Here is a 55,743-nt window from a genome sequence, read left to right on the forward strand (position 1 = left end):
TCCTCATGGCCCACCTCCGCCGCAGCTACCCGTGACGGTGCGTCACCGGCGCACGGAGGCACAACCCCGCTTCACGAAAATCTTGCCAGGGCCACTTTTCCCGGTACGCCGACAAGCCGTGTCTCGCCGTACTTCTTTCGCAGGCCGAGGACCCCCTGGGCGGCGCGGAGCCGATAGAGGACGTTGACTTCCAGCAGCTGGTCGATGACCTCGCGGCAGGCGTCGCCGATCTCGGATGCCTGGCTGCGGCACCAGACCGGCGTGCGCATCTGGAAGGCGATCTTCTCCGGCGGACAGTCGCTCTTATCGGTACGTTTTCCCTGGTCGAGGGCAGTGTGGGTCTTGACGAGCTGGCCGTCGTGGAAGACCTGGACCATGGTGGAGGTGGAGCGGACGTTAACTTTGCGGCCGATCAGCTTCCATGGCACCGAGTAGAGGGTATGGCCGGCCTTGATGTGGATGTCCGGGCCGACCGTGGCCGTCGACCAGCGGGCGAGCACGAACGGAGTCGGCGGCAGAGGCAGCAGTTCGGCCGCCTCCAGTGCTTCGAACACGGTCATCGGGGCGGCCCGCCCAGCGGCCGGCACTTTCGCCGCCCGGTGACCTGTTGACTCCAGGTCACGGCCTCGGCCTGCATGTGTTCGTTCGAGGTGAACGCCCGTCCTCGCCAGAACGAGTCGCGGACATAGGGCATCGGCCGCTCGACCCGCGGCTTGTCCTTCGGCTTCGCCGCCCGGGCTGGATTGAACAACGCGCCATAGTGAGTGGCCAGTTCGGCATACGCCTTGTTGATCTTCGGGTCGTAGAGGTCGGGCTTGTCGACGCCGGTCTTGAGGTTGTCCGGGACGAGCCGGCGCGGGACGCCGCCGAAGTAGCGGACGGCCGCGACGTGCGCTTCCGTCCACGCGTGCTGGTCCAGGTGCAGCACCGGCCGGACAAACATGTGCCGCGAGCACGGCAGCACCGCACGAACGCCCAGACCCGGTGGTGTTTGCCGGACCTCGGGTCGATCCACTGCCCGAGGAAGCCGTAGTCGATCTGAGCCTCCGAACCGGGCTCGATGTCGTCGCGCAACACTGTGACCTGCGACTTCGCCACCTCGTCCGGAAGCGTCGCGTGCACCCAGCGGCGGAACGAGGAGATCGACACCTGCAGTTTGTGTTCGTCACGCAGGCGCTGGTGGATCGTCGAGACGGTCACCGTCCCGAGCAGGCTCTGGATGTAATCGCGGTGCCGGTCGATCTCCGGCCAGGTCACCTGCCTGAGCCCTCGGTCGATGAGCCCGGGGAACCACTCCTTGATCAGCTTCGACCAGTCGGCCTCGCATTGGCGGCCCGCCCGGGCAGATCCCGGACGCCTCCGCCGGGGCCAAGTACTTCCTGACCGTCTTGCGGTCCACCCCCAGCGACGCTGCCAGCTCACCCTTCGAGCGGCCCGCGTACCAGTGGACGTAGATCTCGATGATGTCGACCACGACGAACGTTCTCCTCGCCATCCGGGCTGCCCATCGGCCATCCGAACCAAAGGACGAGGGGAATGAGCAGCTCCGCGACGACCAGGTCCCTCGATCCCGACCTCCGCGCCACCCATGGCCAATGCGGAGAATTCAGAATGATTGACTACATGACACGAAAACCACCCAAACTGGGGAAACTGATCCGGCATCGACGTCGCCTGTCAGTGCCTCCTGACAGGATGCGCGGATGACCTCAATTGGCCACCCGCTCACCGACAACGACGATCAGCCGCGTGCCCGCCTTCTGGAGCTGGTCGGCTCCATCGAACCCTGGGATAGCCTGGAGCGCACCCACCTGAAGACCGCCGCGCAGTGGATCGCCAGCGGAGCCCCGGTCTACCGGGTGCACAAGCCGGATGTTCCCGCGATGCACTTGGTGAGCTACTTCGTCGTCCTCGACGACACGCGCGGTCAGCTGTTGCTCGTCGCACACCGCAAGGCGGGCCTGTGGCTGCCGGCCGGCGGACACGTCGAGCCGGGTGAGGACCCGTGGGCCGCGGTGGTCCGCGAATGTCGTGAGGAGCTGGGCATCCACGCCACAGCATCGCCGATCACCGGTGAGTTCCCCCTCTTCCTCACCGTCACCGAAACGCGGGGGCAGGGCGGACACACTGACGTCTCGCTCTGGTACCTCCTCACCGCCGACGCTGGCACCATCACCTTCTACGACGAGGACGAGTTCAACGCGATCCGGTGGCTGACTGACGAGCAGGTGCTCGAGGAGTCGGACGAGCTGCTCGACCCCCACATGCACCGTTTTACCCACAAGCTGCAGCACGCCCGGGCCGGAAGGCGTCGCGGGTAGCCTTCCCCCGGCCGTCCACGGTGCTGTATGCCCCGGCCGCGACGACACAAGGCCGAGAACGACACCAGCACCGCTCACGTTCACCGTCCCCATGGGGAGTCGTGACCGCGAGGGTGGGGAATTACGTGACGCTCAGGCCGTCGGAAGTGGGGATTTGCGTGAACGTCGACAGCCGTCGAGCAGGACGTGTTGGGGATCTGTTTCCCGCAGGACTCGTAGCAGTCCGGGCGCTGGCCGGGCCAGGTGATTGACGACGGCGCTGACGTAGGCGTGGGCGGTGCCGACGGATATGCCGAACCCGGCGGCGGTCTGCGCGAGGGTGTCGTGCCGGCGAAGGTAGACCAGACCGACGAGAGCACGCTGGTGGGGCGGGAGCTTGTAGCGGCGGTCACCCTCGCCGGTGACGATGAGCATGGTTACCCACTCGACCAGGGCGTGAGGCAGGTCGAGTGCGGCAGGATCGGGAACCAACGAGGCTTCTGCGCTCGTGAGTTGAGGCGTCGAACACCTCTCTCAACGGCACAGGAGCCTCGTGCGTTGCGGAAGACCAGCCCGTCACCCGGCCGGTGGCCACTCTGAAAACGCTCAGTGTCTTCTCTGCTCGGCGGCAGGAGGCCAAGGCCGGTACGACCACGCGAACTTCCTCTGCTACCGCATCGTCCTGGGTTGACCACGCCCTCTATCACCACCGACCACGGAACAGACCCAAACGAGCGGTGTAATTCCCGGGGTGGGGGTTACTGCTGGGCAGCGCCCTATCGGAAGCCAACCGGTGGGCCAACTCAACACCACCCAAGGGCAAATGTAAGCATGCTGGCATGACTGTCGACGAGTATGGCTCAATGACCTCAGCGCTCCGAGTCTTCCTGGACGCTGTATCTGTGGCCGGGCGAGGAGCTGACTTCAGTGCCCTGGCTGCCGACCTGCACTGCTGGGCCGATCGGCTGGCTGCTCATCGAGTGGATGAGCCTCACCGCGCGTTCGGGGGAAGGTTCGATCTGCCGGGCCGCGGTCAGACTATGACACCACTCTTCGATCCGAGCACGGTAACGCCGGTTAGGGTTGAAGGCACTGCGTACTTCGGCGACTACTTCCTCGGGAGCAACAACGCCGCGCACGGTGGCGCCGTGCCCCTGCTTTTCGACGAGGTTCTGGGCCGTATCGTCGTCGAGCGGGGTCCCCGCGCACGCACCGCCTATCTGCGCACCGACTTTCGCGCGATCACCCCGATTGGTCGCGACCTGACGGTACGGGGCTGGGTGGACGAGGTCTGCGGGCGGAAACTGTTCCTGCGTGCCGAACTGCGAGACGGCGAGGTGCTCTGCGCCGAGGCCGACGCGCTCTTCGTAGTGCTGCGCCAGGATGCCCCGTGACCCTGTGTGGCGTGGGGGATACGAGCACGAGGTTTGGCCGATGGCCTCAGACTTATGGACATCGTGGTTGGGGCAGCGTTGCCCGCGGGTACTGGCCGGGTCGCAGCCTGCGGGCGCTGCTTCGGAGATGTCAGCGCTGGGAGTTCGTGCTGCCGTCGAGCCATTCGGTGCCTGTGACTGCGCGTTGGTCGAACCGTGCCTCGCGGACCAGGAGGCCGACGACCAGCATCACGAGAGCCGCACCCGCGAGGAAGAGCCAGACGTGGCTGTAGTTCTCCCGCGCTGGCACGGGAAGGCCCGGCGCATGGGACGCCGTGAGCAAGGACGTAATGATCGGTGGGCCAAGCGCTCCGATTGCTACGCTCGCGGCCCGGGCTGCACCTGTGAGCATCCCTTGCTCGCCAGGGCGCGCTGCACGTAGGTACGCGGCTGTGGACGCGGTGTACGAAAGAGAGTAGGCGGCACCGATCATGAACGAGAAGATCAAGAACTCGTAGGAGGTGCCAGAGGACTGCGAGAACCAGAGGAACGCGATCACTGCGACTGCGCCGCCGGCGATGCTCGTCGCGCGCTGGCCGAAGCGGCCGATCACCAGGCCGACGACACTGCCGCCGAAAGCGATCGTGAGGCCGCACGGCAGGAGGTAGATTCCTGCCTTGAGGACCGTCGCGTCGAGGCCGTATCCCGCAGCGCTTGGCGTCTGGACGTAATTGCTGATGGCGAGCGCGCCGTTGATCCCCAGGATGGCGACGATCCCGGCGATGGTGAAGGCCGGCCAGACATCGCGACGCTTGATCACTCTTAGGTCGAAGAGCGGGTGCGAGTAGCGCAGCTCCCACACGGCCCACACCACCAGCAGCAAGACCGAGACAGTCACCAACGAAAGGAGCTTTCCCGATCCCCATCCCCAGGTGTTCGCGTTGCCGATCGAGTAGACGAGAAGGGTCAGACCAGCACCCAACAGCAAGGCTCCGACATAATCGAGCGGGACGCGCGTCCGCGTCGGGATGTCCTCGACGAAAAGCCAGACCATTGCGAAGAGCAGCACCGAAAGACTGAGCAGCACCAGGAAGACCGTTCGGACGTTGCCTCCCAGAGAGATGACTGCACCGCCCAAGAGGTAAGACCCGGAGATGGCCAGGCCAATTGCGAACGTCATCGCGCCCGAGTACCTGTCCGATTCTTCGCCGGTGCGACTCCTGCCGCGCAGGATGGCGTAGTAGATCGGCAGTCCGGCGTTGAAGCCGACGATCACGCGACCGACAAGAAGTGCTGCGAAGTTCGGCGCGAACACACACACGACGTTTCCCACGACGACCACGAGCGTCGTGAAGATCATCATCCGACGCATGCCGGCCAAGTCGGCCAGCCGTGAGAGGACGGGCACGCTGGCGGCTGCCGCTATCCCGGTCGCGGAGAGCACCCATGCCGACTGGACGGGCGTCAGTGAGAAGGCCGTGGTGATCGTGTTGAGGAGGGGGATGACGGTCAGTTGCTCGGTATCCAGGCAGAGGACGACCAGCAGGCCGATGACGAGAGCCAGAGCACGCTCAGGGATCCTGACTGCCTGGATCCGGCGTGCCACAGCCGTGTTGGGCGCTGTGACGGGGGAGTTCGTCTTCCCGTCGGGTGCCGAGCCCGGTAGTTCGCCTGTTGTCATGACGCCATCCGGGCGAGGAGGCGGCTAAGGCACCGTTGGGTGGGCGAGTGGTGGATGGACATTGCTTCAAGCCCTTCGGAGGTGGTGTGGCATGCGTCACGCACGGTAGAAGACATCGACTTGAAACACAAGCATGCTTACAAGCGTGCTGACGGGTTCTTCTGCCGGCATCCGAACGGCCGTGGCGACGAGTAAGGGGTGGCATGTGCGGTCCGTGACCAGGTCGGGGCGATCGGGTTGTTGACAGGCCGAGAGGCGCCAATGTAAGCATGCTTGCATTGGCGTTCGACATGCATGTCATGTCGCCGCTCACCTCACCTGCGGCAGCTACGCGGAAAGCGAGCTCTCCCATGCCGAGCACCAACTCAGCCGTCCAGGGCCTGCGCACGGCCGACCAGCGCTACACGATCGCAGTGATCGACGGTCCGAACGTGTCCAACCTCGCCCGCCGTAACAAGCGCATGTACGGGCCCAACGTGTCCGCCGAGAGTCTCGGAGAGTTCACGACCGACTGGGGCAATCGCCTCGGCGTGGTCATCGAGCGCTTCATGTCAAACCACGAGGGTGACATCCTCGAGTACATCCACGAGTCGGGGGACCGGGTCGACGGGTACCTCGTCAACCCAGCCGGACTGACCACCACGAGCGATATGGTCCCGTTCGCTCTCTATGACACCGGCAAGCCGGTTATCGAGGTTCACTTCGCGAACATCAAGGCCTCCGCGTCCACGGCCCGAGGGCCGGTCTACGGCCCGCGCGAGTCCACCTTCACTCCCTATGTCACCGGGCAGCTCATGGGGATGCGCGAATACAGCTACGCAGGCGCACTCCTGTCCTTGGTACTCGCGCTGGATGATGAGACCTTCCTCGGCGCCAAGTCGGAAAGCCAATGAGCTCGCCAAAAGCCGCCGCCGGGGACTCTTCAATGGCAGACGAGCGGCCGGCAGGGGTCGACGGAGTGCTCCGCCAGTCACCAGCGTTCGCACATGCGCACTTGCGAATGACTGCTAGTGCGCTTGCCGGAGGAGCACTGAGCCGGAAGACCCGTGAATTTGTCCTGCTCGCGGCGAACCTGAACGCAACACACCTGAACACCGATGCGGCTCGAGAGCACATGCGGAGAGCCAGGGCTGCCGGAGCAAGCGACGACGAACTGCGCGAAGTGATCCAGTGCGCGAGCCTGGTAGGCATCCACGCCGTCATCGTCGGGCTTGAACCGCTTCAGCATCTCGTTCCAACTGACCTGTCGCGGGACCTCACGCCTGGCGAGAGCGAGCTGAAGAGGTCGTTCGAAGAGCGCAGGAGGTACTGGTCGGCCCAGTGGGAACAGCTCTTACGGCTGGACAGCGACTACTTCAGCGCGGTCCTGGACTTCTCCGCCGCTCCGGCGGAGACCGGTGCCCTTTCCGCGTTGGATCGCGAGTACGTCTACATCGCCTTCGACTGCTCACCCACCCATATGTTCGAGCCCGGCCTCGAACTGCACATGCGGACTGCGCTGGAGCTCGGAGCCAGCTCCGCCGACCTGCTCTCGGTCCTGAAGCTCGTGAGCAGCATCGGCTTCGAGGCCGCGATCGCCGGCTACGAACTGCTCGCAGGGCCCGGCCCTGAGGACAACCTCGCGAACGAGTGAGCTCGCACCCGGCTTCGTCGCGACAGGCGCGGGCTCAATCGCACCCCGACACTTCCGCCATGCTGAGGAGAAGATATGGCTACGACCACCCAACTCACCATCTCAGAGGCGACAGAACTCGTCGAACAGGTGATGATGGCGGTCGGCATGACGGCCGAGGACGCCTCCACCGTGGCCGAACACATCATCGACTGCGAACTCCGCGGCCTCGGATACGGCGGCCTGCCGCGCGCGCTGTCGGTCGTCGAGCGGATCCAGGGGACGCCCCGCCCGGCGAAGCCGGTGAGGGTGGCCCAGGAGTCCGCGCTGTCGGCAACCCTCGACGGTGGTGACACCGTAGGCTACGTCGTCGCTCAGCGGGCGACCGACATGGTCATCGAGAAGGGTCTCGCTGGGGGCATGGCAGTCGTCGCCGCGACAGACACGTGGTACACGGGGATGTACTCGTGGTACCTGGAACAGATCACCGCCGCTGGCCTCGTCGGGATGATCGCTGGCAACGCCGGGCGCCTGGTGGCACCGCACGGCGGCACGGAGGCACGATTTGGCACCAACCCGATCGGCTTCGGCTTCCCCTCGGCCGACGAGCCGGTCATCTGGGACACCGGTACCTCGTCGCTCACCTACGCCGAGGTCGTCCTTGCCCACCGGCTCGGCAGATCGCTGCCGGACGGTACGGCGTTCGACGCCGAGGGCCAGCCGACCAACTCACCCGCCGAGGCGTTGTCCGGGGCGTTCACCGTGTGGGGCGGGCACCGAGGATCGGGGCTCGCCCTGGTCGTACAGCTCTTGGGGATGCTGACGGGGGCCCCCGCGATCACCGAGGGCGTGGCCGGACTCGGGTTTCTCGTCGTCGCTATCGACCCCGCGGTTGTGACCGATGCTGAGGACTACCGTTCGCGAGTGTCCGCGTACGCTGACTGGGTACGCAGCACCAGAACGGCCGAGGGTGTCGACGAGGTGCGGATGCCCTTCGACCGCTCGCGCCGAACCCGTGAGCAGGCGCGAGCACGCGGAATAGTCAGTGTTGAGCCCGCCGTCCTCGAGGCCCTGCGACGGGCGGCCGCCGTCCCGCGCGGCTGAATGGATGCGGGTCGGCCTGGGTGAGACCACCTACGGCCCGGCCACCACGGCGTCCGCAGGCGCGATCACGGCGGCTGCCACCGCCCGTGTCACCGCCATCCGCCGGGCCATGGGCGACGGCACGACCGTCACCTGTGCTGGCCCATGCCCCCCCTAGCGGGGGAGCGAGGGATGGTTGACTCCCCGGATTGCGAACACCGGTACACCAGCACAAGCCAAGCCGGCGAGCGGTTCTCGCTCGCTGTTGCGTCGATGTGGGCGGTTGACTGGGAGGTCACCGGGGGGGAGCGGGCCCTGACCAGTTCACCGAGATCCGCACCAGTACCCCTCGCTGTCCGAGTCGTTGAAGTCCAGGTCCTCAACTGATGTGCGCGCACCGAATGGGAGACAGACTCCGGCTCAATGGTACGTGCTGCTGTCCCAGAACTCGGCCAGTGCTGCTGCCGTTTCGTCGGGGCGGTGGACATTTGGGGAATGCCCACCTTCCGGAACCGTGATGAGCCGTGCGGATAGAGCGAGGGCCATCTTCCTGACACCGTCCGGTGGCCAAGTGAGGTCGGGCGAACCCGAAACGACGGCTTTGGGGGGCCGGAGGGCACTCAGCCCCTCCGTGAGGTCGGACTCGGTAAGTAACTGCTCGGCAGCCGCCTTGACGTGGCTGGGGTCATTGGCGATCCACCGATCTCGCATAAAAGTTCGAACCTCATCGGGAACCGAGCTCTCCCGGCCTTCCAGGAAGGGCCAAATATCTTCCAGAGGCATTGAGTCCAACACGGAGAGCAGTAGACGCAGGCGTTCGCACTGGTGATCGGAGACTTCCGCTGGACCGAAGTTCATCAGTGTCAGAGACCGCCAGAGGGCGGGATCTCCCTGGGTCTGTGTCACCGCAACTCGCGCCAGGAGAGCGCCGTATGAGTGTCCCAAGAGATGGACTGGTCCATCGTCGACAGCCTCAACGACAGCTACGATGTCTCGGGAGAGTTCCCCCCTTGCATACGATGCAAGGGGGTGGCGGCCGCCCGTTTCATGCTGGCCTCGACCATCGATGGCGACAACACGGTAGCCAGCTCGGCCCAACAGAGGCAGCATAGGCAGGAAGTCTTCCTTGCTACCCATGAAGCCGGGAACCATGACTACCGTGCCCCTGTGCGGTACCGAACTGTCAGGTGCCATGTCGACCGTTGCAAAGGTGCCGCGACTGGTCACGAGGGAGTGGGCACGGGCACTGGACGGTACTGCGAGGGTGAGTAGTTGACTCATGGAGGAATCATAGAGCGCGTCCCTGAAGCCACCGCGCCTGTCGGCCCGCAGCGGCTCACAAGCGGCTCGTACTAGTCACCGGACGTTCGATTCTCCGTACGGGCATTCGGACCGGTGCGCTGCATGGGCAGCTCCTTACCTGGCTTGCGCAAGTGCCATCCCCCGAAGACGCCGATGATCCTCCAGAATAACTTCTCCCGCTCACGCTGGTCTTGTCGACGGCTTTCCCACGAAAGGGCTGGCTGCCCATAGAGTCCGACGGCAAGCGAATTGATCTCTTCCTCCAGGTCCTGTAGGTGGAGGCCGATGCGCTGGATCCCCTTGTTACTGTCCCGAAGGTAGAGGGCCGAAACGATCAGAGCGAGTGCCGCGATGAAGTAGCGCCACCGACCCAGGTCCCCGCCCAGAGTCACAGTGATGGCCGTCAGCGCTGCGGCGTATCCCGCCATCTGCTGCCGAGCAGCGATCCTTTGAACGATCTCAGTGCGGAGCGTGTCGTACTCCTTCATCAGTAGCTCAATGACAGCGCTCACTCGCTCGTGCTCTTCCAGTGCCATCAGACCCTCCCCTATCAGGACCGACAGTGCTTATCCGCCTGGCTTCCCGGTAGTAGGCTGCGCCCGTTTTGCTGCGCCCACTGCTGGGACTGCAAGGAGAGTCTTCCGTCGAAGGGCGGCTACCTAATCCGATTTGAGCTAGGTCTGCGCTTTGACGTACCGCCGTACTGTCGACTTCATGAAGCGCAGTTGCTGGACGGCCCGACTACTGCAAGGCCTACGGGGCACCGGGTTCGTTGTCTGGGGTAGGGGCGGCGATGGTCAGCCTCCTGTGCCGGCCGCGTGTGCGTCCATCCGACGCGCCGCTGGTTGGGGTCGGTGACGGGGGCGCCAGACGGGGCGACAGGGCGGTGACGCAGAAGGTCGAACGCGGCTTGTCCGAGTCCTCGGGCCAGGTGTGGAGAGCCATGAGTCGGGTATGGATGCCGGTTTGTTGCCGTGAGGGTGGGCGTAGACGCCGAGTTCGGCGGCCAGGCGTCCGGGTCCCATGGTTGCCCGGACTACTTCGGCGAAGACCCGTAGCGGCGACCCGCCGTCCCTGTCTCCGCTGCTGTTCGCTGCGCCCGTGGCTGCGGTAGTGGAGCAGGCGTCGGGGATGACGGCCTCGCCGCTCCCGAGGGGGGTGGTGGACTTCGGGATCCAGTCCAGTGGTTGCTCGCTGGACACCTCAACCGGCCTCGGCGGCATGGGTGTTCAGCCGGTCATGGCCCACGCATGCAGCCTCGGCCACAGCGACAGCACGCTTGCCCATGTGGCAACCCGTGTGCTTCGGCCCGGCCATCACTCGATCAGTGAGCGTTTTCAGAGTGGCCACGGGCCGGGTGACGGGCTGGTCTTCCGCAACGCACGAGGCTCCTGTGCCGTTGAGAGAGGTGTTCGACGCCTCAACTCACCAGCGCAGAAGCCTCATTGGTTCCCGATCCTGCCGCACTCGACCTGCCTCACGCCCTGGTCGAGTGGGTAACCATGCTCATCGTCACCGGCGAGGGTGACCGCCGCTACAAGCTCCCGCCCCACCAGCGTGCTCTCGTCGGTCTGGTCTACCTTCGCCGGCACGACACCCTCGCGCAGACCGCCGCCGGGTTCGGCATATCCGTCGGCACCGGCCACGCCTACGTCAGCGCCGTCGTCAATCACCTGGCCCGGGCCAGCGCCCGGACTGCTACGAGTCCTGCGGGAAACAGATCCCCAACACGTCCTGCTCGACGGCACGCTCGCCGAGTGCGACCGGGTCGGTGACAGCCGGGCCGACTTCTCCCAGAAGCACCGCCGCCACGGCGTGAACGTGCAGGTCATCGCCGACCCTGAGGGCAAGCTGCTGTGGATCTCGCCCGCACTGCCCGGACGCACCCACGACCTCACCGCGGCCCGCACCCACTGCATCATCCGGATCTGCGAACGCCAAGGCGTTCCCGTCCTCGCCGACCGTGCCTACATCGGGGCCGGCTCCTGGGTGACCACGCCGATCAGACGCCTTCCGCACCAGGACCTCACCGCGACCCAGCAGACGATCAACCGGGTCCTGTCAGCGGCACGAGCACCGGCTGAACGAAGCGTCGCGAGACTGAAATCCTGGGGCATCTTCCGTCGAGCTCGCTGCAGCCAACCGCATGACCGCCATCGCCGCTGCCGTCCTCACCCTGGAGCGTCAACGCTGAAAACACTCAGTGGTCACCCTGGAGAAGCTCAGTGTCTCGTGTGTCCCACATGGAGGGTCAAGGCTCACACAGGACTACTCGTTGATGCCTCCCACTCCAGGGAAGTCGATCAGCGTTGTCGGCATCTCATACTGCAGGAACGGGGCGTGCCGCCGGTTGCTGACCTTCCAGCCGGCGGCCGTCCTTTCGTACTCGTCAACGACGTGAACGCCGCGGACGATCACGGATGGGGTGGCCTTGAGCATCATGGTCGCGAAGATGTGCATGTCTCCGTGCGCCGTGTCGCCTTCCACCACGATCTGGATGCTGCTCACAGAGTGGTTGATGGTTCTGAATGGCTCCAACCCGGTCAGCAGTTGATCTGCGAAGCTGTCACGATTGAATCGCTTGAGGCCGCCGTAGTACGACAGGTCGGCGTCTTCGGTGAAGCAGGTGCGCATCAACTCCGGGTCCTTGCGGTCCATGGCGAAGGCGTAGCGATCCAGAAGACTCCGGATCGCCTGGATGTCGAGGAGATTCTGCGTCTCCTCGTCGCCGGCTGACTTCTCGACCTTGATGCTGCTCATGCGCCATTACCCTTCGGGTCGGGGCATCGGTGCGGACTGACTAACGCCCGGTGAGGAGCAAGGACCGTGATCCAAGCGCCCACGACGATAGATGGCAGCTCTAGAGTTAGCAAGCATGCTGATAAGCGTGCTGCACTTCGCACCTGAGGTGCAGCGGTGGCCGCACTAGACTGCCCGCCGTGGCAGATCCAGTGGAGGACGACTTCGTGCAGGACTCAGTGCAGCGTGACCAGTCGAACGAGTACGACGAAGAGATGACCCTCCTCGTCGATGCGGTGTTCCGGCTCGAGCGTGCCGTCGCCCGCATCGGCGCGATGAGGCTTCAGCCGTGGCGGATGACCCTTTCGGGGTACGCCGCCATGCGGGTGATCGAGCGGCGTCCGAACCTCTCTCTGGCGCAGCTCTCGCGCCGGTGTTTCGTGAAGCCCCAAACCATGACCCGCATCGTTGCGAACCTCTCTGATGCGGGCTACATCAAGCGGACGGTCAGCCCTGGAAATGAGCGCGCCATGTCGCTCACCCTGACCGCCCGCGGTCGTGACGTGCTCCACGAGATGGACAGTGAGGTGCTCAAGATCAACGAGACCCTCTCGGAGAACCTCCCTGGCGGGGACCGCGCCAGGCTGATCGGTCTGCTGCACGACAGTGCCGTGGCCGTCGAGCGGGAGATCGCCTCCTTCGAGTGAATGTAAGCATGCTTGCATTCATCTGTTGGTCGCCCTAATGTGTCAGCATGCTTGGCATTCAAGAGGTACCCGACAGTCTCGATCCGGCGTACTTCCGGCTCGTGCTCGGTCACTACCCCAGCGGGGTCGTGGCGATCACGGGCCGCAACGCTGAGGGGGCTCCGGTGGGCATGGTCGCGACATCGTTCACGTCGGTCTCGCTCGACCCGCCGCTGGTGGCCTTTCTGCCGATGAGGACGTCGACCACGTGGGCCGCACTCAGAGAGACGGGCGCCTTCTGCGTCAACGTGCTCCCCGCCGAGCAGGAGCACATCTCACGCCAGCTCGCCGCCAAGGGCGGCGACAAGTTCGGCGGCATCGCGTGGCGCACCGAGACAACCGGATCACCGGTCCTGGCCGGAGCGGTGGCATGGGTCGACTGCACGGTGAGCGCGGTCCACGAGGCCGGCGACCACTTCATCGTCGTCGGCCTCGTGGAGGATCTCGCCATCGGGGAGCCCGCCTCACCGTTGCTCTCCTTCCAAGGGGGGTATGGCACGGTGGCGTCGCCGGCACTCGCCGCGAGCGGCGTGCCCGATCTGCCGGAGGTCGTCGAGCACTTCCGCCTCGTCGACGAGCTCCGTCCACGCATGGCGCAAGCCTCGCGCGAGCTCGGCGTTGAGGTCGTGGCTACCGCGTTGCTTGAGGACGAGGTGGTGGCACTGGCCACCAGCGGACATCCCGAGCCGGGTCGCCTGCCGACGCGTGTTGGCCAGCGGATGCCCTATCAGCCGCCACTGGGTGCAGCCTTTGCCGCCTGGTCCGACCCCAAGCGATGGGTGGCCCGCCTGCCCAACGAGCAGCGCGAGCATGCGCGCGCGCTGGCGCGCCGTGTGCGCGAAAGGGGCTGGTCAGCGACGCTCGGCGAGTCCGGCAACCTGGACCTTGAGCGGGCGCTGTACCGGCTGCCGATCGACGCTCCGTCGCCGGAGGAACTCGACGCCGTAGGTCAGCTCTTGGACCCGTTGAGCGAGGCGTACGAGCCACACACGTTCACGACCAAGGAGCGGATTCCGCTGCGCACTGTGGCGGTGCCGGTGCTCGGCCCCGTGGGGACGATCCGCCTCGTGCTGACCGCCTATGGGCTGCCGCCCTACTCGACCTACGAGGACTTCGTCCGCTACCGCGACACCCTGCTCGACATCGCCGGCACCGTGCAGACGCTGAGCGCCTGAGCGCTCCCTCGCGCTCATCTGTCCATAGGAGGACGCCTTGCTCGAACTGTTCACCGGAGCCCAGCCACTCATCGGCGGGGAGGACGAGCCCGACCCATTGGAGAAGAGGGTCGCCGATCTTGACAAGGCCGATGTGATCGACCGTGTGCTGATCGGCTACTCCTCGATCTGGCCGCACAATCACGCCGTCGTGCCCTATCTGCTTGCGCAGACGACGCACCTCTCGCCCATCCTGGCACACCGCCCCGGCGTCATGTCGCCCACTTCAGCTGCGAGGTTCTTCGCCTCGCTCGACGTCCTTGCCCGGGGCCGGCTGGCACTGAATATCGTCGTAGGCGGCAGCGACAAGGACCTGCTGCGCGAAGGCGACGGCACCCCGAAGGCCGACCGCTATCGCCGAGCCACGGAGTATCTCGATATCGTGCGCCGTGCCTGGACGTCCCCCGAGGCGTTCGACCACCACGGCGAGTTCTACGACGTTGAAGGTGTCAACCTCCAGACCCGTCCCCACCAGGGGCAGGTGCCGATCTTCATGGGAGGCGACAGCGAGGATGCCATCGAGTTCGGTGCACGACACGCCGACCTCTACATGTTGTGGGGAGAGCCGCTCGCAGGCACCCGGGAGCGGATCGAGAGGGTACGGGCGGCCAGCGCCCCACACGGGCGCGAGATGCGGTTCTCCGTCAGCCTCCGAATCTTCGTGGCCGAGACCGACGAGCTCGCCTGGCAGGTGGCACGCGATGCGGAGCGAGAGATCGAGGCTGCTCAGGGCACCAACAGGTTCCTGAGGTCCTCGAAGGGGGATACGTCGGCGGGGCGTCAGCGGGCGCTTGCCCTGACCGATCAGGAACTGCACGACGACTGCTTCTGGACCGGGCTGACGAAGCTCGTCGGCGGCTTCGCCAACTCCCAGGCGCTGGTGGGTTCCTACGATCGGGTACTCGAGTCGCTGCGCCGTTACCGAGAGCTGGGCGTCGACGCCTTCTTGATCACCACCGGAGCCGAGGCCGGCTACGACCCCGCGCTGGGCGAGTTCCTGGCCGAGACGAAGAGGAGGCTGACATGAACGACCGTCATCTGATCGACGTCGGCGGCGGCACGATCGGCGGGCTGCTAGCACGGCGGGCGGCGGCCAACCCAGACAAGATCGCCTTCATCACGCCACAAGCCGAGATGACTTACGGCGCACTCGATGACGCCGCCACGCGGATCGCCTCCGCGCTCGCGGGGCTGGGGCTGGCCAAGGGCGACTCCGTGGCGATCTTCATGCGCAATCGGATCGAATGGGTCACTACGTGGATGGGCACCGCACGAGGCGGCTTCGTCTGCGTCCCAGTCAACACCGCGTACAAAGCCGCGTTCCTCCAGCACGCATTGAAACTCACCAAGGCTCGCGTTGTGGTCACAGAGCCCCTGCTCCTGCCGGCCCTGGTGGCTGAACTCGCAGAGCTGCCGAACCTGGAGTGGATCGTGCTGGTCGAGGATGCGCCGCAGGCCCCGGCCGGCGTGAAGACGCTCACGTACCAGGATCTGCTAGGACGGGCCGAGCAGTTCTCCACCTCGGAGACCGAGATCGCGCCGGCCGACATCAGCAGTATCGCGCTGACCTCGGGGACGACGGGCAAGAGCAAGGGCGTCGTGATGCCGCACTACCTGACGGTGGTGGCGGCCCGAGAGAACGCGGAGTCGATGGGCACCACCTCGCGTGATCGGCTCTACACCTGTCTGCCGATGTTCCACGGGTCCGCCCAGTTCAACATGTGCTTGCACGGCATCTACGCCGGGGCCACGATCGTGCTGGCCGAGAGGTTCAGCGCGAGCAGGTTCTGGGACGAGATGCGCGCCTATGAGATCACGATGTTCAACGCGTTGGGGCCGATCCTGTCGATACTCCTCGCGCAGCCGCTCTCGGAGCGCGACCGCGACCACCAGGTACGCCGTGTCTTCGCCGCCCCTGCGCCCCCCGACGTGCTCATGCCGTTCGAGGATCGCTTCCATGTGCACGTCGTAGAGGGCTACGGCCTGACCGAGATCAAGAACGTTACCTACAACCCGATTGAGACACGCAAGATCGGGTCGATCGGCAAGCCCACCACGACCACCGAGCTCCAGATCCATGGGCCGACAGGCGAACGGCTGGGAGTCGGTGAGGTGGGGGAGATCGTCTATCGCCCACGCGTGGCGAACGTGATGTTCACGCACTACGTCGATGATCTCAAGGCGACGATCGCCACCATGCGCGACATGTGGTGGCGCACCGGCGACCTCGGTTACGTCGACGCCGACGGCTTCTATTACTTCGTCGACCGCCAGAAGGACGCCCTACGGCGCCGCGGCGAGAACATCTCCTCCTACGAGGTGGAGGTCGTGCTGATGAGCTTCGCGGGAGTGGTGGAAGCTGCCGCGGTCGGCACGCCATCGGACCTGGGCGAGGACGAGGTGCTCGCGGTCATCGAAACGCATGACGGCGAAAACTTTGACTACGAAGCCCTGTTCCGCCACTGCGACCAGCGTCTCCCGCACTTCATGGTCCCTCGCTACTATCGGGTGCTGCCTTCCCTGCCGCGGACCCCGACCGGGAAAATCCAGAAGGCCGTCTTGCGCACCGACGGACTGGCCGACGGCACCTGGGACTCATGGTCTGCCGGGCACCGGCCGACCAGGCCGGCATGACCGCCCAGGCCGACGTGGTCGGCGCTCCCGGCGTCATACTCAAGGACATCGCGCCGCGACTGGCGCTGCAGGCTCATCAGGTCGAGACGAGTGTCAAGGTCGAACTCGTCGACCGGTTGACCGCGGCTGGCATGCCGGCCATCGAAGTCTCGTCCTTCGTACGACCCGATCTCGTTCCTGGCCTCGCCGACGCCGAGCGGGTGTTCGAACGGATCGACCGTTCCCGGGGAACGACGCTGCACTGCTGTGTCGGCAACGCGCGCGGTCTGCAGAGGGCCATCGACACCGGCGTCGACTCCGCGTGGTTCCTGCTCTCGGCCGACGAGGAGTTCTCCCGCAACAACACCGGACGTGGCACCGGCGAGGCGATCGACCTGCTCGAACGCCTCGCAAGGATCGCCGACGGAACACCCACCACCCTCGGCACATACGTAATCTTCGCGTGGGGCGGCCCAGGTGGACCACCGCGAGGCCCCGAGGCCATCGAGCGCTTCGCCGATCGCCTGCACGCCATCGGCGTTTCTGACTGGCTGCTCGCGGACTCGATCGGCTACGCCTCACCCTTGCAGATACGCACGACGATCAAGGCTGCCCTGGAGGTAAACACCGCCGACCATCTTTCCGTCCAGGTGCATGATTCCCGAGGGATGGGCCTAGCCAATCTGGTTGAACTGGTGCGCCTCGGGCTCACGCACCTCGACGTCTCGCTCGGCGGTTCCGGCGGACACCCGGCATACGAAGGTGTCGCCGCTGGCGGCATCTGCAGCGAGGACGCCGTGCAACTGCTCGAACGGATGGGGATCGAGACGGGCGTCCACCTCCCCTCGCTCATCGAGACGGCCACCTGGTTCGCCGACGTGGTAGGCGTGCCCAGTCTCGGCTTCGTTCGCAGGATCGGCCCCGTGCCCGGCTCGGACGCTCAGGGCGGCGCGAACGCGGGAGCTCCGACGTTCGACTGGCAGGTTGAGGGGTGATCGCCTGACTGGCCCGGCGCTTCACGACTCCTACTGCCAAACCGCCCACCAGCTGGGCCAGGCCGCCCGCGACATATGAGAAGCTCACGCAGAACCGCGAGGGTATCGGCACGGCAAAGGCCCTCAGAATTCACCCAACCGGGCGAAGGCAACGTGTGCAGTCGATCCCTCGTGCTTGATTACTCGGTTCGCCTACTTCACTACTTCGGACGCGTTTGTTCGAGCGGGCTGGCGCGGTCCTGTGCGAGGGCGGGCCGGTGAGATCGCTAGCCGAGCTGCCGCTGGTCGGTACACCGCCGTGGTCACGGAGGGCTCTACGCCGCCGATCCAAAGGGCAGGGTCGAGGCGGATCGGATGCGCCGGGCGTGAGGGCAGATGGATGCCGTTCGGGCAGCGTGCTGACGGATGGGGAGCGCAAGTTCCCGTGCGGAAAGTCGTGCGGAAGGTAGCGCCACTGAACCCCGGTCCGGTCCACGTACAAGATCGCGTCCATGATGGCGCGCAGATCGTGTTCCGGTGGTCGGCCGAAGTCCAGGGCCCTGCCCGGGCGTTCGAAGCGCCGGGCAGACAGCACCGGTTCGATCAACTCCCAGTGTGCATCGGACAGATCACCCGAGTACGGGCGTCGCGTCGGCATGCTTCGGGCGTACCGCCAGGGCTTGATCAAGTTCCTGGAGCGTCCGGGTCGCCTGTGACGCCCAGGATGTGGAATGCGTGTTCGGGTTTGTGGTGGATGGCTCGGGTGCTCTTGGCGATGTTGTCGGCTCCGAGGATCTTCAGCGCGCCGATGGCGAGGTTGCGGAAGGCGGCCATGGCACGGGGTGCGGTGCCGGTGTGGACAGTAGAGGCGTCCTCGGTGAAGGTGACGTCTCGGATGTGGTGCGAGGAGTTCTCCACTCCCCAGTGCCCACGGATTGCGTCGGCCCGATCGGCCGGCCCAGCCTGGTGTGCGTCGAGGCTGGTGACGGCGTAGACGCTCTCAGCTTGTTCTTTACCTACCAAGATCGGCCTGGTTGCCGATGACCTTGGTGTCTCGGGGCGTTTGACGGTCTTGCCGACGTCGTAGCGGGGTGCTCGGCGCTTGTTCTTGACGCCGGGCGGCCGTCCGGGACCGGCGCCGCGAGGGTGCGGAACGCGGGCGGGACAGACGAGGTGAGCGCGGATGTTCCTGAACCCCCGGCGGACCCGGGCCGGGGTGAAACGTTCGAACTTGGCCAGTTTCTCCCAGGGACGACGGAGGTCGGCGGCCAGGGGTCGGGCGGGCTGAGCTGGGCGTGAGCGACGACCAGGAGCCAGGTCCACTGGTCCGCGGCCTCTGGGGTTCGGATCTTCGGGGTGGTCCAGCCGAGTGTCTGCTGTCCGAACCGGAATGTGTGCTCGAGGTCGAATCTCCGGAGGAAGACCTGCCACCACAGGTCGACGTCTGCCGGGGCAGCGCCGGTCTTGGAGGACCACAGTCACACTGGTGGCGTTTCTCGGTCTTTGGAGAGGTGCTCGACCTTGAGGCGGATCAGGGTGCTTTCGACGATGGGGAGTTCACCGTCGTGCTCAAGCCAGGCCGAGCGGTGGGTCAGCCGCGGGTGGATGCGGTCCCAGGCCTGGGCTTCGGCCTTGCCGTAGTTCACCGTGTCGGTTGCCGTGGTGATCGCCGCCGCAGGCCAGGTCTCGGGCCTGGCGAACCGAAACTCCGGCCCGTGTTCGGGCGGATGCCCGCCCTTGGGATGAGTGCGGTGGATTTCTTCGCGTGAGGGCGCCGGACAGCGCATCACCCGGTCCGAGCGGATCCGCCCGACCAACTCGACGGGCGGGTCGCGCAGGACCCGGGCCAGGCGGGTGACGTCGTAGCCGGCGTCCATGACGATCGTGATGTCCGGGTCCCCGGGGGTCCACTGGCCGGCGTCGACGAGCCGCTCGGCCACGGTCCTGAGCTGGGCGGCAGTGACCGCGGTCGCGTCGTCCTCGGGTCCGAGCCGGAGCACGTCCACGAGGTGGCGCTGGGCTCCAGGACCGCGACGAAGGAGTAGGGCCAGCCCGGGATGAACTGGGAGGCGGACTTCGCCCGCCCGTAGACATGGCAGAACAGCCGGTCCGTCGAGCGCGGCGCGTCCGAGCGCAGCCACGGCGAGCCAACGACGGCCAGGACCAGGCACCCGCCGTCGAAGCGCGGCAACAGCAGGCTGGCCAGCACCTCCTGGCGCCTGCCGACGTCGATGCGGCCGTGGTTCAGGCCGCCGTACATCGCTCCGTGCCCACGACGGTGCTCGGGCGCCAGCGTCAGGTCCACCGGCGAGGTCACCGCACCGTCCGCGCACAGCATCGCGTCCACGAGCTCGAACAACTCGTTGCGGCGGCCGGTCAGACACTCGTAGAACTCGCCCCGGAAGCGTGACGCTTCCGCGCACGCTTCCCTCCGCACAGCATCAGGCAGCAGACTCACCCTCACGGCCTTCGTCGTGATCACGTGCACCTTGGTCGGAGCACATGATCCGATGAAGGCCGCCCCCGTGTCAGACAACTCCCCAGGTGGGCGACCCCGTACGAGACCGCGTTCGAGGCCGGAAGAAGACGAACAAGGTCAGAACCTGTTTCGCTACTGCTCTCGCCGCGAGTACCCGCTGGGCCGATCGGAACTGATGATCCGTCGGTGAGAGAATGAACTGCAGTGATGTTTGTACTAAGGAGCCCTTGTGCGCGTCTTTGTTACTGGCGGTAGTGGGTATGTTGGCGGTTCTATTGCTGCACGTCTGGTCCGCGGAGGGCACTCGGTAGCCGGGTTGGCCCGCTCCCCAGAGGCCAGCCAGCGGCTCGTGGAGCTCGGAGTGGAGCCGCGGCAAGGCAGCCTGGACGATCTGGATGTCCTTCGGAGTGAAGCGCAGCAGGCTGATGTGGTGGTTCATGCCGCGGTCGATTACTTCGATCCTGCGTTTGGGGCTCGGGAAGGTGCTGCCGTGGAGGCGTTGCTCAAGGGACCCGGGCGGTTGATCTATCCCAGCAGCACTCTGGTTCTTTCCGATACCGGCTCGGATCCGGTGTCGGAGGAGAAGGCCAGTGCTTCGCAGGCGACTCTTCAGCCTTTCAAACTCGCTGGTGAGCAGCGTGTGCTGGAGGCTGGCGGCACCGTGGTGCGACTGGGCCTTGTCTACGGCCGCAACGGTTCGGGACTGCTCACGGCTCTCCTGTCGGCTGCCAGGGCTCAGGGGGTCTCGGCGTATGTTGGCAGCGGGGAGGCTCGTTGGTCGACGGTTCATGTGGACGACGTTGCCGAGTTGTTCGGGCGGGTCGTGGACTCGGGGGATGGTGCCGAGCTGCTGGTGCATGCTGTGGAGTCGGAGGCCGTCACCTGGCGGGAGATCGCCGGGGCCATCGCACGCAATACAGGAGTTCCTGCTGCGCCTCTCACTCAGGAGCAAGCTGCTGCGGCGCTCGGGCCCATGGCGGAGCAGCTCACACGTAACCTCTGGGTGGTTCCGGACATGGCCCGGAACCACTTCAAGTGGCACCCCGTGAGCGAAGGCATTCTGCATGACCTTGAGCACGGCTCATACCGAAGCTGACATGGCTCGGGCGGTAAAATAGCGCTGGATTGAGCCTGCCGCCAGGTGAACATGATCTGGGCGGGGGCTCCTGTCAATATCAGGTGTGTGAGGCGAAGGCGCCAAAGCAGTTCGCGTGCTGCGTCCCGGTCCTGCATGTCGGTGGGAGGCACCGTGATCATCACGGGGAACCCCTTCGTGCCGGGACGTGTCTCTTCCGGCCGTTGATCAATCTCGCGGCATCGAATCCGCGTGTCGCCCGGCTCACCGTGGACACGCCCTCTGCCCAGCGGGCCGCCAGGGCAGCGAGACTGGACCGTTAGATCTCCGACAGAGCAATCCGATTAGGGCCTGTCTGACAAATGATCACCTGGCGGGTTCGCTGAGCCACAGGGATAGGGCTGCCAGGACGATTCCAGCCCTGTAGCGGTCGGCGAGCTTGTCGAACCTGGTGGCGATCGCGCGGAACTGCTTGAGGCGGGCGAAGCATCGCTCGACCACGTTGCGGTCGCGGTAGATGTCCTTGTCGAAGACGGGTGGGCGGCCGCCGTGAATTCCACGTCGCCGGCGGCATACCACCTGGTCCCGACGCTCGGGGATCGTGGCAGCGATGCCCCGGCGCCGCAGAAGGTGGCGGATCGCCCTGCTGGAATACGCCTTATCGCCGAGCACTCGCACCGGTGTCGTGCGGGGCCGGCCGGTGGTGGCGCGCGGGACGCGAATCCCGTCGAGTACCTGGCCGAACGCGGTGGCGTCGTTGGTGTTGCCGGGCGTGAGCACGATGGACAACGGCAGGCCCCGACCATCGACGGCGAGGTGGACCTTGGTGGTCAGCCCGCCTCGGGACCGGCCGAGGGCCTGGCGCGCCTGCGAGCTGACCGGATCTTCCAGTTCGTCCCCGTCGCCTGCCCATTTTTGCGGGCGTCGGCCGCATGCTGGTGGGCCCGGTTGACGGTGGAATCGACGGCAGCAGTCCACTCCACCCGGCCCACTGAGTCATCGTGGACCTGAACGTGTTCCAGCAGCTTCGCCCGGGTCCCATCCGCTTCCCAGCGGGCGAATCGCTCGTAGACGGTCTGCCACGGTCCGTACCGCTCAGGCAGATCGCGCCACGGGGCCCCGGTCCGCAGCCGCCACAGCACCCCGTTGGCCACCTGCCGGTGATCACGCCACGGACGACCATGCCCATCCACCTGCGGCAACAGGGGCTCTACTCGCTCCCACGCCGCGTCCGTCAACTCACCTCGACCTGCCACAAGATCAATGATCAGAGTGCTCGTGCTCGGACTCCCGCGCGGGGTCCGTCACGAACCGGCTCAGCCGGTAGGTGGTCGGCAGCGCCAGGCGCCCGCACAGCGTGTCGATCCGGATCATCGGCCCGTCGACTCCTGCCTCCCGAAGACGGCTCAACTGCGTACCCAGTTCCGCCCTGTCCCGAGTCTCAAAGAACACTTCCCACCGTCCCACGTCCGGCGCGGTACGAGCAGCCTGCCGTAGCCTCTCGGCCTCTCGTCGCCGCCTTCTTTTTCCCTGTCCTGGCATCGGCCCAGAGTCACTGGCCGGCGTCAGGACCGCAAGGCAATTGGACCGAGCATGCACACCCTGCGCTGGGCAGCAGGCACAGCACGGTGGAACACACCGTGGTGGCGGGAGAATTCCTGCTGCGGCATGCCACGGGGCTGCCTCACTTCGCGCTCCCGCCCCGTACGAGGGCGCGGTGCATCGTGCTGCCCGCCGCCGCCCTCTTCTCGCTGCCGCTCGTCGGCCGCGAAGTCATCGGCCACTCCGACGCCGCCCGAGGTACGCCTCCTGGTGGCGCACGCGACCATGGTGGAGGAGGTACTGCCCGAACTGAGCCCGGCCGGCGTCCGGGCCGCGCGGGACACACTGGTCGAGTTGGCCGTCGCGGTGGCACACCGCGGCTTCGACGATGTGAACACGCGCCTGGCTCCGGCCCTCGCCCAGGCCGCCAAGAACCTCGCGGAGCAGCGGCTCGCCGACGCCGACCTCTCGCCGGCGATGCTGGCCCGGGAACTGAACGTTTCCGTGCGTACTCTGCAGCGCGCGTTCGCGGTCGGCGGGGAGACTGTGACCGCCTACATCCGGGGGAGGCGTCTGGAGTCGGCCAGACAGGCGCTGTCGGCGACCCGGCTGACCGTCTCGGAGATTGCCGCGCACTGGCAGTGCGCCGACAGCAGCCACTTCAGCCGCGCCTTCAAGCAGCGCTACGGGACTCAGCCCCACCGAGTACACCCGGCAGAACTCCTGAATCGAGAGGCTCCGCCGGTCAGTTGCGGGTCTGTCGGCGGACGGCGTCGGCGACGGGCTCGGGGCCTTGGGTGAGTTCGAGGATCTGTCGGCGGATCTGCGGGGTGTGCACGAGTTCGGCGAGGGTGGCAGCCACGTCGTCGCGGGTGATGTCGGTGTTGATCAGAGCGGGGGCGAGGCTGATCCGGCCGGTGCCCGGTTCGTCGGTGAGTGCGGCGGGGCGCAGGATGGTCCAGTCGAGGTCGGTGGCGGCCAGTGCGACGTCCGCCTGCTTCTTGACGTCGATGTAGTGCTCGAAGGTGTCGGACACTTCGCGGCCGCGCCAGGCCTCGGGGAAGACGGAGACGAGCAGCAGGCGGTGGATGCCGGCGAGGCGGGCTGCCTCGACGGTGGTGGTCAGGCCGGTGCCGTCGATGGCGGTGGTGCCGGCGGTGCCGCCTTCACCGCCGGCTCCGGCGGAGAAGACCAGGACGTTGGTGCCGTGGAGGAGGCCGGCGAGGGCGGGCGCGTCGAGGCGGGTCAGGTCGCCGTGGGTGGCGTGGATGTCCTCGGCGGCGAGGCGTTCGCCCTGTTCCGGGCGGCGGTAGAGCCCGTCGACCTGGTCACCGGCGGCGGTCAGAAGACGGGCCAGACGGCTCCCGATACCGCCGGCGATACCTACGATGAAGACCTTCATTGGTGTCACTTTCCTTGGTCGGGTGCCGGCCGGGGCCGGCCTTGCGGGGTGGGCTTCTTCGTCTCTGGTGGGAGTGACTGTGCTGGGGTGCTGGTGCTGGTGCTGGTGGGGGTGTGCCCCGCGGGCCCTTGGGCTGGTGCCGGTGGGCCCGCGGGGTGGGTGGTCCGTGTGTGGCGGTGTGGGTTATGCGCGGGCGTCGTCGACCTGGTTGACGAGGGTGAGGAGGGTGAGGAGCGCGTCGGCGGCGGGCCCGGAGGAGGCGGGGCTCTGGCCGGTGATGAGGAGGCCGTCGATGACGACGTAGGGCTGCCAGTTGTCCGTCTTGCTGTAGTCGGCGCCGAGTCGCTTGAGCTCGTCCTCGACGAGGAAGGGGACGACCTCGGTGAGGCCGGCGTCGGCCTCCTCGCCGTTGGTGAAGCCGGTGACCTTCCGGCCGCGGACGAGGGGGGTGCCGTCGGGGTTGGTGGCGTGGCGCAGGGCGCCGGGGGCGTGGCAGACCAGGGCGAGGGGCTTGCCCGCACGCAGGGTGGCTTCGACGAGCCGGACGGAGGTGGGGTCTTCGGCCAGGTCCCACAGGGGGCCGTGGCCACCGGGGTAGAAGACGGTGTCGAAGTCGTCGGCGGAGACGCTGTCGAGCCGGACGGTGTGGGCGAGGTCGGCCATGGCGTCGGGGTCGGCCTCGAAGCGGCGGGTCTCGTCGGTCTGGAACGCGGGTTCGTTGCTCTTGGGGTCCAGCGGCGGTCGGCCGCCCTTGGGGGAGGCGAGGACGACTTCGGCGCCGGCTTCCTTGAAGCGGTAGTAGGGGGCGGCGAGTTCCTCCAGCCAGAAGCCGGTCTTGCGGCCGGTGGTGCCGAGCTCGTCGTGCGAGGTGAGAACGATGAGGATCTTCATGGGGTGCACTTCCTTCTTGAGTAGACCGGTCGTCTCAAGCAGAGTAGCGAGAGCCGGCCGGATTCCGGGTGGATCTTCAGGGTCGAGAGTCGAGGGTCGAGGGCGACCTGATTCCTTGGTTCTACAGGTGCAGGGGTTCTACAGGTGCAGGAGTTGACGGGTGACCGTCATCGTGGTGTCCAGCTGGCCGATGTCGCGGTGGATCTTGGTCATGACGCTCGCTCCGAGCCACATGTCGTACAGGGCCCGCGCGGTCTCGCGGGGGGTGGCGTCGACGGTGATCGAGCCGTCCTTCAGGCCTGCCGTGATCGTCCGCTCCAGCCGGTCGATGATGGAGTTGGTGCCTTCCTTCAGGGCGATCCGCATCGCCTCCGACAGGTCGGAGACCTCCGCGCCGAGCTTGACGGCCAGGCACTTGCCCTGGCAGTCGTCGAGGCTCTGTGTCTCGTGCCAGTTCTGCCAGTAGTTCATCAGCCGCTGCGCCGAGGTCAGGCCCGGCTGGGCGAGGACGCGGTCCATGTCCGCCAGGTAGTCGGTGAAGTAGGCCCGCATCATGGCCTCGCCGAAGGCGTCCTTGGAGCCGAAGAAGTGGTAGAACGACCCCTTCGGCACCCCGGCCGCGGTGAGGACTTCGTTGATACCCACTGCGGAGAATCCCTTGCGGGCCATGATCCGCTGGGCGGCGTCGAGAATGCTGCGGCGAGTGTCGCCCTGGATAGCTGGCATGCTTACCACCTTACCGCCCATTAGACCAGTCGCCTATTCGGCTTCATGGCTCGGCCGCACCGCCCCAGCGCGGAATGTCACCGGGCGAGGAAGTCGAGGAGGATTTCGTTGATTTCGGTGGTGTGGGTGGTGAGGAGGCCGTGGGGTGCGCCGTCGATCTCGACGTAGGTGGCGGTGGGCAGGGCTTTGGCGAAGCGGCGTCCGGTGGCGTCGACGGGCAGGGTGCGGTCGCCGGTGCCGTGGACGATGAGGGCGGGGACGTCGATCTTGGGGATGTCGGCGCGGAAGTCGGTGGGCCAGGTCAGGGGTGCGGCGGCGGAGGCGATGGGGCCGGCTCCGGCTGCGGTGTTCCAGGCATGGCGTACGGCTTCCTCGCTGACCCGGGTGCCGAGGTTCTCGTCGAGGTTGTAGAAGTCGGTGTAGAAGCCGGTGAAGAAGGCGTAGCGGTCCTTGCTCACGGTTTCGGAGACGCCGCGGAAGAAGGAGAGGGGGGCGGCGCCGTCGGGGTTGTCGTCGGTGATGGCCAGGTACGGTTCCAGTGAGGCGAGGAATGCGGCCTTGGCGATGCGGGCGGAGCCGTAGAGGGAGAGGTAGCGGGCGACTTCGCCGGTGCCCATGGAGAAGCCGACCAGGACGGCGTCGTGCAGGTCGAGGGTCTCCATGAGGGTGTTGAGGTCGGCGGCGAAGGTGTCGTAGTCGTAGCCGGTGGAGGGCTGGCTGGACTTGCCGAAGCCGCGCCGGTCGTAGGTGATGACGCGGTGGCCGGCGGCCAGCAGGGCCGGGACCTGGCCCTCCCAGGAGTTGCCGTCCAGCGGGTAGCCGTGGATGAGGACGACGGGCTGTCCGCTGCCCTTGTCCTCGTAGTGCAGTTCGATGTCGGTGCTGTTCTCCGTGCCGACCTTGATGCGTCCCATGATGCCTTCCCCTTCCGGGAATTGCGGTGTCTGTCGCGTTCCGACACCCAGGACTATACGACCGGTCTACTCCGCCTGCAACCCCCACCGCCCCAGCTCTCTTTACGGTGCACGTGCGGCTCCGGCGAGCCGGGGGAGAAGGGTGCGTTACGCGGGCCAGGCCCGGGTCGCATGACGGGCCGCGTCCAGGAGCTGGGCCCGGTCGGCGCCGTCGCGGGCCAGGGCGGCCATGCCGGCCAGGACGGTGTCGACGAACGCCGCCACGCCGTCGGCCTCGGCGGCCGACGTGAGCTCTCCCTCAGCGGCGGCCCGGCGCAGCCGCGCCCGGATCATCTCGCGTGTCCTGCCGCGCCGTTCGGCGAGCCGCGGCTCGCCCATGACGAGGCAACCGGGGGGCTGTCCGGGCGCGGAGAAGTGCTCGGCCGAGGACCGCAGCAGGCGCTCGATCGCCTCGCGTGCCGTGGGCGCCGACAGATCGCGCTCCAGGTCCTCGTCCAGATGCTCGGTGTAGAGCGCGCACGCCTTCTCGAACAGCGCGTTCTTGTCGCCGAACGCCGCGTACAGGCTCGGCGCGCCGATCCCCGCCTCCTTGCACAGCTGCGCGACGCTCACCCCGTCGTACCCGCGCTCCCAGAAGGCGCGCATCGCCATCCGGAGCACCGTGTCCTTGTCGAACGTCCTTGGTCTGCCTGTCATGACACAAAGTTTAGCGCACGCTAAAGAATCTGTTACGCTCCTTCTGTAATACCCACTAAACAACGTGGCGCGGCCCAGCCGTCCCACCCGTCCGCAGGAGTGCAGCGATGAGCTACAGCGGCTACAAGTCCCTGGTGGTCCGCGTGGAGGACCGGATCGCCCGGGTGACCCTGGACAACCCGCCGGTGAACACCGTCGACGCCACACTGGCCGGAGACCTCAAGGCCTTCGCCGAGGAAGTCGCCTCCGACGAGAACGTCGCCGTGATCGTCTTCCAGTCGGCCAACCCCGAGTTCTTCTCCGCCCACGCCGACTTCGAGTGGTCCTTCGACCCCAGCACCCTCATGGCCCTGGCCGACCCCGACGCCGACCCCGCCCTCAACCCCCTCCAGCAGCTCAACGAACGGCTGCGCACCCTGCCCCAGGTGACGATCGCCAAGCTCCGCGGCTACGCCCGCGCCGGCGGCGCCGAACTCGCCATGGCCGCCGACATGCGCTTCGCCGCCACCGACCGGACCTGGCTCTCCCAGCCCGAGTCACTCATGGGCATCTTCCCCGGCGGAGGCGGCACCCAGTACCTCAACCGGCTCGTCGGCCGCGCCCGCGCCCTGGAAATCGTCCTGGGCGCCGAACTCTTCGACACCACCACCGCCGAACGCTACGGATGGATCAACCGCGCCGTCCCCGACGCACACCTCGACGCCTTCGTCGACACCCTCGCCCACCGCATCGCCGCACTCCCCCACGGCGTCGCCGCAGCCGCCAAGGAAGCACTCGACGCGGCCGAAGCCAGCGGCCCCGTACCCAGCCTCACCGAAGAAGCCGCCGCCCACGCCAAGGTCTACCCCTCCCCCGACGACGTCGTCCACCGCCTCCGCGTCCTCATGGACCACGGCGGCCAGACCCGCGACGGCGAACTCCGATTCGAACACCTCCTCGAATCCATCCCCTGGGCCCACCGCTCCTGAACACCCACCGACCATGCCCACCAGGTACTGCGGTGCCGGCGGCCCCGTGCCTCCGGCACCCGCGCACCGCGCCGCCGCGCGGAGCCGTCGTCCGGGTCGGGACGTGCGACAAGGCCAACGGTTCCCAGGCGAAAGCGTCCCGGCACGCCGTACCCGGCCGAAGGGAACGTCGGCGAAGTGGATGCCGAATCCGACGATGCCCTCGTCGGCGAGCCGGCCGAGCGGGCGAGATCAAGCAACGGACGGCCTTCGCCCTGCGGTTCTTCTACTCGGCGCCGGCCGTCAGCCACATCCGCCGCGAACTGCGTCGGCTCCTTGCTCTGGGCCTGGTCCAGGACAGTGAGGTGTCGCTGGGCGGATCGCGCCACGCCCAGGTGTTCCGCATCACCCCGGCGGGCGAGAGCGCGCTCAGGCACTGGGTCGTCGAAGGGGACGACGACACCATGACGGTCAAGGACCCCGTACTGCTCCGTGTCTTCCTCGGCCGCGGGGCGCCGCTGCCGAAGCTGCTCGCCCTCGTCGACGCCCGCCTGCGACGGGTGGACGAGGACATCCGCGATGTGGTCTGGGGGCACCGCCGCGCCGCGGAGATGGGGCTGATCCCGCACGAGGACCGCAGGCACACCATGGCGGTGTCGCAGTACACCTTGCGAGCCCTGTACTTTGAGCAAGGCAACCTCCGCCAACTCCGCGACACCCTCGCGGGCTTCGACGACGAGGCCTTCCAGCGGGACGCCAGGTGGCCCCGTGAGGAACTTCCTTTCCGTCCCTCGGACTTCATCCGTGACCCGGGGCGGCAATAGGACCGGCCCGCACCTCTGCGGAGGAGCCGTCCGCCGTATGTGAAAGGAACTTCGACCGTGCCCACCGTGTTCTCCCGCATCATCGCCGGTGAGCTGCCCGGACGCTTTGTCTGGCAGGATCCCGAGGTCACCGCGTTTCTCACCGTCGCCCCCTTGCGGCCCGGCCACACCCTCGTCGTCCCCCGGCGTGAGATCGACCGGTGGACGGATGCCGACGGCCCGCTTCTGGCGCGGTGCATGGAGGTCGCCCAGGCCGTCGGGCAAGGAGTGCAGCGGGCCTGGGACGCCCCGCGGGCCGGCCTCGTCGTCGCGGGCTTCGAGGTGCCGCACCTGCACATCCATGTCGCTCCGGTCTGGGACATGTCCGACTTCGATTTCACCAAGGCCAAGCCGGAGGAGGACCAGTCCGCACTGGACGACGCCGCGGAGAAGCTGCGTGCCGCCCTGCTCGAACTCGGTTATGAACAGGCCCGGGACACCGACCGCGGCTGATACTCCAAGGAGACGCTGAACATGAGCAGCCACCCCGGACGTGCCGACGCCGCGGCGACCCCGACCCCGGCGCCGACCTCGACCACGGACGCGACCACGCACCGGCTCGCCCTCGCCGACCACCTGGACGACGGTGCCACGTTCGACTACATCGTGTGCGGCGCCGGTTCGTCGGGTTCCGTTCTCGCGGGCAGGCTCGCGGCCGATCCGGCCGTCACGGTACTGCTCGTCGAGAGCGGCGGCAGTGACGACGACGAGCGGGTCCGCAATCCCGACCTGTGGCCGGCCAACCTCGGCACCGAGCGCACCTGGGACCATGTCACGGAGCCGAACCACCAGCTGAACGGGCGCCGGCTCGCCTACGCCACAGGCCGCGGACTGGGCGGGGGAGGCGCCGTCAACGCGGGTGTGTGGGCCCGCGGCCACCGCACCGACTGGGACTCCTACGCCGAGGCCACGGGCGATCCCACGTGGGGCTACGCGCACGTACTGGAGCACTACCGCGGCATCGAGGACTGGCAGGGCGCGCCCGACCCAGAGCGCCGGGGCACCGGCGGGCCGATGCGGATACGGCCGTCCCAGGACGTGCATCCGCTCTTCACCGCCTTCCTCGACGGCGCCGAGGCCACCAGCATCCCCCGGTTCGGCAGTGCCAACGGCGCCCTGATGGAGGCGAACTCCGGTGGCGCCGTGCGGGACGAGAACATCCACGACGGCGTGCGGCAGACCCCCTTCCGCCGCTACGTCGCAGACCGTGTGGGGCAGCCGAACCTGACGGTACTGCCGCACACGACGGTCTCCCGCGTCCTGGTCTCCGCAGGCCGGGCCCGCGGCGTCGAGATCGTGCGCGACGGCAGGCCACTGCGCGTCGACGCGTCGCAGGAGGTGGTGCTGTCGCTGGGCGCGCTGAGCACCCCGGCCGTGCTGATGCGGTCCGGGATCGGGGACGAACGCGAACTGCGCGACCTGGGCATCGCGGTGGTCCAGCACCTGCCCGGTGTCGGCCGCAACCTCGACGACCACATACGCCTGCCCTGCATGTGGGAGGCGACGGACGTACCGCTGCCGGTGCCCACGCGAAGCCAGGCCGTCTGCTTCTGGGAGGACGAAACACGGCCGGGTGCACCGGAGTTCGTCATGTACCTCTCGCCTGCGCCGTCCGTCTCCGCCGAGAGCGCGGCGCAGTACCCGCCGCCGGAGCGGTGTTTCACCCTGATGCCTGCCATGCGCCCGCGCGACGGCAGCCGTGGCCGGGTCCGCCTGGCGAGCACGGACCCGCTGGCCGGACCGCGCATCGAGACGAACTTCCTCGCCGATCCCGACGACGTGCGCTCGGCCTTGGCCGCCGTGGCCATGGCCCGGGAGATCGGCAACTCCGCGGCGCTTCGCCCGTTCGTCGAGCGGGAGGTGTCCCCGGCGTCGTCGGTGACGGACACGGTGGAGGGGTTCGTGCGCGACGCCGTGGAAACCTTCTGGCACCAGTGCGGTACGTCCCGGATGGGACGGGACGAGGGAGCCGTCGTGGACGGGAGGCTCAAGGTGTACGGCATCGAGGGCCTGCGCGTCGCCGATGCCTCGGTGCTGCCCCATGTGACGGTCGCCAACACCATGGCCCCTTCCATGGTGGTCGGTGAGCGGGCGGCCGAGATCCTCGCGGCCGAGCGGGGCTGATGAGGGGCCGGTCCGCAGGACGGGCCGATCGGGCGGCGTCGTCGCGGGCAGCGGCGCCGGCCCCGTCCTGCCGGCCGGACCGGAGGGTTGCCCTGACCGGCGGCCACGACTGGCCCGCCGCCCGGGAGCGCGAGCCGCGCGCGTTCCGGCCCGGGTCCGCGAGACCCACCCGTGACGACCATGAACATCGGGGGACCGACTGGGCCACCCTCCCGCCGTGGAGTCCTCAACGGCCGTGCGACCCTGGGCAGATGGACCGTGAGTACCCCGACAGTGCATCGCTGGCGGAGTTCCTCCGCTCCGCCCGGTCGCGCCTCACCCCGCAGAGGGCGGGGCTCGACGGCGTCGGCCCGGGTCGACGCCGCGTGTCCGGACTGCGCCGGGAGGAACTGGCCGGGCTGGCAGGTGTGAGCGTGGACTACTACACCCGTCTCGAACAGGGCCGCAGCCGCAGCGCCTCAGCAGAGGTCCTCGACGCGCTCGCCACCGCCCTGCAGCTGGACGACGCCGAGCGCGGCCACCTGCATACCCTCGCCGGGCCACGGCCGGTCCGGCCCCGCCGTCCCCGCCCCCAGCGAGTGCACCGTGCCACCCGGGACCTGCTGGACACCCTCCAGCAGGCCGGCCGCCCGGGCTTCGTCCTGGGACGACGCCTTGACGTGCTGGCCCACAACGAGCTCGCCGGACGCCTGATCACGGACTTCCAGGCGCTCCCCACGGCCGAACGGAACCAGGCCCGCTTCGTCTTCCTCGACCCGCACGCGCGCGAACTGTACCGGGACTGGTCCCGCGTCGCCGCCGACACCGCCGCCATGCTCCGCCTCGACGCGGGCCGCCACCCCGACGACCCCGCCCTGAGCAGCCTGGTCGGTGAGCTGTCCATACGCAGCAAGGATTTCAGCCGGTTCTGGGCGGACGCCAAGGTCCACCGGCGTGCGACCGGCACCAGGGCCTACCACCACCCCCTCATGGGCGAGGTCACCGTCACCTGCCAGGCCCTCAATCCCGTGGACGACCCGGACCAGACGCTCTTCGTCTACGGCACCGAGCACGGGAGCCCGTCCGAGACCTCCCTGCGTCTGCTGGCCCAATGGACCGACACCGGCGGCGTCACGACGCAAGCCCCCGGAGCCCACGACTGACACGTGAGGTGTGGCTCCATGCCGCACCCAGCGTTCGCATTCTCCACACCGTCAAGGAAGAGGAAACTTCATGTCCCTGTACGTGCTCGTTCACGGTGCTTGGCACGGCGGTGCCTGCTGGGACCGGACAGTCCCGCTGCTGGAGTCCGCCGGGCACCAGGTGCACGCCCCGTCCCTGACCGGTCTCGGGGACCGTGCGCACCTGCTCGGCCCCGAAGTGGGGCTCGACACACATGTCGAAGACGTCGTCGGTCTCATCCTCGCCGAAGACCTCACCGACGTGATCCTGGTGGGGCACAGCTACGCGGGGATGATCGTGTCGGCGGTAACCGATCGTGTCCCCGAGCGAATCTCCCACGCGGTCTACGTCGAAGCGCTGGTGCCTGCGGACGGCGAGAGCGCGGCCGACGTGCTCCCGGTCTACCAGGTCGAGTTCATGATCCAGCTCGCGGAGAGCTCCGGCGGCGGCTGGCGTATCCCCCCGCCGCCCGAACTGCCGCCCCCTGTGGGCTTGTTCGGGGTCACCGACCCGGACGACGTGGCATGGTTGCGCGGCACTCTGTCCGACCAGCCGCTGCGAACCCTTCAGCAGCCGGTCCGCCTGGTGAACCCGGCGGCCGACGGGGTTCCTCGCACACACATCCACTGTGCCGGAGGGGAGCGGCGTGCCGTTCCCCCGCTCCAGCCCAACGGAGAACCCGCGGTGGTGTGGGAGCTGGACACGGGCCACGACTGCATGATCACCGACCCGGAGGGCCTTGCCGCACTGCTCCTCAAGATTCCGTGACGGACGGGCGGTGACCGATGGGAAACTCGGGGGTGCTCTTGATCGTCTTCATGGTGAACTGAGAGTGGGTGCGGGCCACCCCGGGCAGGTCGGTGAGGCTGGCCATGTAGAAGCGCTCGTAGGCATCGAGGTCGGGCACGGCGATCCACAGCAGGTAGTCGGGCTGGCCGAACATCCGCAGGCAGTTCGCGACCTCGTCGAGTTCGCCGACCGCGGCCTCGAACGCCTCGATGGTGGCTCTGTCCTGCACGGCCATCTCGACGTGCAGCAGCACCTGGAACCCGCGGCCGACGGCGGCCGGCTCGACCGTCGCGCGGTAGCCGGTGATCACACCACTGTTCTCCAGTTGCCTCACCCGGCGCAGACACGGGGAGGGAGACAGGCCTACGAGATCGGCCAGCTCGGTGTTGGCGAGACGTCCGTTCTCCATCAAGTGCGCGATAATTGCGCGATCGGTCTTGTCCATGGCACAGAATACCAACGGCTCTTTACCCTCGGCTGCGAGGCGGTCTTCGCCCGACAGCAGGAGTGCAGGGTGATGACCGCCTCGCGTGAATGCCCCCCGCTGCTGGTCAGACCCGGTTCTAGGCGTGGAACATCCAGCACTGGTGCTCCAGATCCGCCGTGAGTCCGAGGCCACCAGGGACAGGTTGAGAAGGTCGGCCAGAGTCGCCTGCAGCGCCGCGCCCGCGGTCTCGCGGTCGCGCTCCGGCAGAGAGTTGTTGATGACTGGCATGGGAGACCGGTCCTTTCGTGAGTGGTGGGGTGGGGCCTTGTGAGCCCGAGGCTAGGAACGGCGGGAGCCCCCCGCGGGTTCAGCTCGTCCGGTACATGATCGCGGAGCAGACATGCGAGTGGCCTGGCGGCCCGAGACTCCGACCAGGAGGACAGCGAGTGCGCGGAAGTTGCGCGATCTGCAGTTCTCATGGCACAAAGCGCTAATGCAACCGGCTTGAAAGGGCATATTCGCCATCCAGTGCGGCGGCTTCACGGCTACTTTGGCCGGACAAGGCGAAGACAACCGCGAAGCCCTGGAGACGCTGATGCCCGAAAAGCCGCTGCTCGGACTGACCCGGGACGAGCGCGAGGCCGCCGGCCGGCTGCTGAACGCCTTCTTCCACGACTACGAGGAGTCCGTCGCCCGCCGCCCGCTCGTTCCCGAGGTGGACCGGGAGGTTCTCGCCGGCCTGCTGGAAACGCCGTTCCCCGACCAGGGCATCGGCGTCGAAGGGGTCTTCCACGAGATCAAGGAGAAGATCCTCCCCAACTCGACCACCGTGGCCCACCCGCGGTTCCTCGCCTACGTGCAGGGCCCGCCCAACGGCATCGCCCCCTACGCCGAGGCAATCGCCGCCACCATCAACCAGAACTGCAACTTCTGGCAGCTCTCGCCGGCCGCGAGCGTGGTCGAGCGCTCCGTCATCAGGTGGCTGGGCGGGCTCTTCGGGTACGGCGACGAGGCGGGCGGGATCCTCACCGGCGGCGGCTCGATCGCCACCCTCAACGCCCTCACCACCGCCCTGCACGTCCGGCGCCCGCACTTTCGCGAGCAGGGCCTGCAGACGACCGGGCCCCAGCTGGTCGTGTACACCTCCGTGGAAGCGCACCGCTCCGTCGACAAGGCGGCGGCGATCCTGGGTATCGGCCTGGACAACGTCCGGCACATCCCCACCGACGACCAGTACCGCATGCGGGTCGACCTGCTGGAGGAGACCGTCCGCGCCGACCGGGCGGCCGGGCTGGAGCCCTTCTGCGTCGTCGCCACCCCGGGAACGGTCACCAGCGGCTCCATCGACCCGATCGACGCCGTCGCGGACGTGTGCGCACGCGAGGACCTGTGGCTGCACCTCGACGGGGCCTATGGTGCGCTGTTCGTCCTGTCCGAACGCAAGCGCGCGGCATTCGAGGCGTGCCACCGCGCGGACTCCATCGCCCTCGACCCGCACAAGCTGCTGTTCGCCCCCCTGGAGGCGGGCTGCCTGCTGGTCCGCGACCGCGCCCGACTGGCGCGGGCCTACGCGTACTCCGCCTCGTACATCGCCGCGGACGAAGACCCCCTGATGGTCGACTACATGGACTACGGCCCCCAGCTGTCCCGCAGCTTCAAGGCACTCAAGATATGGAGCGCCCTGCAGACCTTCGGTGTGGACACCTTCCGGACCGTGACCGACCACGTGCTCGACCTCGCCCAGTACCTCGCCGACCTCGTCGAAGCCGCTCCGGACCTGGAACTCATGGCGTCCCCGTCACTGACCGCCGTCTGCCTGCGGATCAAGGGGGCCACCGAGGCCGACCACACGGCCGTACTCGCCGAGCTGATCGAGGACGGCACCGCCCTCCTCGGCCCCGCCCGGCTCGCCGGCCGCCACGGCATCCGGGCCTGCGTCACCAACTACCGCACCACCCGCGACGACATCGAACTGATCGTCACTCGCCTGTCCGACATCGCCCGCGCCGGTAACGGAAAGGACATCGGCACCCCGGAGACGGCCCGGTGAACGACACACGCCGATCCACGTAAGCCACCGGTACCCACGGTGTCCGCCCCTGCCCCGGACCACGGCCTGCGAAGGCATGGAGGAGGGTGCACCCCACATGACCTCTATGCCAGGTCGACGCGGAGCGGCGTGCCGTCCGGGCCAGAGCACGCCGCGCGCGGAGGCCGAGGAGAAGGCCCAGTTCTGTTGGAGCGCCTGGGCGGCACCCACCCCGCCTCTCGGACGGCCGCATAGTGGCGACCGTCTCGGTCGTCCTGGACCACACGACCGCCGCGGCACTGCACGACCCGAAGGACACGTTCAACGAAGCAGTCGCCGTCTGCTACGTTCAGGCATCCGGCGGGCTCGGTGACCTGCCCGCACCGGTCCTGTCGCTGACAGTCGACGACGCTGAGCGGCCGGGACTGCTGGGCTACATCACGGGGCTGCGGTTCATCCGGATCGAAGCGTTCGACGCCGACGCCGCGGTGACCGCCACCGAACTGCTCCGCTTCGTCCACTCCTGGTCCACCGTCCACGCCATCCACGCCGCCCGTCCGTCCGGCGCCCACCCCGCAGGACGGTTCCTGCTCACCCTGACCCCGAAGGTGTACGCCGGAACCGGCGTCCAAGCCGTCCACCTCGGCCAGTAGACGCCCGGGGGCATGCCGACTCGCGCTCCTCGGGGGCTGCGTGCTCGCCCTGACGCCATTGCGGCAGCGCGACGCAATTCCCCATCCGCCCTCGGCATTTATAGTTTCAGGCAGCGTCGCGTGCCGGTGGCGGGTGGATCGTCAGGCATGGAGGCGTCGTATCGAAAGGTGGCTACGGCCATTCCCGTCCCAATTTCACAGAAGATCACGCTTTACCCCGCAGCGGACCGGTTCCGCGGTCCCCGCCCCGCCGTCCTCGTCCTGCCCGGCGGTGGCTTCCGGGAACTCCCACCGCACGAGGGCGAAGGCTACGCGCGCTGGCTGTCCGGCCTCGGCATCCACGCCTTCGTCCTGTCCTACCGGCTGCTCCCGGACCGGTTCCCGGCCCCGCTCGAAGACGCCCGGGCCGGGTTGGACCACATCCGCAACGGCGACCACGGCCTCGACATCGACCGGGTCGGCGTCATCGGATCAAGCGCGGGCGGCCAACTCGCCGGCCTGCTCATGACCGGCCGGGTCCTGTCCGTCGAGGAGGGCGTCGTCGACCCGCCCCGACCGGACTTCGCGATCCTGGCCTATGCGCTGGCCGACCTCGACCTGCTGCCGCCGCCGGTGGTCGAGACCCTGCTCGGCGACCTGCTGCCCATCAAGGACGAGCTGTCCCCGGCCAAGCATGTGGATGCCTCGGTGTGTCCGACCTTCGTATGGGCCACCGCTCAGGACCCGCCGGGCCTGCCCAACGCCCTGGAGTGGACCCGGGCGCTGGCGGCGGCCGGGGTCCCGGTGGAGTTGCACGTCTACCCGGTCGGCAGTCACGGCATCGGCCTGGCCGACGGCGTGGAGTACGGCGGCGAGCCGCACAAGTTCATTGCGCGCGAGCCGCACACCGCGTCCTGGACGACCGCGTGCGCGGCCTGGCTGCGACGGGAGGGCGTTCTTGCCGACTGACCGTGTCACGGCCTGGGGCGGGGAACTGCAGCGGGTGCACGGCAAGCTGCGCAATGCGCTGGCGCTGGCTCGGGCGCGGCTGGACAGCGGTGACCCCGCCGACGCCGCCACCGACCTGTTGTTGTTCTGCCACGGGTTCTGCGCCGCGCTGTCCGGCCACCATCGAGCCGAGGACGGTTCGCTGTTCCCGGAACTGGTACGGGCGCGACCCGACCTGGGGCCCGTGGTCGCGAAGCTGACTCAGGACCACAACATGATCGAGCACCTCATCGGCGGATTGCAGAAGGCGGTGGCCGACTCGACCGACCCGCAAGTGGCGCACCGCCACCTGGACGGGATCGAGGCGGTCATGGAGACGCACTTCAAGTACGAGGAGAAGCAACTGGGAGCGGTGCTGGACGGCATGGACACCGACTTCGACCGCACCGAAATCTTCGGTCCGATCAACTGACTCGAACGGACGGGTGACGGGACCGGCGGTCACGTTCGCCAGGCAGCAGCGGCCGCCGCGTCACCCGTCCTTTGAGAGAAGCCCAGGACACCGAGCATGACGGCGGCGGCTTGACATCGTCACTGGGAAGTTCTCTATTTTCCGTCCGTGCCACAGGGCGGGGAAGGACGGTTCCAGACGGCGTCCGACCGGCTAACGATCTTTCGAAGTTCGCGGGCGCTCCCTGCCGATACGGCCTGCATCACGGTGTCGAGGAGGGCTCGGGCTTCGAGAGGGCTGCCGCAGCAGTACCAGTGCACGTTGCCCCACTCGTAGTCGTGCCACAGATCGCGCTCGGGTTGGTGGACGTAGTCCTTCCACAGGCGCACGGCCGCGCTGACGGCGCCCGGCTGCAGATAGTTGCGGGTGTGCTCGAGGCGGGTGATCTCGGACAGTGCGCGCGAAGACAGGCCGTCGATGACTGGCCTTGCGCCCGTGGTCCGGTGGCTGCCGGGGGCACCGGCACGGATCTGTCCTGGCCGTCTACGCGGCATGGACCTTTCGGTTCGTCGTCATGCGGTACATGGTGCCACGGCGGCCGGCTCCGGCTCGGTCGCAAAGAAGGTGTCCTCGCCCAGGCCCGCCGCCCGGCAGCGATCCGGGTCGCGCGTCCACGAGCGCGGGACACACAGCTCCCGGTCCACCGCCGCGTGCCCGCGCAGTCCCCACACACGCGACGTCGGCTGTTGTACCCCCAGTCGCACCCGCCCTCGACCGCAGCAGCCGAAATCTCACGTCACGGTTTCGAAGGTGCTGCGCACGCCGCCGAACCCGCAATCCCGACGGACGATCCTGGGCGGATGTTCCGGGCGACACCCTCCGCGAGGGAATGTCCGGTCTTTTGATTCCCACGCCCTCGTCGACTTCACCTCCGCGAAACCGTGACGCGGTACTGGCACGGCACAGCTCTCAGGACTCCGCGGCCCGTCCGAAGCGCGGCGCGCTCTCGTCGTCGAGCGCCGACAGGAAGCCGCCCAGGGTGTCGGTGACCTCGTCCAGGCTGCGGGCGCTGAAGAGCACCGGCTGGTACCCGGAGATGTCGTACTCGGTGACCAGCATCGCGCGGATGTCCAGCGGACGGATCCGAGCCTGCCGCAGACGGCAGATCTCCCCGGACGAGGAGAGCAGAGCCGCCCCGTACGCCTTCGGTGTCCCGCCCTCGTCGAGGACTCCGTACTCCAGGGTGAACCAGTACACGTCGCTGATCATCTGGAGGACGTCCTTGCTCTGGACGCGCATCGCCGCTTCGCCGATCAGCCGGTAGACGTCGGCGAAGGCCGGCGAGGCCAGGTGGATCCCGTGGCCGAAGACGTCATGGATGATGTCCGGTTCGGGGGTGAACATCGGTACGGCTGGGTGGCGGACGAACTGCACGGCGTGGAAGTAGCCGTCGGCCATCGACCCCAGAAACCTCTTGTTGGCGACCACACCGCCCGCGAGGGTGAAGTCGAAGCCCGTCAACCTCCGCAAGTGCAGCCCGACCTCGGCATGCTGCGGGATGTGATCCGCCGGAACGGGTGCCTGTTCACGGGCGTCGAGGGCGGCACGGCAGGCATGCTCACGTTGGGCGTCCCAGAGCCGCTGGTGGACGGTGCGCCAGGTCCGCTGCTCGGCCTCGGTGTAGTCCACTCGTGGTGAGGGGTCACCGACCCGGTGTCCGCGGGCCAGCGAGGCGATGGCCCGACGCCGCAGCAGGTACCGGGGGTCACTGAGGCCAGGGTGCTTGGCGGCCGCGTCGAGGCGGCCGTCGGTCGCGATCGGCGTACGCACGTGAATATCTCTCACAAACCCGATTGTTTCGGTCGGCGCGCGGCCGGAGCGCCCGGACACGCCTGCCCCGGCGGTGCGTCGTCCACGGCCCGCTCGGATCGCCCAACCGTCCCGTTCACCGCCCCGGTCGATGCATCCGGCCGCGGCCCGGCTCACCGCCGGACCCGCCGCGCCCACCACCTCCCGGCGTCGGCGGCCCATGCGGCCATCGTCCTCAACACCTGACCACCCACCACAGGAAGCACAGCACGACCCGATTCACTTCAGGAGAACTTGTACCCGGCGAAGTCGGCGACGTGGACATACCCAATGCGCTGGTAGAGGGCGTTGCTGGTGGGGTTGTCCGGGTCCGTGAACAGGACGACGTCCGTCGCGCCCGCGGCCAGCGCGGCTCTGCTTGCCTCGACCGTCACGGCGCCCGCGTAGCCGCGGCCCCGGAGGCGGGCCGGGGTGTAGACGGGGTCGATCCGGACCATGCCGCCGATGACCGAGGTCGCGGCTGCCATCGAGACGGGGGCGCCGTCCGGGGTCTCCCAGAAGGTGAAGTGCCGGTCGCCGAAGCGTGAGTCGTCCCAGGAGCCGGCGTCGATCAAGTCGATGGAGGACTGCTCCCCGACGTCAACGCAGAACTCACGGCACCAGCGCACGACGCGTTCGAGGTCTGTCCCGTCCACGAGACGGCCCCGGCCCTCCGGGTGCGGCTGCGGCGGGGTGAGTGTGCCGAGACGGTAGAGATGCGTCCGCCAGAAGAGTGCCGGCGCCGCGCCCGTGTGCCGCTGCCAGGAGTCGGCGAATGCGGTGGCGGTGTCGTGGTCCGCGATGACGTTGGCGGGCGAGTGGCCGAGAGCTGTCAGATGGGCGGCGAGGGCGTCGGTCTGCTCGACGGAAAGGGGAGTGAGGCCCAGCCGGCCGCGCGAAGTGAGGTAGAAGACCGCGCGGACCTCGCCTCCGGCCTCCAGTCGCCCGAGGACGGCGGTGACCGGGCCGTATGCGTCCGGCCTGCGTATCCGCAGCTTTTCGATGTCCGTCAGCGACGTGTTGTGCAGGGCGGGGCGCGAGCGCAGGAAGCCCCCGGCTCGGGCGAAGAAGTCGTCAACGTCTTGGGTGAGGTGCCAGTCGTCCGGGAGCATGCTTCATGATCCCGGATCTCGGCGTCGATTCCACGACCTGCCGCGCTCATCAGCACGCGGCTGGTACCTCCACCCGTGCCCCCAAGATCCCGGGTCGGCGCGGAAGCCCGGTACGTCATCGTTCCGACGAGGCCCTGGGACGCTCGCGAGGCGGGGACTCACAAGCAAGATCCACCTTGCCGGGAAGGCAGGTGTAGCCCGCTCGGCTTTGTCATCATGCCCGGCCGGTGAGAGGACGCTCTGACGTGCCAGGATGTGCTGTCGAACTGGGTCTACCAGGGTGGGCGGGTGTCGCGGCGTGCTTCTGGCGTCTGCTCGGGCAGAGCCGTGTTCTGGTCGGTGCGCAGCAGCATGCCCGGGTCAGGTTCGAAGTCCTCATTCGACGGTGCCGGCTGGTGGAAACGCTCGGTGCGCGCAATGCTGACTTCCACCAGCCGGCCCTCCTGGAACATCCACAGCCCGAAGCAGTCGTCGTCCTGGTCGCGAAGTAGAACCTGGACTGTATGCGGATGCGGCCACGGCAGCGATTCCAGGTGCCTGAGCAGGCCCTTGCGGGCGCGCATCCTCTCCAACTCCAGGGCCCACCCGAACTCATAGCCCCAGTGCCCCGCTATCGGGACGAAGCGACCCCGCCACGTACGGTCAGGGTCGTCCCGGGTCAGTGGATCCATCACCTCGTCCGACCAGCGAGCGAGCACGATGACCTCGGCGTCTCTACTCATGCCGGAGTATCGCCGCATCCGCCTGAGCCACTGCAACCCGATTCCTCAACCGGCGTCGCAGGGCCTGTCAGGTCGTGGTCGGCAGCGCGTTTTCCAGGAGGGTCTCTGCCGCCATCCGCGCGTGCCGGCCGTAGTTCGAGTCGCCCAGCACCATGGCGCGGCTGGCGGCGCCGTCCGCGAGGGTCACGAGTTGCTCGGCGAGGACGGCTGGCTCGCGGCAGCCCAGTTCCGCTACCAGGTCGGTCACCAGCCGCACCATCAGCAGTTTCTGTTCGCGGGCGTAGGAGTGGACCGCGTTCTCGGGGTCGGGGAACTCTGCGGCGGCGTCGATGAACGGGCATCCCCGCACGGGATCCGTGCCGGTCGGGGGCGGGTCGAACAGCGCGAGGATTCGCTCCTTGGCGGGGATGTCCTCGCGTGCCAGCACGCCCTCCAGGGTGCGTCCCGTCGAGGAGAGGTCCTTGAGATGGGATAGGACCAGCTCGTCTTTGGTCCTGAAGTGCGCGTAGAGGGTGCGCTTGGACACCGGCGCCCGCTCCGCGATCTGCTCCATGCCGGTCGCATTGATCCCCTGGGCCGCGAACAGTTCGGCCGCGGCGGCCAGGATGCGCTCCCGCCCTCCGCGCCCCGGCCGTCGAGACGCCGTCGTCATCGTGGGCATCGTGGTCATGACGTAAGTATACGCTCTTGTTTACTTCGGAGGGGATGGCTGCCTATAGTGTTGCTTCAAGTAAACGAATTCGTTTACTAAGGTGATCCTTAGGAGAGTTCCATGAGTGGACCGGTCTTCACCCGGACGCGCACGAGTGAGGCGCCCACCGGCGGGATGCAGCCGGGCGGGACGCGAACGTCGGAGTACGCCGAGCAACTGATCCGAGGGCGCCGCTCGACCCGTGCATTCCGCCCCGACCCGGTACCCGAGGACACTCTGCGCGAGGTCTTCTCCCTGGCCGGCACCGCGCCGTCCAACTCCAACGCGCAGCCGTGGCGGGTCGAGGTGGTCGGTGGTGCGCGGCGAGACCGTCTGGCCGACGCCCTGCGAACGGCCCACGCCGAGCGACGGGTCACGGCCGACTACCCGTACTCCGAGGACATGTATGCCCCCGTCCACCAGGAACGGCGGGCCGCCTTCGGTGCCGGTCTGTACGGAGCGCTGGGTATCGGCCCCGACGACCACCCGGCTCGCGCGGCCTACGACGCGGAAAGTCTGGGTTTCTACGGAGCGCCCCATGCCGCGTTCCTGTTCGTCACCGGCGACGGCGGGCCGCGGCTGGCCGCCGACGCCGGCGCCTACCTGCAGACGCTGCTGCTGGCCATGACCGGCTACGGCCTGGCCAGTTGCCCGCAGGGCCTGCTCGGCTTCTACGCCGACACCGTCCGCGATCAACTCGAAGTGGACGAGGGGAAGCTGCTTGTGGGTATCTCCTTTGGCTACGCCGACGAGAATGCGCCGGTAAACCGGGTCGCGACCGGCCGGGCGAAACTGGAGGAAACTACCACATTCCACACCTGAAGGGTGTTGTAGAAGGCCGCGATCGGGGCATACCCCCGTGGTAGAAAGGAGGCATCGTCGGCGAAGCGGCCCGAGGGCTCGGCGACCGGCTCAGCCTCTGGCCCCGCTGCAGCCGGGACTCGCGAGCCCCTGAGCCCAGTCTCCTGCGCGTTCGCCGCTCCGGCCTCCACTCGGCTGCTACCACCCTGCTACCATGGCTGCATGAGTTCCGCGAAGAAGCAGACGCAGGTCCGGTTGGACGAGAACGCCCTGGAGGCCGGGAAGGCAGCCGCGCGCGCCCGCGGGCTGGACTTCAACAAGTACGTCGAGCGGCTCATCATCGAGGACACCACCGGCGCCCGGGCCGCCGGCATGGCAGCGGCGCAGCGGCTCATCGACGAGCACGGCTCGTTCCTCGACGACCTGGAGCAGCAGCTCGACGCCCCGTACGCCGCCTCTCGGCCGGGCGTCGCCGCGTGATCCTGCACGTCGACGAATCCTGGATCCTCGAAGTAGCAGAACGGGCCGGTCACCGCGACCCGGCCGCCGACGACTACGGCGTGCCCATCGCCGCCGTTGCCCGCCACCGCGGCGAACTGCTCGACACCCCCGTCTACGACGGCGCCTACGCCCGCGCCGCCGCCCTCGTCCACACCCTGGGCCGCTGCCGCTGGCTGGAACGCTCCAACCTCACCGTCGCCTGCGCCGCCGCCGTCATGTACCTCGAAGCGAGCAACATCCCGGTCAGCCCCACCCGCGAGCAGCTCACCGCGCTCGCCCACGAACTCAACAACCCGCGCTGCACCGCCCCACGCATCGCCTCCTTCCTGCGCACCTGGAAGCCCTGACCACCACGGACGGGCAGTCGTCGGCGCGGCGTTGGGACGGACTGACAGCGATGACGACGCGGCGTAACCTGAGGGCCCGAGGGTTGGGACATGACGGGCACGGGGGCAGGGGGCCGGGGGAGCATGGATCCGAACACGGTCGCACAACTGGCGGGGTCGGCGGTGGTCGCCGCGATGGCCACCGACGCTTGGCAGCAGGCGCGCGGCGGCGTCGTCGCCCTGTGGCGCCGGGTCCGCCCCGACGAGGCACCGGCAGTGGACGAGGAGTTGTCCGAGGCCCAGACGGTCCTGCTCGCGGACGACGGCCGGGTCAACGCGGCCGAGCTGACCGAGGTGTGGCGGGCCAGGCTGCTGGAGTTGCTGCTCGCCGATCAGCGGCGCACCGACGAACTCGCCGAGGAACTCGACCGGTTGACGCGCAGTCTCACCCCGCCCGCGCCGCGCGCCGGCCCCGTGCGGATGAACGCCCGTGCCACCCGCGGCGGCCGCGTCTACCAGTCGGGCGGCGACATGACCATCAACGAGCGGTGACGAGGCGGCGGTGACGTCGTCCGACAGAACCGGTCAGCCGGAGACCTCCCCGGCGGTCCGGATGACCGCTCGCGCGTCCGCGGGCGGCAGCGTCGTCCAGGCCGCCCGCGACGTACGGATCACCGAGGTCCACCACCACGCGCCGGCACCGGAAGCGATCGTACTGGTGGAGCGCGTCCAGCCGACCGCCGAGGCGGTCGGGGAGGTCTTCGTCGGCCGGGACGACGAGATCGGATCCGTGCTCGGTGTACTCGACCCGCGCCACGAGGCGACCGCCATGATGGTGGTGTCGGCGGTGTCGGGGCTCGCCGGGATCGGCAAGACCGCGCTGGCCAGGGTGAGCGCGGCGGAAGCGGTGGCCCGGGGCTGGTTCCCCGGTGGTGCGGTTTTCGTCGACCTCAACGGCTACGCGCTCCAGCCCGAGCAGCGGATCCAGCCGCACCAGACGTACGGGCCCTTGCTGCACGCCCTGGACGACGGTGCCGGGGACCGGGTCGACCCACGCCACCAGGCCGTGCGGTACCACCGCCTGCTGGACTCCCTCGCGGCCGAGAGCCGGAGCGTCCTGCTCGTGCTGGACAACGCGTCCACCAGCGACCAGGTCGCCGACCTGCTTCCCCGCTCACGCAGACACCGCGTCGTGATCACCTCCCGGCACACCCTGACCGTCAGGGGCTCCCGCACCCTCGACCTGCGGACGCTGGCGGGACAGGACTCGCTGACGCTGGTCAGACGGCAGTTGGAGCAGCTGTCCGCCTGGGACGACCGCGTCCACGGCGACGACCTGACGGGCCTGCGACGGCTGTGCGCGCTGTGCGGGCACCTGCCCCTGGCGCTGCACATCGTGACGGCACTGCTGGCCGGCGCGCCGGGGCTCGCCCCCGCCGAGCTGGCGGACGAACTGGCCCGGGCGCACAGCAGGCTGGACCTGCTGGACGACGGGGAGCGCAGCGTGCGCGCCGCCTTCGACCTGTCGTACCACCGACTGGCACCGGACCAGGCCCGGCTGTTCCGCCTGCTGCCGCTCCACCCCGGCCCGCACTTCGGCATCGACAGCGCCGCCGAACTCCTCGGCTTCCGGACCCACCAGGCGCGGCTGCTGCTGCACGGACTGGCCCGGTCGCACATGATCGAGCACGTGGCCGCCGGCGCCTGGCGCCAGCACGACCTCATCCGCGACTACGCCATCGAGCTGATGGCACGTGACCAGGACGACCAGCAAGAGCCCTCCGAACGGCTGCTGAACCACTACGCGACGAAGTCCACGGCCGTCACGCAGGCGCTTCGCGAGGGACTTCCCCCGGACGATCCCCGGGTGCGGGAGGCGCTGGCCTGGTTCGACCGGGAGCTGCCCAATCTCCAGGCCGCGGCCGGGACGGCGGCGACCTTCGACGACGTCGACGCCGCGCTGCGCATGCTGGACGCCGTCGCACAGGTCCACCGCCATCGCGGCCAGTCGGCGGAGCTGGCGGAGGCCGCCGCCCGGATGGCGGACGTGGCGTCCTCCTCGGACGACGTCCACGGCACACCGTGGGCCCTGGCGGGCCGGGCCTGGGAACTGGGCGTACGGCTGAACACGCACGGCGGGTCGGCGCGGGCCGGAGAACTCCTCGCGCTCTCCGCCGAGTCGCTGCGCCGGTCGCTGGGCCCTGCCGACGGCGCGGCACACGAGCAACTCACGGCGCTGTGGGAGACCGCGCGCCGCGCCGTCGCCGAACTGCCCGGGACCGACAAGCTCGCCGCCGTGCCGCTGTTGCACGAGCTGGCCCGTACGGCGTCCATGGCCGGACTCGAGGACTACATGGTCGCCAGACCCCTGCGGCTGGCGCTCGCCCAGGCCGGCAGCAGCGGAGACCACCTCTCGGTTGCCCTCACCCATCTGGTGAAGGCACGTCACTGGGTCCGGCGCCACCGCATCCCGGAAGCCCTCAGCCGCCTGGACGTGGCCCTCAAGGCACTGCTGTGCGCAGCAGGGAGCACGGACACCGACGCCGCACGGCTGGAGCACCTCTGGCGGCAGCTGACGGAGACCGCCAACCACACGGCGTACGCCGCGCTGGAGATCAGGGAACGGCTGCGCCACCTGCACGACCACCTGGAGCGCGCGGCCTCGCTGTCCCTGGCGGCGTGGCAGGGCCTCGGCTCCGCCGAGCATGCCGCGGCCACCCTGAGCCACTTCGCCGAGCTGTGCCACCACGCCGGCCACCTGCTGGGCGCGGTCCGGCTGTACGCGAAGGCCGTCACCGCTTACGAGGAACTGGAGCGGCCGAAAGACCTGGCACGCACCCTGGTCAACCTGTCCGCGGCCCACACGGCGCTCGGCGAACACGTCCCGGCCGTGGAGGCGTTGAAGCGCGCTCTTCGCCTCTTCGTCGGCGAGGGGGACCGGTCGGCCGAGTCCCAGGCCCGCGCCCTGCTCGCCCACGGGCTGCTGACCCTCGGCCGGGAGTCGGAGGCGATCGACGCCGCCACCCGGGCGGAGGAAGCGGCGGCGGACGCGGACGACGACGCCGGTCGGGCGTCCGCCGCGCTGGCCCTCGCACTGGCCCTCGGCCGCTCCGGGCGGCGCGGCCACGCGGAACGCGCGGCACAGCGAGCCCTGCAGGCCGCCAGGCGCACCAGCAGACCGGGCCTGTCCCGCTCCATACGCAACAGACTCCGCAGCGAGGATCTGGTGTAGCGCCCGCAGGGCCACCGACACGCGCGGCTGTGGGCTGCGGGCTGCCGACAGCCGGATCCCCGGGGCCGATCCGAGGACGGACACCGTTCCGGCCGGCACGGTGCAGCGGATCGCTGGTCGACGAACAGAAGGAGCCGGCCCAGTCGCGTCGACGAGACCCGCCGCAGGTTCGGCCCGCTTACGGGATCCGTACGCGCTTGGTACGCGAAATGTGCGCTCCATGTTAACGTGCGTGCAGGAGGTGTCGTATGTCCGAGCTGTTCGACCGGATCGACGCGCTCGTCGCGTCCCGTTCCCCGTTGCCGCCTCCGGCGGAACGCAGGCGGCTGCGCCAGGCGCACGGTCTGACGCTGGACGAGGTGGCCGCCGCACTGCAGGTGCGGCGCGCGACGGTCAGCGGCTGGGAGGCCGGCAAGACGGAGCCCCGGCCGCCGGAGCGCGACGCCTACGCCCGCATGCTCAAGCAGCTCGCCCAGCTCTACCCCGCCCCCGCTCCGGAGCCCCCCGAGGACACCGCGACCCCCGAGACCCCTGCCGTTCCGGCCACTCCCGCGCCGCCGGCAGCCGAACCGGCCCAGGCCCGCACCGCACCCACGGCCCCGGCCGCCGAGCCCACCCTGCTTACCGAGCCCACGGGAACGCACCGCACCGCGCCCGTACCGCGCTCGGCGGCCACGACCCGGCCGGCATCGCAGCGTCCGACATCGCCGCGTTCCGCACCGCCCCGTCCGGCCACGACGAGGGCCGCATCCGCGGGCACACCGGCGGGCGGCGCCGACGCGCGGTTCGAGCACGGGCCGCTGGCAGTCGTCGACGTCGAGGACCGCCAGGTGCAGGCGTACTGCATCGGCGGCCTGGTCCTCGACGTACCCGCGAAGTCGTTCCCCGCCCTGGTGGAGTGGACGCTCCGCGAAGGGCGGCTCGGCCAACCGAAGTTGTCCGGGCCGGGCAAGGACGCCGACCCGCTGATCGTGCTGACCGAGACCGCATGCGAGTACTACGGCCTGCCCGTCACGCTCACCGAGGAGGAGCGACTGGCCGGCCGGATCCCGGAGGGCCACAAGGTCGTCAAGCAGCTGACGCGCGCCGACTGGCAGCTGACCAAGCGCGGGCTCGGGCCGTGGGCGAGGATCTACCGCCCCGCGCAGGGCTCGGAGCGGGCGTGCGTGCAGTTGTGCATTCCGTCCTGGGACGCGCTGGACACCCGGCACTGGGCCGACGCCGGACAACTGCCCCCGGCGGATCTGGCCCGGGTGCTGGGCACGTACGCGGCCCGGGTGATGACACCGCGCGGATCGACCGCGGTGACCGGCCTGGAGCTGATGACCGCGCTGCATCCGCCGACGCGCGCCTCGGCACCGGACGCGACGGGCAAGCGGCACTCCGAGCACAACCCTGGCTCGCTGGGCAAGGACCCGGTTGACTGCGCGCCGTGCGAGGCCCCCGACGGGCACCCGGTCCTGAAGGATCAGCCGCGCTTTCATGTGCGCGGCCCGGCGGAGAAGCTGTTCGAGGAGGCGTACGACTGGGCGCGGCCGATGACGGATGCCGAGTGCACCCTGCGGTACCTGGTCGGCATCGACGTGAACATGGCCTTCGCGGCGGGCGCCAATGGCCTGGCCGTCGGCCTCGGCGCGCCGACGTACGTGAAGACGCCGGTGTTCGATGCGAAGCTGCCCGGCTCGTGGCTGGTCGACCTGTCCCACGTCGAGCTGTCCCGGGTGAAGGTCGGCAAGGACAAGTGGGCGGACCTGGACGCCAGTCTGCTGCCCAGCCCGTTCACGCCCAAGGGCGAGCGCCCCGAGGGCCCGGCCTGGTACGCCACGCCGACCGTGGCGTACGCGGTGGAGCTGGGTTACGACGTGCGCCCGGTAGAGGCATGGGTGCGCTACGACAACGGGCGTTACCTGGACGCCTGGTACAACCGGCTGCGCGACGCCTACCTCGCCACGATGGCCGACCTCGCGGTGGGCGCGGACCTGTCGCCGGAGGAATTCCTGAGGGCGATGGACGGCTACCGGCAGCGCGACCCACAGCTGGCGATCGTGGTGTCCGCGGTCAAGGCCACCGTTAAGGGCGGCATCGGCAAGCTGCGCGAGCGCCCCCGGGGCGGGGGCTGGAGGCCCGGTGAGCCGTGGCGGGCCCTCGCCCGGCCGACCTGGCGCCCGGACATCCGCGCCGCCGTCATCTCCCGGACCCGTATCAACATGCACCGCAAGATCGTCAAGCATGCCGCCTTCACCGGTCAGTACCCTGTGGCGGTCCTCTCCGACTGCGCCGTCTACGCCTCCGACGGACCGTCGCCGCTGGACTTCCTGCCCTACCGCGACGGCAAACCGCTGCCGGGCGGCTTCAAACTCGGCATCAACCCGGGCCTGGTCAAGCACGAGGGCACCCAGAGCGTGCTGTGGGGCGAAGAGGTCCGCGACCGGTTCAACGCCCCCGAACTGAACCTCGCCCGGTACATCAAGGACGGCACCGTCACCGACCAGGACTCCGGGGAGTAGGCAGACGACGATGAGCATGTTCGAGGACGGCCTGGAAGCCGCGGTGCAGAAGGCGTTCACCCGCCCGGCGCCCAAGAGCGCGCCCGCGCAGATGCGGTACCTGGTCAGACAGCTCAAGGGCACCAGAGCGGTCGCCCAGATGCTGCGCATCTCGCAGCGCACCGTCGAGCGGTACGTGAAGGACCAGATCAAGAAACCCCGTCCGGACCTCGCCGCGCGCCTGGAGGCCGAGGTGAAGAAGCGGTGGCAGCCGCAGATCCGTGCCAGGGCACGGCGGACGGCGGCGACCACCAACGGCATCGTCATCGACACCCGCGCCAGGATCGGCTACACCGCGCCCGTCGGTACGACGGACGAGAGCCGCCTCCGGCACCTGACCGTCGCCCTGCCGCCCCAGTACGCCGCCCGCCTCTTCGACGCCCAGGAGCGGGGCGCCGGCGACGAGCAGCTCCAGCAGATCGCCGCCGAAGCACTCAAGGAGGTCTACTTCCAGGACAGCGGCCGCCGCGCCGGAAGCCTGGAAGAGGTCCGGTTCACGGACATCGAGCACCTCGAGTTCGGCCTCTAGTGCGCTGACCGGGAAGGTTCGCCGGATCGCGGTTCCAGCGGTTGGATGTCCGGAGACGTCCGATCCGACCGTTGGCGTGTGGTGGCTGAGCCTGTCCGTGTGCGCAGGTTGACCGACTAGGAGGGGCAGAAGCTGCAGCAGTTCGTGCGCCGGGGCAGCACCAGTTCGGTGCGCTACCGGCGCGCGATGATGCTGCTGGCCTCGGCCGGCGGAAACAGGGTCCCGGTGATCGCCCAGCTGGTCCATCCGCGAACTCGCCGCCCACCCGCGGAAAGTGCACGGCCGTGTGATCCGGGTGGCCGCGAGGCATTACGGTGCCTGCTCGCCCGCCGCGGCGTCAACTTCCAGCGCACCAAGACCCGGAAGGAGTCGCCCGACCCCGAGCGTGACGCCAGGCGCTCGGCATCCGCCCCACTGCCGGAGCCGGCTGGGCTTCCGCCGGTCACCCCGAGCGCCCATCCCGCGACCTGTCAGCGCACACACGGGGGCGGTACTTCCACGGCTGCTACTCCGTCGGCCACGACCGCACTGAGGTCGATCGGGACGCGTGCCCGGACCGCGCCCCGATTTACGTCATCCTGGACAATCTGTCCGCCCACAAGGGCGACAAGATCCGTCGATGGGCGAAGAGGAACCGCGTCGAGCTGTGCTTCACCCCGACGACCCGGTGACCCTCATGCGCTCACAACACTAGCCGGCCGAACCGACCAAGGTCTCGAAGCCTGAGCTGTCGCAGTAGGACACCGCACGACCCTCAGCCCCGATGTCGCCGCCGACCGCATTGACGGTGTCATCGACGATGCCGGTACCACCGTGTTCCGGGCTTGCCCGGTCAAGCCTTTTCGAAGCCTCGATGACCGCATGCCCTGCCGATTCGGTGGTGTCGAACGCGGGCGACTGGACACCCTGTCCGTCACCGGCATCGGCGTCCGGCTCGCCGGCTGTCGTGGCGTGCGCCGTGTCCTGCCAGGTCCCCAGCTTGGTGCAGTAATCCCGTTGTCGCTCCTTGGCCTGCGCTGGATCGTCCGACGAACAACTGCTCATCAGGACAGCGGCAACGACAACGACCGCTGCTCGCCCGACTGCTCGTGCCATCCCACTGCTGTGCTGCATGGACATGCCCTCCCCGACGCTGCCGCCACAGAGTATGGATCAGGAAGGTGTCACCTTGCACCGATCTCCACGCACCATCAGCACTGGATCGGCGCGGAGTTGAGCAGTACACGGCCAACCCGGCGAACCTATGCGTTCACAGCACTGGCGCTCTACCGGATCTCATCGCAGTGCACCGGGCTTCAGCGCGGTGGGGAAGCGATTCTGAGTTTGGAAGTTCCCACATCGTGGCTGGATCGCGAGCAGCCGCACCCGGTCCTCGGACACAGGTGTCATCGTCATGCCCATGCCGGGGAATGCTCATCGGCATGACTTACTCAGCCATCTGGATCTCATCACTGACCGCCGCCACTGCAGTGCTCGCCAGCTGGGTCACCAGCCGCGGCACTGCCCGCGCCGCGCAGATCCAGGCCAACGCGGTCGAGAGGACCCAACGCACCGTCCGGGTGAGTGAAGCAAGACGATCCGCCTACGTGAGCCTCATCGAGCAGGCACACAAGATGGCGGAGTTGTACTGGGAGATTACAGATATTCATGGATCAAGCGACTCGCGCACTGATCAGGTGCCCGCTCTGAAGGAGGTCCGGGCCAATCGCCGTGAGGAGTACGGCAAGCTCCGCCACTTCATATGGGTGATCAACCTGGAAGGGCCCGACGATGTCGCCACAGCCGCGGAGAATCTCAGGCTCACGACTCGCCCTCCATACCGCGCTCTTGAGGCGTCTATCGCAGGCGAGGCGAACGCCTCCGCCGCCTTTGACCAGTGCTACGACCCCTTTTGGCAGTCTGTTCTGACCTTCGTTTCCACCGCCCGATCCGCTGTGCATGACCTGTAGCTTCTCGAAGAAGGTCCCACCGCCGAGAGGCTGGCAACCTCACTGACAGGGTTCTTTGAAATACCCCACCCCTCGCTACGAGTGCGAACAGATCTGCTCGCCCAACTTCCCCACCCGCCACCTGCTCGCTGATTTACGGACGGGCCCGTAAGGCTTCGTGCGTGCCGTCGTCCGGATGATGAGATGGCACGGTGACCAATCATGAGGCGGCGATTGTCCGACCGTTGACACTGGCCTGGGTGCGTCGGCATCTAGAGGTCGACGAGAGGATCGTCGCAGCGGAGGCGTTGTACGGCGGCGCCACCGCCGAGATGCGGAGGCTGACCATCGGCACGCGGGGCGAAGCCACCCGGCATCTGGTGCTGCGCTCCTTCGTCGGCCCGACCCGGCAGGGGCCGGCCGAGGACCTCCTGCACAGGGAGGCCGACGCCTTGACCACGCTCACCGGCACCGGCGTGCCGGCTCCCGGACTCGTCGCCGTCGACCCGGCTGCCGCGCTGTGTGAGTATCCCTCGCTCCTCATGACGCACCTGCCGGGCCGGACGGTCCTGGACGACGAGGGGCTGGAGACGCGCCTGCCCCTGCTGGCCCGTCAGCTCGTGGCGGTCCACGCTGTGCGGCCGACCATCCGGCCCCGGGAGTACGTGGCGCTGACGACCGCTGACACGGTCGTGACGCCCGAGGGCGCCGACGCCGCGGTCTGGGCCGCCGCCATCGACGTGATCCGCAAGCCCGTGGCGCGCTACGAAGGGCGGTTCCTGCACCGGGACTTCCAGCCCACCAACTTGCTCTTTGACCTGCCGCCCGAGGCCCCGGCCGGTGCAGTCGGTGCCAGGATCACCGGCGTCGTCGACTGGGCGGCGGCCTCCTGGGGCCCGGCGGACATCGACGTGGCGCACTGTTCCACCAATCTTGCGCTGCTGCACGGCCCGGAGTGGGGCCTGCGCTTCACCGAGGCGTACCAGGAGGCCGGCGGGAGGCTGGCCTCGGCCGCAGACGAGCGGCTGTACTGGCAGGTGCGGGAGCCACTGGCGTTCTCGGAAGAAGTGCAGTCGGTGGCGCAGCCGTGGCGGGAGGCAGGACGGACCGAGCTGACGACACGAGCCGTGGAGGAGCGGCTGGATGCCTATGTCACCTCCCTGATGGACGCGCTGGGCTGATCCAAGGCGGTCCGGGGTGGCCTCGCCCTCATCATTCACCGCTCAACCAAGTGGGGAATGAAGGGGCACAGAGCAGACTCTTGCGCGCAGTCCCGGGTAGCGGGTGTCGAGGTCCTCGCGACGCACGGACAGGGACAAGGACAAGGACAAGGACAAGGACAGGGACAGGGACGGCAGGTTCTCCCGGCGGGAGGGCTGGTGCCAGGTGACACCGCTGTCCCGCAGGACACGCCAGTGATGTGTCATGGTCGGCTTGGACCTGCCGTCCAGGATGCCGCCGCAGACAGGAAGCATCTGTCCCGGTACGCGGCCGCGGGGACGGACTCGCACCGTGGCGGGAACGGGCTCACGCGCCCCTCGTCCGGCCCGGCCGGTTCCTATGATGGTGGACGTGATCGACATTCCACTCTCCGCGCTCGAGGTCGCGATGGTCCAGACCGGTACCCGGGCCGTCGACACCCTGCGCGACACCGCCGCCTTCGCACGGGAGTTGGAGCGCCTGGGCTACCACCGCATCTGGTACGCCGAGCACCACCATTCACCCGCGATCGGGGCCTTCCCGCCCGTCGTGCTGACCGCGCACGCCGCGGCCTCCACAGCGGTGATCCGCCTGGGCTCGGGCGGCGTACTCGCCCCCAACCACGCGCCCATCACGGTCGCCGAGCAGTTCGGCACCCTGGCCGCCCTGCACGAGGACCGCATCGACCTCGGCATCGGCCGCGGCCCCGGCACCTTCGACGAGGCCACCGCACGAGCCCTGCGCCGAGGCGCCGGACCCACGACCGACTCCGAGTACGAGGCGGACGTGGCCGCGATCCTCGCCCTCCTGGTGGACGAGGTCGCACTCGGCCCGCTGCCCGAGCCGTGGCTGCTCGCGTCCAGCCCCGCCGGGGCCACCCTGGCCGCCCGGCTCGGGCTGCCGGTCGCCGTCGCCCACCACATCCGCCCGGACAACACCTCCGCGGTACTGGAGCACTACCGTTCCGCCTTCACCCCCTCCCGCTGGTGCGACCGGCCCCGCGTGCTCCTCTGCGTGGAGACCGTGTGCGCCGAGAGCGCGGAAGAGGCCGAACGGCTCCGCGGCCCGATGAACGTCGTCAAGGCCGGGCTCCTCAAAGGAGTCGGCGACCTGCCCTTCCCCACGCCCGCGGAGGCCGCCGCGCACTCCTTCGAGGCCGGGGAACTGCGCGCCCTGGAGGACTTCCGGGCCCAGCAGGCCGTGGGCACCCCCGACACCGTCGTCCGCGGGCTGGCCCACCTGGCCGACGAGACCGGGGCCGACGAACTGATGCTCACCACTCCCGTTTACGACGCCCGCGACCGGGTCCGCTCGTACGAACTCATCAGGCAGTACCTGGGCACCTGACCGATCCCGGCCCAACCACCCTTCCCGCCCGAATACATCGCGTAGCGAGTGGACACCTTTGTGCCGTGGAGCGGCTCGCACCGTGCGACCGCGGCGAACGAAGGGGGACACGCGTGAAGCGAATCCGACGCATGGCGACGGCCGTGGGAACCGCCGGTGCGGTCGTGACACTTGTGCTGGGCGTGACGACATCGGCCACCGCGGCCGAAGGCACGCTGGTGATCAACGGTCAGACGCACAAGGACCCCAGCGGCTGCTATCCGATCGACCGCTACCCCTCGTCCGTGGCCAACCACACCGACGCGATCGCCGAGGTCCACCGCGGCCCCGGCTGCACCGGGCAGGTCGAGTGGCTGGTCCATCCCGGCGAGATCTACCACACCGAGCTGGCGCAGAGCGTCTTCATCCTCTGACGAGCCGGATCCCGCGAGCCCTGCCCGGCGGAGGGCGGCGCACGGGGCGGAGCGGCTGGATTCGAACCAGCGTCCTCGCGGTTTTGGAGACCGCGCGCGTCGACCTCTGCGCTACGCCCCACCCCGCTGACGAGCCTACGCGACGGGGGCCGAGGCGGGCACGCGATCGGCCGGATCGCCGACCTCACCGCCGACAAGGTGCCCCACCAGGGATTCATCTGCCGGTGCCCCACTGTCCGCCGGGACGCTGCGGTGGATCTGGGACCGCGACGACCCCGGCGCCGTGAACCAGTGCTCCACCGTCACCCCACGGGTCCCGCCGCCGCTACCACCGCACGGACGCCGCCACCGGCAGGTGGTCGCTGGCGGTCGCCGGGAGGGTCCACGCCGAGCATGCCTCCATGCCGCGCAGCAGGATGTGGTCGATCCGGGCCAGCGGGAACGCCGCCGGCCAGCTCAGCCCGAATCCGGCTCCCGCCATCTCCTGCGCCGAGCGCATCGGCGAGGTCAGCGCGGACAGGGCGCGGTCGTCCGTGGTGCCGTTGAAGTCGCCCACGAGCAGGGCGCGCGGCAACGCTTCGGCGCGCAGGGCCTCGGCGAGCAGGTCGGCGGCGCGGTCGCGGGCGGCCGTGCCGAATCCCGCCGTGGGGCTGAACCGGACCGACAGCAGGTGCGCCACGTACACGGCGACGGGCCCCTTGGGCGTGCGGACCGTGGCGCGCAGGGCACGCGGCCAGGGGGCGATGTCGACGGCGCGGGTGTCGGTGAGCGGATAGCGGCTCCACAGGCCCACCGTGTCGTGCACCGAGTGGTA

Annotated in this window: 53 protein-coding genes, 1 tRNA gene and 9 pseudogenes (1 of these 63 only partly in view); 37 read left to right on the forward strand and 26 right to left on the reverse strand. The window is 68.5% G+C overall.

Annotated elements, in window-relative coordinates; translation table 11 throughout:
* Positions 1–71: 71 nt before the first annotated feature.
* Positions 72–560 (reverse strand): Mu transposase domain-containing protein, encoded by a 489-nt coding sequence (locus ACH4D3_RS39205; protein ID WP_398332555.1) that lies wholly within the window; start codon positions 558–560, stop codon positions 72–74.
* A complete protein-coding gene (locus tag ACH4D3_RS39210; protein WP_398332556.1) occupies positions 557–1,015 on the reverse strand; it encodes a hypothetical protein in 459 nt (152 codons plus the stop codon). The genes ACH4D3_RS39205 and ACH4D3_RS39210 overlap by 4 nt, the downstream gene beginning before the upstream one ends.
* Before the next feature lie 688 nt (positions 1,016–1,703).
* Between ACH4D3_RS39210 and ACH4D3_RS39215 the strand changes: the two genes are divergently transcribed.
* Positions 1,704–2,321: an NUDIX hydrolase gene (locus ACH4D3_RS39215; protein ID WP_398332557.1), complete on the forward strand. Its 618-nt coding sequence runs from the start codon at positions 1,704–1,706 to the stop codon at positions 2,319–2,321.
* Positions 2,322–2,492: 171 nt separating this feature from the next.
* Here ACH4D3_RS39215 and ACH4D3_RS39220 read toward each other — a convergent pair.
* Positions 2,493–2,792 (reverse strand): annotated as a pseudogene (locus tag ACH4D3_RS39220) (transposase family protein); the annotation flags it as partial.
* A 347-nt stretch (positions 2,793–3,139) separates the two neighbouring features.
* Here ACH4D3_RS39220 and ACH4D3_RS39225 point away from each other — a divergent pair.
* Positions 3,140–3,694, forward strand: coding sequence for a PaaI family thioesterase (locus ACH4D3_RS39225; protein ID WP_398332558.1), 555 nt, complete (start codon positions 3,140–3,142; stop codon positions 3,692–3,694).
* Between the two features lie 130 nt (positions 3,695–3,824).
* Here ACH4D3_RS39225 and ACH4D3_RS39230 read toward each other — a convergent pair whose 3' ends face one another.
* Complete coding sequence (locus ACH4D3_RS39230) at positions 3,825–5,354, reverse strand: MFS transporter (protein ID WP_398332559.1); 1,530 nt, start codon at positions 5,352–5,354, stop codon at positions 3,825–3,827.
* A gap of 350 nt (positions 5,355–5,704) precedes the next feature.
* Here ACH4D3_RS39230 and ACH4D3_RS39235 point away from each other — a divergent pair, with 350 nt between their 5' ends.
* From ACH4D3_RS39235 to ACH4D3_RS39245, 3 genes are all read left to right on the forward strand, one after another.
* Positions 5,705–6,247, forward strand: coding sequence for a type II 3-dehydroquinate dehydratase (locus ACH4D3_RS39235; RefSeq protein WP_398332560.1), 543 nt, complete (start codon positions 5,705–5,707; stop codon positions 6,245–6,247).
* Between the two features lie 32 nt (positions 6,248–6,279).
* Complete coding sequence (locus tag ACH4D3_RS39240) at positions 6,280–6,987, forward strand: carboxymuconolactone decarboxylase family protein (RefSeq protein WP_398332561.1); 708 nt, start codon at positions 6,280–6,282, stop codon at positions 6,985–6,987.
* A gap of 75 nt (positions 6,988–7,062) precedes the next feature.
* A complete protein-coding gene (locus ACH4D3_RS39245) occupies positions 7,063–8,070 on the forward strand; it encodes an Ldh family oxidoreductase (protein ID WP_398332562.1) in 1,008 nt (335 codons plus the stop codon).
* Between the two features lie 399 nt (positions 8,071–8,469).
* Here ACH4D3_RS39245 and ACH4D3_RS39250 read toward each other — a convergent pair whose 3' ends face one another.
* Both ACH4D3_RS39250 and ACH4D3_RS39255 read right to left on the reverse strand, forming a co-directional pair.
* A complete protein-coding gene (locus tag ACH4D3_RS39250; RefSeq protein ID WP_398332563.1) occupies positions 8,470–9,330 on the reverse strand; it encodes an alpha/beta fold hydrolase in 861 nt (286 codons plus the stop codon).
* Positions 9,331–9,401: 71 nt separating this feature from the next.
* Complete coding sequence (locus ACH4D3_RS39255; protein ID WP_398332564.1) at positions 9,402–9,887, reverse strand: hypothetical protein; 486 nt, start codon at positions 9,885–9,887, stop codon at positions 9,402–9,404.
* Positions 9,888–10,796: 909 nt separating this feature from the next.
* Between ACH4D3_RS39255 and ACH4D3_RS39260 the strand changes: the two are divergent.
* A pseudogene (locus ACH4D3_RS39260) lies at positions 10,797–11,545 on the forward strand (transposase family protein).
* A 74-nt stretch (positions 11,546–11,619) separates the two neighbouring features.
* Here ACH4D3_RS39260 and ACH4D3_RS39265 read toward each other — a convergent pair.
* Positions 11,620–12,111: a nuclear transport factor 2 family protein gene (locus ACH4D3_RS39265; protein WP_398332565.1), complete on the reverse strand. Its 492-nt coding sequence runs from the start codon at positions 12,109–12,111 to the stop codon at positions 11,620–11,622.
* Positions 12,112–12,290: 179 nt separating this feature from the next.
* On the opposite strand from ACH4D3_RS39265, the gene ACH4D3_RS39270 reads away from it, so the two are divergent.
* The 6 genes and pseudogenes from ACH4D3_RS39270 to ACH4D3_RS39295 form a co-directional block, all read left to right on the forward strand.
* Positions 12,291–12,797, forward strand: a complete 507-nt coding sequence (locus ACH4D3_RS39270; RefSeq protein WP_398332566.1) for a MarR family winged helix-turn-helix transcriptional regulator — start codon at positions 12,291–12,293, stop codon at positions 12,795–12,797.
* 47 nt (positions 12,798–12,844) lie between these two features.
* The gene (locus ACH4D3_RS39275) at positions 12,845–14,011 is read left to right on the forward strand and encodes a flavin reductase (RefSeq protein ID WP_398332567.1); all 1,167 of its coding nucleotides are present in this window, start codon (positions 12,845–12,847) and stop codon (positions 14,009–14,011) included.
* A gap of 37 nt (positions 14,012–14,048) precedes the next feature.
* The gene (locus ACH4D3_RS39280; protein WP_398332568.1) at positions 14,049–15,077 is read left to right on the forward strand and encodes an LLM class flavin-dependent oxidoreductase; all 1,029 of its coding nucleotides are present in this window, start codon (positions 14,049–14,051) and stop codon (positions 15,075–15,077) included.
* Positions 15,074–16,684, forward strand: a complete 1,611-nt coding sequence (locus tag ACH4D3_RS39285) for an AMP-binding protein (RefSeq protein WP_398332569.1) — start codon at positions 15,074–15,076, stop codon at positions 16,682–16,684. The genes ACH4D3_RS39280 and ACH4D3_RS39285 overlap by 4 nt, the downstream gene beginning before the upstream one ends.
* Positions 16,681–17,658 carry a pyruvate carboxyltransferase gene (locus tag ACH4D3_RS39290; RefSeq protein ID WP_398332570.1) on the forward strand — a complete coding sequence of 326 codons (978 nt, stop codon included), beginning with the start codon at positions 16,681–16,683 and terminating at the stop codon, positions 17,656–17,658. The genes ACH4D3_RS39285 and ACH4D3_RS39290 overlap by 4 nt, the downstream gene beginning before the upstream one ends.
* A 215-nt stretch (positions 17,659–17,873) precedes the next feature.
* A pseudogene (locus ACH4D3_RS39295) lies at positions 17,874–18,024 on the forward strand (transposase); the annotation flags it as partial.
* A 52-nt stretch (positions 18,025–18,076) separates the two neighbouring features.
* Here ACH4D3_RS39295 and ACH4D3_RS39300 read toward each other — a convergent pair.
* The 3 genes and pseudogenes from ACH4D3_RS39300 to ACH4D3_RS39310 all read right to left on the reverse strand — a co-directional run.
* Positions 18,077–18,295: pseudogene (locus tag ACH4D3_RS39300) on the reverse strand (transposase); the annotation flags it as partial.
* A gap of 26 nt (positions 18,296–18,321) precedes the next feature.
* Positions 18,322–18,555: a hypothetical protein gene (locus tag ACH4D3_RS39305; RefSeq protein WP_398332571.1), complete on the reverse strand. Its 234-nt coding sequence runs from the start codon at positions 18,553–18,555 to the stop codon at positions 18,322–18,324.
* Positions 18,556–18,653: 98 nt separating this feature from the next.
* Positions 18,654–20,095: pseudogene (locus ACH4D3_RS39310) on the reverse strand (NF041680 family putative transposase).
* A 250-nt stretch (positions 20,096–20,345) separates the two neighbouring features.
* Here ACH4D3_RS39310 and ACH4D3_RS39315 point away from each other — a divergent pair.
* Positions 20,346–21,212 carry an NAD-dependent epimerase/dehydratase family protein gene (locus tag ACH4D3_RS39315; RefSeq protein WP_398332572.1) on the forward strand — a complete coding sequence of 289 codons (867 nt, stop codon included), beginning with the start codon at positions 20,346–20,348 and terminating at the stop codon, positions 21,210–21,212.
* Positions 21,213–21,535: 323 nt separating this feature from the next.
* Here ACH4D3_RS39315 and ACH4D3_RS39320 read toward each other — a convergent pair.
* Positions 21,536–22,447 (reverse strand): annotated as a pseudogene (locus ACH4D3_RS39320) (IS5 family transposase).
* Between the two features lie 556 nt (positions 22,448–23,003).
* Between ACH4D3_RS39320 and ACH4D3_RS39325 the strand changes: the two are divergent.
* Positions 23,004–23,534: a helix-turn-helix transcriptional regulator gene (locus tag ACH4D3_RS39325; protein WP_398332573.1), complete on the forward strand. Its 531-nt coding sequence runs from the start codon at positions 23,004–23,006 to the stop codon at positions 23,532–23,534.
* Here the strand turns inward: ACH4D3_RS39325 and ACH4D3_RS39330 are convergent.
* The 5 genes from ACH4D3_RS39330 to ACH4D3_RS39350 form a co-directional block, all read right to left on the reverse strand.
* Positions 23,479–24,135, reverse strand: a complete 657-nt coding sequence (locus ACH4D3_RS39330; protein WP_398332574.1) for an NAD(P)-binding oxidoreductase — start codon at positions 24,133–24,135, stop codon at positions 23,479–23,481. The genes ACH4D3_RS39325 and ACH4D3_RS39330 overlap by 56 nt on opposite strands.
* A 183-nt stretch (positions 24,136–24,318) precedes the next feature.
* On the reverse strand, positions 24,319–25,026 hold the full coding sequence (locus tag ACH4D3_RS39335) for a type 1 glutamine amidotransferase domain-containing protein (protein ID WP_398332575.1): 708 nt from the start codon (positions 25,024–25,026) through the stop codon (positions 24,319–24,321).
* Between the two features lie 138 nt (positions 25,027–25,164).
* Positions 25,165–25,752 carry a TetR/AcrR family transcriptional regulator gene (locus ACH4D3_RS39340; RefSeq protein ID WP_398332576.1) on the reverse strand — a complete coding sequence of 196 codons (588 nt, stop codon included), beginning with the start codon at positions 25,750–25,752 and terminating at the stop codon, positions 25,165–25,167.
* Positions 25,753–25,829: 77 nt separating this feature from the next.
* Positions 25,830–26,666 (reverse strand): alpha/beta fold hydrolase, encoded by an 837-nt coding sequence (locus ACH4D3_RS39345; protein WP_398332577.1) that lies wholly within the window; start codon positions 26,664–26,666, stop codon positions 25,830–25,832.
* A 147-nt stretch (positions 26,667–26,813) separates the two neighbouring features.
* Complete coding sequence (locus tag ACH4D3_RS39350; RefSeq protein ID WP_398332578.1) at positions 26,814–27,362, reverse strand: TetR/AcrR family transcriptional regulator; 549 nt, start codon at positions 27,360–27,362, stop codon at positions 26,814–26,816.
* A gap of 107 nt (positions 27,363–27,469) precedes the next feature.
* Here ACH4D3_RS39350 and ACH4D3_RS39355 point away from each other — a divergent pair, with 107 nt between their 5' ends.
* The 6 genes from ACH4D3_RS39355 (at position 27,470) to ACH4D3_RS39380 (ending at position 33,225) form a co-directional block, all read left to right on the forward strand.
* Complete coding sequence (locus ACH4D3_RS39355) at positions 27,470–28,330, forward strand: enoyl-CoA hydratase/isomerase family protein (protein WP_398332579.1); 861 nt, start codon at positions 27,470–27,472, stop codon at positions 28,328–28,330.
* 344 nt (positions 28,331–28,674) lie between these two features.
* The gene (locus ACH4D3_RS39360) at positions 28,675–29,133 is read left to right on the forward strand and encodes a hypothetical protein (RefSeq protein WP_398332580.1); all 459 of its coding nucleotides are present in this window, start codon (positions 28,675–28,677) and stop codon (positions 29,131–29,133) included.
* A 57-nt stretch (positions 29,134–29,190) separates the two neighbouring features.
* Positions 29,191–29,625, forward strand: a complete 435-nt coding sequence (locus ACH4D3_RS39365; RefSeq protein WP_386906216.1) for an HIT family protein — start codon at positions 29,191–29,193, stop codon at positions 29,623–29,625.
* Positions 29,626–29,646: 21 nt separating this feature from the next.
* Positions 29,647–31,296 carry a GMC family oxidoreductase gene (locus tag ACH4D3_RS39370; RefSeq protein ID WP_398332581.1) on the forward strand — a complete coding sequence of 550 codons (1,650 nt, stop codon included), beginning with the start codon at positions 29,647–29,649 and terminating at the stop codon, positions 31,294–31,296.
* A gap of 251 nt (positions 31,297–31,547) precedes the next feature.
* Complete coding sequence (locus ACH4D3_RS39375) at positions 31,548–32,438, forward strand: helix-turn-helix transcriptional regulator (protein ID WP_398332582.1); 891 nt, start codon at positions 31,548–31,550, stop codon at positions 32,436–32,438.
* Positions 32,439–32,508: 70 nt separating this feature from the next.
* On the forward strand, positions 32,509–33,225 hold the full coding sequence (locus ACH4D3_RS39380; RefSeq protein ID WP_398332583.1) for an alpha/beta fold hydrolase: 717 nt from the start codon (positions 32,509–32,511) through the stop codon (positions 33,223–33,225).
* Here ACH4D3_RS39380 and ACH4D3_RS39385 read toward each other — a convergent pair.
* Positions 33,212–33,961 (reverse strand): Lrp/AsnC family transcriptional regulator, encoded by a 750-nt coding sequence (locus ACH4D3_RS39385; protein WP_398332584.1) that lies wholly within the window; start codon positions 33,959–33,961, stop codon positions 33,212–33,214. The two genes, ACH4D3_RS39380 and ACH4D3_RS39385, sit on opposite strands and share 14 nt — an antisense overlap.
* 307 nt (positions 33,962–34,268) lie before the next feature.
* Here ACH4D3_RS39385 and ACH4D3_RS39390 point away from each other — a divergent pair, with 307 nt between their 5' ends.
* The 4 genes from ACH4D3_RS39390 (at position 34,269) to ACH4D3_RS39405 (ending at position 37,754) form a co-directional block, all read left to right on the forward strand.
* Positions 34,269–35,723: a pyridoxal phosphate-dependent decarboxylase family protein gene (locus tag ACH4D3_RS39390; RefSeq protein ID WP_398332585.1), complete on the forward strand. Its 1,455-nt coding sequence runs from the start codon at positions 34,269–34,271 to the stop codon at positions 35,721–35,723.
* A 233-nt stretch (positions 35,724–35,956) separates the two neighbouring features.
* Positions 35,957–36,355: a hypothetical protein gene (locus ACH4D3_RS39395; RefSeq protein ID WP_398332586.1), complete on the forward strand. Its 399-nt coding sequence runs from the start codon at positions 35,957–35,959 to the stop codon at positions 36,353–36,355.
* A gap of 168 nt (positions 36,356–36,523) precedes the next feature.
* Positions 36,524–37,303: an alpha/beta hydrolase gene (locus ACH4D3_RS39400; protein WP_398332587.1), complete on the forward strand. Its 780-nt coding sequence runs from the start codon at positions 36,524–36,526 to the stop codon at positions 37,301–37,303.
* A complete protein-coding gene (locus tag ACH4D3_RS39405) occupies positions 37,293–37,754 on the forward strand; it encodes a hemerythrin domain-containing protein (protein ID WP_398332588.1) in 462 nt (153 codons plus the stop codon). Before ACH4D3_RS39400 ends, ACH4D3_RS39405 begins: the two co-directional genes overlap by 11 nt.
* A gap of 134 nt (positions 37,755–37,888) precedes the next feature.
* Here ACH4D3_RS39405 and ACH4D3_RS39410 read toward each other — a convergent pair whose 3' ends face one another.
* The 4 genes and pseudogenes from ACH4D3_RS39410 to ACH4D3_RS39425 form a co-directional block, all read right to left on the reverse strand.
* On the reverse strand, positions 37,889–38,287 hold the full coding sequence (locus ACH4D3_RS39410) for a hypothetical protein (protein ID WP_398332589.1): 399 nt from the start codon (positions 38,285–38,287) through the stop codon (positions 37,889–37,891).
* A gap of 39 nt (positions 38,288–38,326) precedes the next feature.
* Positions 38,327–38,458: pseudogene (locus ACH4D3_RS39415) on the reverse strand (IS701 family transposase); the annotation flags it as partial.
* 244 nt (positions 38,459–38,702) lie between these two features.
* Positions 38,703–39,563: a phenylalanine 4-monooxygenase gene (locus ACH4D3_RS39420; RefSeq protein WP_398332590.1), complete on the reverse strand. Its 861-nt coding sequence runs from the start codon at positions 39,561–39,563 to the stop codon at positions 38,703–38,705.
* 263 nt (positions 39,564–39,826) lie between these two features.
* Positions 39,827–40,693 (reverse strand): GNAT family N-acetyltransferase, encoded by an 867-nt coding sequence (locus ACH4D3_RS39425; protein WP_398332591.1) that lies wholly within the window; start codon positions 40,691–40,693, stop codon positions 39,827–39,829.
* Between the two features lie 17 nt (positions 40,694–40,710).
* Here ACH4D3_RS39425 and ACH4D3_RS39430 point away from each other — a divergent pair.
* Positions 40,711–40,921: pseudogene (locus tag ACH4D3_RS39430) on the forward strand (IS5/IS1182 family transposase); the annotation flags it as partial.
* A gap of 44 nt (positions 40,922–40,965) precedes the next feature.
* On the opposite strand, the gene ACH4D3_RS39435 reads toward ACH4D3_RS39430, so the two are convergent.
* Positions 40,966–41,415: a hypothetical protein gene (locus ACH4D3_RS39435; protein WP_398332592.1), complete on the reverse strand. Its 450-nt coding sequence runs from the start codon at positions 41,413–41,415 to the stop codon at positions 40,966–40,968.
* Positions 41,416–41,482: 67 nt separating this feature from the next.
* Positions 41,483–42,076: a TetR/AcrR family transcriptional regulator gene (locus ACH4D3_RS39440; RefSeq protein ID WP_398332615.1), complete on the reverse strand. Its 594-nt coding sequence runs from the start codon at positions 42,074–42,076 to the stop codon at positions 41,483–41,485.
* Between the two features lie 165 nt (positions 42,077–42,241).
* Here ACH4D3_RS39440 and ACH4D3_RS39445 point away from each other — a divergent pair, with 165 nt between their 5' ends.
* The 8 genes and pseudogenes from ACH4D3_RS39445 to ACH4D3_RS39480 all read left to right on the forward strand — a co-directional run.
* Entirely contained in the window at positions 42,242–42,928 is a 687-nt protein-coding gene (locus ACH4D3_RS39445) for a nitroreductase family protein (RefSeq protein ID WP_398332616.1), read from the forward strand.
* Between the two features lie 201 nt (positions 42,929–43,129).
* Positions 43,130–43,387, forward strand: a complete 258-nt coding sequence (locus ACH4D3_RS39450) for a hypothetical protein (RefSeq protein ID WP_398332593.1) — start codon at positions 43,130–43,132, stop codon at positions 43,385–43,387.
* Positions 43,384–43,755, forward strand: coding sequence for a fic family toxin-antitoxin system, toxin component (locus ACH4D3_RS39455; protein ID WP_385361887.1), 372 nt, complete (start codon positions 43,384–43,386; stop codon positions 43,753–43,755). Before ACH4D3_RS39450 ends, ACH4D3_RS39455 begins: the two co-directional genes overlap by 4 nt.
* Positions 43,756–43,878: 123 nt before the next feature.
* Positions 43,879–44,286: a hypothetical protein gene (locus ACH4D3_RS39460; protein ID WP_398332594.1), complete on the forward strand. Its 408-nt coding sequence runs from the start codon at positions 43,879–43,881 to the stop codon at positions 44,284–44,286.
* A 61-nt stretch (positions 44,287–44,347) separates the two neighbouring features.
* A complete protein-coding gene (locus ACH4D3_RS39465) occupies positions 44,348–46,966 on the forward strand; it encodes an ATP-binding protein (protein ID WP_398332595.1) in 2,619 nt (872 codons plus the stop codon).
* 248 nt (positions 46,967–47,214) lie between these two features.
* A complete protein-coding gene (gene tap / locus ACH4D3_RS39470) occupies positions 47,215–49,473 on the forward strand; it encodes a telomere-associated protein Tap (RefSeq protein ID WP_398332596.1) in 2,259 nt (752 codons plus the stop codon).
* 10 nt (positions 49,474–49,483) lie between these two features.
* A complete protein-coding gene (gene tpg, locus ACH4D3_RS39475) occupies positions 49,484–50,041 on the forward strand; it encodes a telomere-protecting terminal protein Tpg (RefSeq protein WP_398332597.1) in 558 nt (185 codons plus the stop codon).
* A 132-nt stretch (positions 50,042–50,173) separates the two neighbouring features.
* A pseudogene (locus tag ACH4D3_RS39480) lies at positions 50,174–50,703 on the forward strand (hypothetical protein); the annotation flags it as partial.
* A 28-nt stretch (positions 50,704–50,731) separates the two neighbouring features.
* On the opposite strand, the gene ACH4D3_RS39485 reads toward ACH4D3_RS39480, so the two are convergent.
* Positions 50,732–51,154 (reverse strand): hypothetical protein, encoded by a 423-nt coding sequence (locus tag ACH4D3_RS39485; protein WP_398332598.1) that lies wholly within the window; start codon positions 51,152–51,154, stop codon positions 50,732–50,734.
* 308 nt (positions 51,155–51,462) lie between these two features.
* Between ACH4D3_RS39485 and ACH4D3_RS39490 the strand changes: the two genes are divergently transcribed.
* The 4 genes from ACH4D3_RS39490 to ACH4D3_RS39505 all read left to right on the forward strand — a co-directional run bounded on the left by ACH4D3_RS39490 (position 51,463) and on the right by ACH4D3_RS39505 (position 54,929).
* Positions 51,463–51,990: a hypothetical protein gene (locus tag ACH4D3_RS39490; protein ID WP_398332599.1), complete on the forward strand. Its 528-nt coding sequence runs from the start codon at positions 51,463–51,465 to the stop codon at positions 51,988–51,990.
* A gap of 239 nt (positions 51,991–52,229) precedes the next feature.
* Positions 52,230–53,150 carry a phosphotransferase family protein gene (locus ACH4D3_RS39495; protein ID WP_398332600.1) on the forward strand — a complete coding sequence of 307 codons (921 nt, stop codon included), beginning with the start codon at positions 52,230–52,232 and terminating at the stop codon, positions 53,148–53,150.
* Positions 53,151–53,541: 391 nt separating this feature from the next.
* Positions 53,542–54,516: an LLM class flavin-dependent oxidoreductase gene (locus ACH4D3_RS39500; protein ID WP_398332601.1), complete on the forward strand. Its 975-nt coding sequence runs from the start codon at positions 53,542–53,544 to the stop codon at positions 54,514–54,516.
* Between the two features lie 113 nt (positions 54,517–54,629).
* On the forward strand, positions 54,630–54,929 hold the full coding sequence (locus ACH4D3_RS39505; protein WP_398332602.1) for a hypothetical protein: 300 nt from the start codon (positions 54,630–54,632) through the stop codon (positions 54,927–54,929).
* 46 nt (positions 54,930–54,975) lie between these two features.
* Here the strand turns inward: ACH4D3_RS39505 and ACH4D3_RS39510 are convergent.
* Together ACH4D3_RS39510 and ACH4D3_RS39515 are read right to left on the reverse strand one after the other, a co-directional pair.
* Positions 54,976–55,050: transfer RNA gene (locus tag ACH4D3_RS39510), tRNA-Trp, on the reverse strand.
* Between the two features lie 204 nt (positions 55,051–55,254).
* On the reverse strand, positions 55,255–55,743 hold the 3' end of the coding sequence (locus ACH4D3_RS39515) for an endonuclease/exonuclease/phosphatase family protein (protein WP_398332603.1). 498 nt of this gene lie beyond the right edge of the window; only the last 489 of its 987 coding nucleotides appear in the window; the start codon falls outside the window, past its right edge; its stop codon occupies positions 55,255–55,257.

The sequence above is a fragment of the Streptomyces sp. NPDC018026 genome, from assembly GCF_044327745.1.
In the GTDB taxonomy this organism is placed as follows: Bacteria; Actinomycetota; Actinomycetes; order Streptomycetales; family Streptomycetaceae; genus Streptomyces; species Streptomyces rubrogriseus.

Bases quoted from the DNA above. Each gene is read 5' to 3' on its own strand.
- ACH4D3_RS39285 (WP_398332569.1), top strand. From the start codon at position 15,074: ATGAACGACCGTCATCTGATCGACGTCGGCGGCGGCACGATCGGCGGG.
- ACH4D3_RS39275 (WP_398332567.1), top strand. From the start codon at position 12,845: ATGCTTGGCATTCAAGAGGTACCCGACAGTCTCGATCCGGCGTACTTC.
- ACH4D3_RS39250 (WP_398332563.1), bottom strand. From the start codon at position 9,330: ATGAGTCAACTACTCACCCTCGCAGTACCGTCCAGTGCCCGTGCCCAC.
- tpg (WP_398332597.1), top strand. From the start codon at position 49,484: ATGAGCATGTTCGAGGACGGCCTGGAAGCCGCGGTGCAGAAGGCGTTC.
- ACH4D3_RS39350 (WP_398332578.1), bottom strand. From the start codon at position 27,362: ATGACAGGCAGACCAAGGACGTTCGACAAGGACACGGTGCTCCGGATG.
- ACH4D3_RS39490 (WP_398332599.1), top strand. From the start codon at position 51,463: ATGACTTACTCAGCCATCTGGATCTCATCACTGACCGCCGCCACTGCA.
- ACH4D3_RS39435 (WP_398332592.1), bottom strand. From the start codon at position 41,415: ATGAGTAGAGACGCCGAGGTCATCGTGCTCGCTCGCTGGTCGGACGAG.
- ACH4D3_RS39375 (WP_398332582.1), top strand. From the start codon at position 31,548: ATGGACCGTGAGTACCCCGACAGTGCATCGCTGGCGGAGTTCCTCCGC.
- ACH4D3_RS39385 (WP_398332584.1), bottom strand. From the start codon at position 33,961: ATGCCAGTCATCAACAACTCTCTGCCGGAGCGCGACCGCGAGACCGCG.
- ACH4D3_RS39265 (WP_398332565.1), bottom strand. From the start codon at position 12,111: ATGAGCAGCATCAAGGTCGAGAAGTCAGCCGGCGACGAGGAGACGCAG.
- ACH4D3_RS39425 (WP_398332591.1), bottom strand. From the start codon at position 40,693: ATGCTCCCGGACGACTGGCACCTCACCCAAGACGTTGACGACTTCTTC.
- ACH4D3_RS39225 (WP_398332558.1), top strand. From the start codon at position 3,140: ATGACTGTCGACGAGTATGGCTCAATGACCTCAGCGCTCCGAGTCTTC.
- ACH4D3_RS39245 (WP_398332562.1), top strand. From the start codon at position 7,063: ATGGCTACGACCACCCAACTCACCATCTCAGAGGCGACAGAACTCGTC.
- ACH4D3_RS39370 (WP_398332581.1), top strand. From the start codon at position 29,647: ATGAGCAGCCACCCCGGACGTGCCGACGCCGCGGCGACCCCGACCCCG.
- tap (WP_398332596.1), top strand. From the start codon at position 47,215: ATGTCCGAGCTGTTCGACCGGATCGACGCGCTCGTCGCGTCCCGTTCC.
- ACH4D3_RS39255 (WP_398332564.1), bottom strand. From the start codon at position 9,887: ATGGCACTGGAAGAGCACGAGCGAGTGAGCGCTGTCATTGAGCTACTG.
- ACH4D3_RS39450 (WP_398332593.1), top strand. From the start codon at position 43,130: ATGAGTTCCGCGAAGAAGCAGACGCAGGTCCGGTTGGACGAGAACGCC.
- ACH4D3_RS39335 (WP_398332575.1), bottom strand. From the start codon at position 25,026: ATGAAGATCCTCATCGTTCTCACCTCGCACGACGAGCTCGGCACCACC.
- ACH4D3_RS39380 (WP_398332583.1), top strand. From the start codon at position 32,509: ATGTCCCTGTACGTGCTCGTTCACGGTGCTTGGCACGGCGGTGCCTGC.
- ACH4D3_RS39235 (WP_398332560.1), top strand. From the start codon at position 5,705: ATGCCGAGCACCAACTCAGCCGTCCAGGGCCTGCGCACGGCCGACCAG.
- ACH4D3_RS39215 (WP_398332557.1), top strand. From the start codon at position 1,704: ATGACCTCAATTGGCCACCCGCTCACCGACAACGACGATCAGCCGCGT.
- ACH4D3_RS39445 (WP_398332616.1), top strand. From the start codon at position 42,242: ATGCAGCCGGGCGGGACGCGAACGTCGGAGTACGCCGAGCAACTGATC.
- ACH4D3_RS39390 (WP_398332585.1), top strand. From the start codon at position 34,269: ATGCCCGAAAAGCCGCTGCTCGGACTGACCCGGGACGAGCGCGAGGCC.
- ACH4D3_RS39205 (WP_398332555.1), bottom strand. From the start codon at position 560: ATGACCGTGTTCGAAGCACTGGAGGCGGCCGAACTGCTGCCTCTGCCG.
- ACH4D3_RS39345 (WP_398332577.1), bottom strand. From the start codon at position 26,666: ATGGGACGCATCAAGGTCGGCACGGAGAACAGCACCGACATCGAACTG.
- ACH4D3_RS39485 (WP_398332598.1), bottom strand. From the start codon at position 51,154: ATGCAGCACAGCAGTGGGATGGCACGAGCAGTCGGGCGAGCAGCGGTC.
- ACH4D3_RS39355 (WP_398332579.1), top strand. From the start codon at position 27,470: ATGAGCTACAGCGGCTACAAGTCCCTGGTGGTCCGCGTGGAGGACCGG.
- ACH4D3_RS39465 (WP_398332595.1), top strand. From the start codon at position 44,348: ATGACCGCTCGCGCGTCCGCGGGCGGCAGCGTCGTCCAGGCCGCCCGC.
- ACH4D3_RS39410 (WP_398332589.1), bottom strand. From the start codon at position 38,287: ATGCCGCGTAGACGGCCAGGACAGATCCGTGCCGGTGCCCCCGGCAGC.
- ACH4D3_RS39340 (WP_398332576.1), bottom strand. From the start codon at position 25,752: ATGCCAGCTATCCAGGGCGACACTCGCCGCAGCATTCTCGACGCCGCC.
- ACH4D3_RS39240 (WP_398332561.1), top strand. From the start codon at position 6,280: ATGGCAGACGAGCGGCCGGCAGGGGTCGACGGAGTGCTCCGCCAGTCA.
- ACH4D3_RS39460 (WP_398332594.1), top strand. From the start codon at position 43,879: ATGGATCCGAACACGGTCGCACAACTGGCGGGGTCGGCGGTGGTCGCC.
- ACH4D3_RS39230 (WP_398332559.1), bottom strand. From the start codon at position 5,354: ATGACAACAGGCGAACTACCGGGCTCGGCACCCGACGGGAAGACGAAC.
- ACH4D3_RS39440 (WP_398332615.1), bottom strand. From the start codon at position 42,076: ATGCCCACGATGACGACGGCGTCTCGACGGCCGGGGCGCGGAGGGCGG.
- ACH4D3_RS39330 (WP_398332574.1), bottom strand. From the start codon at position 24,135: ATGAAGGTCTTCATCGTAGGTATCGCCGGCGGTATCGGGAGCCGTCTG.
- ACH4D3_RS39290 (WP_398332570.1), top strand. From the start codon at position 16,681: ATGACCGCCCAGGCCGACGTGGTCGGCGCTCCCGGCGTCATACTCAAG.